General features: G+C 46.4%; 57 protein-coding genes and 3 pseudogenes (1 of these 60 running past the window's edge). 27 read left to right on the top strand and 33 right to left on the bottom strand.

Annotated elements, in window-relative coordinates:
• Positions 1-512: 512 nt before the first annotated feature.
• The 3 genes from H6F74_RS03610 (at position 513) to H6F74_RS03620 (ending at position 4,743) form a co-directional block, all read left to right on the top strand.
• Complete coding sequence (locus H6F74_RS03610) at positions 513-1,226, top strand: Crp/Fnr family transcriptional regulator (RefSeq protein WP_190436449.1); 714 nt, start codon at positions 513-515, stop codon at positions 1,224-1,226.
• 143 nt (positions 1,227-1,369) lie between these two features.
• A complete protein-coding gene (locus H6F74_RS03615; protein ID WP_190436637.1) occupies positions 1,370-2,086 on the top strand; it encodes a helix-turn-helix domain-containing protein in 717 nt (238 codons plus the stop codon).
• A 488-nt stretch (positions 2,087-2,574) separates the two neighbouring features.
• On the top strand, positions 2,575-4,743 hold the full coding sequence (locus H6F74_RS03620; protein ID WP_190436452.1) for a P-loop NTPase fold protein: 2,169 nt from the start codon (positions 2,575-2,577) through the stop codon (positions 4,741-4,743).
• A gap of 20 nt (positions 4,744-4,763) precedes the next feature.
• Here the strand turns inward: H6F74_RS03620 and H6F74_RS03625 are convergent, their stop codons facing one another.
• Both H6F74_RS03625 and H6F74_RS03630 read right to left on the bottom strand, forming a co-directional pair.
• Positions 4,764-6,242 (bottom strand): MFS transporter, encoded by a 1,479-nt coding sequence (locus tag H6F74_RS03625; protein ID WP_190436453.1) that lies wholly within the window; start codon positions 6,240-6,242, stop codon positions 4,764-4,766.
• Between the two features lie 240 nt (positions 6,243-6,482).
• Positions 6,483-8,018, bottom strand: coding sequence for an MFS transporter (locus tag H6F74_RS03630; RefSeq protein WP_190436455.1), 1,536 nt, complete (start codon positions 8,016-8,018; stop codon positions 6,483-6,485).
• A gap of 482 nt (positions 8,019-8,500) precedes the next feature.
• Here H6F74_RS03630 and H6F74_RS03635 point away from each other — a divergent pair, with 482 nt between their 5' ends.
• Entirely contained in the window at positions 8,501-8,695 is a 195-nt protein-coding gene (locus tag H6F74_RS03635) for a hypothetical protein (protein WP_190436458.1), read from the top strand.
• 167 nt (positions 8,696-8,862) lie between these two features.
• The gene (locus H6F74_RS03640; protein WP_190436461.1) at positions 8,863-9,576 is read left to right on the top strand and encodes a Crp/Fnr family transcriptional regulator; all 714 of its coding nucleotides are present in this window, start codon (positions 8,863-8,865) and stop codon (positions 9,574-9,576) included.
• Positions 9,577-10,151: 575 nt separating this feature from the next.
• Here H6F74_RS03640 and H6F74_RS03645 read toward each other — a convergent pair.
• The 12 genes and pseudogenes from H6F74_RS03645 to H6F74_RS03695 form a co-directional block, all read right to left on the bottom strand.
• Positions 10,152-11,576, bottom strand: a complete 1,425-nt coding sequence (locus H6F74_RS03645) for a cation:proton antiporter (protein ID WP_190436463.1) — start codon at positions 11,574-11,576, stop codon at positions 10,152-10,154.
• A gap of 127 nt (positions 11,577-11,703) precedes the next feature.
• Positions 11,704-12,036, bottom strand: a complete 333-nt coding sequence (locus H6F74_RS03650; protein ID WP_190436467.1) for a hypothetical protein — start codon at positions 12,034-12,036, stop codon at positions 11,704-11,706.
• A 93-nt stretch (positions 12,037-12,129) separates the two neighbouring features.
• Positions 12,130-13,269: a sodium-dependent bicarbonate transport family permease gene (locus tag H6F74_RS03655; protein WP_190436470.1), complete on the bottom strand. Its 1,140-nt coding sequence runs from the start codon at positions 13,267-13,269 to the stop codon at positions 12,130-12,132.
• A 135-nt stretch (positions 13,270-13,404) separates the two neighbouring features.
• Positions 13,405-13,615 (bottom strand): annotated as a pseudogene (locus tag H6F74_RS29825) (SulP family inorganic anion transporter); the annotation flags it as partial.
• Between the two features lie 35 nt (positions 13,616-13,650).
• Positions 13,651-13,944: pseudogene (locus H6F74_RS03660) on the bottom strand (SulP family inorganic anion transporter); the annotation flags it as partial.
• A 786-nt stretch (positions 13,945-14,730) separates the two neighbouring features.
• A complete protein-coding gene (locus H6F74_RS03665; protein WP_190436473.1) occupies positions 14,731-15,390 on the bottom strand; it encodes a Na(+)/H(+) antiporter subunit B in 660 nt (219 codons plus the stop codon).
• Positions 15,387-15,971, bottom strand: coding sequence for a DUF4040 domain-containing protein (locus H6F74_RS03670; RefSeq protein WP_190436476.1), 585 nt, complete (start codon positions 15,969-15,971; stop codon positions 15,387-15,389). Before H6F74_RS03670 ends, H6F74_RS03665 begins: the two co-directional genes overlap by 4 nt.
• Positions 15,964-16,242, bottom strand: coding sequence for a monovalent cation/H(+) antiporter subunit G (locus H6F74_RS03675; RefSeq protein ID WP_190436479.1), 279 nt, complete (start codon positions 16,240-16,242; stop codon positions 15,964-15,966). The genes H6F74_RS03670 and H6F74_RS03675 overlap by 8 nt, the downstream gene beginning before the upstream one ends.
• A complete protein-coding gene (locus tag H6F74_RS03680; protein WP_190436481.1) occupies positions 16,239-16,490 on the bottom strand; it encodes a hypothetical protein in 252 nt (83 codons plus the stop codon). The genes H6F74_RS03675 and H6F74_RS03680 overlap by 4 nt, the downstream gene beginning before the upstream one ends.
• On the bottom strand, positions 16,487-16,876 hold the full coding sequence (locus H6F74_RS03685) for a Na+/H+ antiporter subunit E (RefSeq protein WP_190436485.1): 390 nt from the start codon (positions 16,874-16,876) through the stop codon (positions 16,487-16,489). The genes H6F74_RS03680 and H6F74_RS03685 overlap by 4 nt, the downstream gene beginning before the upstream one ends.
• Entirely contained in the window at positions 16,873-18,306 is a 1,434-nt protein-coding gene (locus H6F74_RS03690; protein ID WP_190436489.1) for a cation:proton antiporter, read from the bottom strand. The genes H6F74_RS03685 and H6F74_RS03690 overlap by 4 nt, the downstream gene beginning before the upstream one ends.
• The gene (locus H6F74_RS03695) at positions 18,303-18,638 is read right to left on the bottom strand and encodes an NADH-quinone oxidoreductase subunit K (RefSeq protein WP_190436492.1); all 336 of its coding nucleotides are present in this window, start codon (positions 18,636-18,638) and stop codon (positions 18,303-18,305) included. Before H6F74_RS03695 ends, H6F74_RS03690 begins: the two co-directional genes overlap by 4 nt.
• Before the next feature lie 312 nt (positions 18,639-18,950).
• Here H6F74_RS03695 and H6F74_RS03700 point away from each other — a divergent pair, with 312 nt between their 5' ends.
• From H6F74_RS03700 to H6F74_RS03715, 4 genes are all read left to right on the top strand, one after another.
• On the top strand, positions 18,951-20,060 hold the full coding sequence (locus H6F74_RS03700; protein WP_347269473.1) for an AAA family ATPase: 1,110 nt from the start codon (positions 18,951-18,953) through the stop codon (positions 20,058-20,060).
• A 188-nt stretch (positions 20,061-20,248) separates the two neighbouring features.
• A complete protein-coding gene (locus H6F74_RS30380; protein WP_190436498.1) occupies positions 20,249-22,906 on the top strand; it encodes a HEAT repeat domain-containing protein in 2,658 nt (885 codons plus the stop codon).
• Between the two features lie 69 nt (positions 22,907-22,975).
• Positions 22,976-23,368 (top strand): hypothetical protein, encoded by a 393-nt coding sequence (locus H6F74_RS03710; protein WP_190436501.1) that lies wholly within the window; start codon positions 22,976-22,978, stop codon positions 23,366-23,368.
• Between the two features lie 55 nt (positions 23,369-23,423).
• A complete protein-coding gene (locus tag H6F74_RS03715; RefSeq protein ID WP_190436504.1) occupies positions 23,424-23,576 on the top strand; it encodes a hypothetical protein in 153 nt (50 codons plus the stop codon).
• Between the two features lie 158 nt (positions 23,577-23,734).
• On the opposite strand, the gene gorA is transcribed toward H6F74_RS03715, so the two are convergent.
• The 4 genes from gorA to H6F74_RS03735 all read right to left on the bottom strand — a co-directional run bounded on the left by gorA (position 23,735) and on the right by H6F74_RS03735 (position 27,979).
• A complete protein-coding gene (gene gorA / locus H6F74_RS03720) occupies positions 23,735-25,078 on the bottom strand; it encodes a glutathione-disulfide reductase (protein ID WP_190436507.1) in 1,344 nt (447 codons plus the stop codon).
• A 279-nt stretch (positions 25,079-25,357) separates the two neighbouring features.
• Positions 25,358-25,753, bottom strand: a complete 396-nt coding sequence (locus H6F74_RS03725; RefSeq protein WP_190436510.1) for a hypothetical protein — start codon at positions 25,751-25,753, stop codon at positions 25,358-25,360.
• 116 nt (positions 25,754-25,869) lie between these two features.
• On the bottom strand, positions 25,870-26,901 hold the full coding sequence (locus tag H6F74_RS03730; RefSeq protein WP_190436512.1) for a hemerythrin domain-containing protein: 1,032 nt from the start codon (positions 26,899-26,901) through the stop codon (positions 25,870-25,872).
• Positions 26,902-27,148: 247 nt separating this feature from the next.
• Positions 27,149-27,979: an alpha/beta hydrolase gene (locus H6F74_RS03735; RefSeq protein ID WP_190436515.1), complete on the bottom strand. Its 831-nt coding sequence runs from the start codon at positions 27,977-27,979 to the stop codon at positions 27,149-27,151.
• A 402-nt stretch (positions 27,980-28,381) separates the two neighbouring features.
• Between H6F74_RS03735 and H6F74_RS03740 the strand changes: the two genes are divergently transcribed.
• Together H6F74_RS03740 and H6F74_RS03745 are read left to right on the top strand one after the other, a co-directional pair.
• Complete coding sequence (locus tag H6F74_RS03740) at positions 28,382-28,915, top strand: HAD-IIIA family hydrolase (protein WP_190436518.1); 534 nt, start codon at positions 28,382-28,384, stop codon at positions 28,913-28,915.
• Between the two features lie 15 nt (positions 28,916-28,930).
• Positions 28,931-29,176 (top strand): hypothetical protein, encoded by a 246-nt coding sequence (locus H6F74_RS03745; protein ID WP_190436521.1) that lies wholly within the window; start codon positions 28,931-28,933, stop codon positions 29,174-29,176.
• Between the two features lie 24 nt (positions 29,177-29,200).
• Here H6F74_RS03745 and H6F74_RS03750 read toward each other — a convergent pair whose 3' ends face one another.
• The 6 genes from H6F74_RS03750 to H6F74_RS03775 form a co-directional block, all read right to left on the bottom strand.
• Complete coding sequence (locus H6F74_RS03750; protein ID WP_190436523.1) at positions 29,201-31,024, bottom strand: DUF262 domain-containing protein; 1,824 nt, start codon at positions 31,022-31,024, stop codon at positions 29,201-29,203.
• A gap of 476 nt (positions 31,025-31,500) precedes the next feature.
• Positions 31,501-31,809 (bottom strand): DUF262 domain-containing protein, encoded by a 309-nt coding sequence (locus H6F74_RS03755; RefSeq protein WP_190436526.1) that lies wholly within the window; start codon positions 31,807-31,809, stop codon positions 31,501-31,503.
• A gap of 444 nt (positions 31,810-32,253) precedes the next feature.
• Positions 32,254-32,709, bottom strand: a complete 456-nt coding sequence (locus tag H6F74_RS03760) for a DUF4383 domain-containing protein (protein WP_190436529.1) — start codon at positions 32,707-32,709, stop codon at positions 32,254-32,256.
• A gap of 98 nt (positions 32,710-32,807) precedes the next feature.
• Positions 32,808-33,014 (bottom strand): chlorophyll a/b-binding protein, encoded by a 207-nt coding sequence (locus tag H6F74_RS03765; protein WP_190436532.1) that lies wholly within the window; start codon positions 33,012-33,014, stop codon positions 32,808-32,810.
• A 211-nt stretch (positions 33,015-33,225) separates the two neighbouring features.
• Positions 33,226-33,483 carry a hypothetical protein gene (locus tag H6F74_RS03770; RefSeq protein WP_190436536.1) on the bottom strand — a complete coding sequence of 86 codons (258 nt, stop codon included), beginning with the start codon at positions 33,481-33,483 and terminating at the stop codon, positions 33,226-33,228.
• Between the two features lie 482 nt (positions 33,484-33,965).
• On the bottom strand, positions 33,966-34,235 hold the full coding sequence (locus H6F74_RS03775; protein ID WP_190436539.1) for a hypothetical protein: 270 nt from the start codon (positions 34,233-34,235) through the stop codon (positions 33,966-33,968).
• Between the two features lie 127 nt (positions 34,236-34,362).
• On the opposite strand from H6F74_RS03775, the gene H6F74_RS29150 reads away from it, so the two are divergent.
• From H6F74_RS29150 to H6F74_RS03785, 3 genes are read left to right on the top strand one after another with little or no spacing between them, the layout of a single operon-like run.
• Positions 34,363-34,707, top strand: coding sequence for a hypothetical protein (locus tag H6F74_RS29150; RefSeq protein ID WP_199300805.1), 345 nt, complete (start codon positions 34,363-34,365; stop codon positions 34,705-34,707).
• The gene (locus H6F74_RS03780) at positions 34,664-35,257 is read left to right on the top strand and encodes a PHB depolymerase family esterase (protein WP_199300806.1); all 594 of its coding nucleotides are present in this window, start codon (positions 34,664-34,666) and stop codon (positions 35,255-35,257) included. The genes H6F74_RS29150 and H6F74_RS03780 overlap by 44 nt, the downstream gene beginning before the upstream one ends.
• A gap of 35 nt (positions 35,258-35,292) precedes the next feature.
• A complete protein-coding gene (locus H6F74_RS03785) occupies positions 35,293-35,574 on the top strand; it encodes a hypothetical protein (protein WP_190436543.1) in 282 nt (93 codons plus the stop codon).
• A gap of 80 nt (positions 35,575-35,654) precedes the next feature.
• Here the strand turns inward: H6F74_RS03785 and H6F74_RS03790 are convergent, their stop codons facing one another.
• A complete protein-coding gene (locus H6F74_RS03790; RefSeq protein WP_190436546.1) occupies positions 35,655-35,894 on the bottom strand; it encodes a hypothetical protein in 240 nt (79 codons plus the stop codon).
• A gap of 822 nt (positions 35,895-36,716) precedes the next feature.
• Here H6F74_RS03790 and H6F74_RS03795 point away from each other — a divergent pair.
• Positions 36,717-37,937, top strand: coding sequence for an MFS transporter (locus tag H6F74_RS03795; protein WP_190436548.1), 1,221 nt, complete (start codon positions 36,717-36,719; stop codon positions 37,935-37,937).
• Between the two features lie 120 nt (positions 37,938-38,057).
• Here the strand turns inward: H6F74_RS03795 and H6F74_RS03800 are convergent, their stop codons facing one another.
• Positions 38,058-39,020 (bottom strand): aldo/keto reductase, encoded by a 963-nt coding sequence (locus tag H6F74_RS03800; protein WP_190436550.1) that lies wholly within the window; start codon positions 39,018-39,020, stop codon positions 38,058-38,060.
• 278 nt (positions 39,021-39,298) lie between these two features.
• Between H6F74_RS03800 and H6F74_RS03805 the strand changes: the two genes are divergently transcribed.
• The 3 genes from H6F74_RS03805 (at position 39,299) to H6F74_RS03815 (ending at position 40,938) form a co-directional block, all read left to right on the top strand.
• Positions 39,299-39,643 (top strand): flavin reductase, encoded by a 345-nt coding sequence (locus H6F74_RS03805; protein ID WP_199300807.1) that lies wholly within the window; start codon positions 39,299-39,301, stop codon positions 39,641-39,643.
• A gap of 172 nt (positions 39,644-39,815) precedes the next feature.
• Positions 39,816-40,574 (top strand): hypothetical protein, encoded by a 759-nt coding sequence (locus H6F74_RS03810; protein WP_190436552.1) that lies wholly within the window; start codon positions 39,816-39,818, stop codon positions 40,572-40,574.
• Between the two features lie 220 nt (positions 40,575-40,794).
• Positions 40,795-40,938, top strand: a complete 144-nt coding sequence (locus H6F74_RS03815) for a hypothetical protein (RefSeq protein ID WP_190436555.1) — start codon at positions 40,795-40,797, stop codon at positions 40,936-40,938.
• Positions 40,939-41,087: 149 nt separating this feature from the next.
• Here H6F74_RS03815 and H6F74_RS03820 read toward each other — a convergent pair whose 3' ends face one another.
• Both H6F74_RS03820 and H6F74_RS03825 read right to left on the bottom strand, forming a co-directional pair.
• Positions 41,088-42,515 carry an SDR family NAD(P)-dependent oxidoreductase gene (locus H6F74_RS03820; protein ID WP_190436558.1) on the bottom strand — a complete coding sequence of 476 codons (1,428 nt, stop codon included), beginning with the start codon at positions 42,513-42,515 and terminating at the stop codon, positions 41,088-41,090.
• Between the two features lie 469 nt (positions 42,516-42,984).
• Complete coding sequence (locus H6F74_RS03825; RefSeq protein WP_190436561.1) at positions 42,985-43,518, bottom strand: vitamin K epoxide reductase family protein; 534 nt, start codon at positions 43,516-43,518, stop codon at positions 42,985-42,987.
• Positions 43,519-43,913: 395 nt separating this feature from the next.
• Here H6F74_RS03825 and H6F74_RS03830 point away from each other — a divergent pair, with 395 nt between their 5' ends.
• On the top strand, positions 43,914-44,321 hold the full coding sequence (locus tag H6F74_RS03830) for a response regulator (RefSeq protein WP_190436563.1): 408 nt from the start codon (positions 43,914-43,916) through the stop codon (positions 44,319-44,321).
• Positions 44,322-44,367: 46 nt separating this feature from the next.
• On the opposite strand, the gene H6F74_RS03835 is transcribed toward H6F74_RS03830, so the two are convergent.
• Together H6F74_RS03835 and H6F74_RS03840 are read right to left on the bottom strand one after the other, a co-directional pair.
• Positions 44,368-45,594, bottom strand: a complete 1,227-nt coding sequence (locus H6F74_RS03835; protein WP_190436566.1) for a sensor histidine kinase — start codon at positions 45,592-45,594, stop codon at positions 44,368-44,370.
• A 426-nt stretch (positions 45,595-46,020) separates the two neighbouring features.
• On the bottom strand, positions 46,021-46,302 hold the full coding sequence (locus tag H6F74_RS03840) for a hypothetical protein (RefSeq protein WP_190436569.1): 282 nt from the start codon (positions 46,300-46,302) through the stop codon (positions 46,021-46,023).
• Between the two features lie 378 nt (positions 46,303-46,680).
• On the opposite strand from H6F74_RS03840, the gene phaA reads away from it, so the two are divergent.
• The 5 genes from phaA to H6F74_RS03865 all read left to right on the top strand — a co-directional run bounded on the left by phaA (position 46,681) and on the right by H6F74_RS03865 (position 52,418).
• The gene (gene phaA, locus H6F74_RS03845; protein ID WP_190436572.1) at positions 46,681-47,871 is read left to right on the top strand and encodes an acetyl-CoA acetyltransferase PhaA; all 1,191 of its coding nucleotides are present in this window, start codon (positions 46,681-46,683) and stop codon (positions 47,869-47,871) included.
• 486 nt (positions 47,872-48,357) lie between these two features.
• Complete coding sequence (locus tag H6F74_RS03850; protein WP_190436575.1) at positions 48,358-49,395, top strand: hemerythrin domain-containing protein; 1,038 nt, start codon at positions 48,358-48,360, stop codon at positions 49,393-49,395.
• Between the two features lie 188 nt (positions 49,396-49,583).
• Positions 49,584-50,306: an acetoacetyl-CoA reductase PhaB gene (gene phaB, locus H6F74_RS03855; RefSeq protein WP_190436578.1), complete on the top strand. Its 723-nt coding sequence runs from the start codon at positions 49,584-49,586 to the stop codon at positions 50,304-50,306.
• Positions 50,307-50,385: 79 nt separating this feature from the next.
• On the top strand, positions 50,386-51,240 hold the full coding sequence (locus H6F74_RS03860; protein ID WP_190436581.1) for an alpha/beta fold hydrolase: 855 nt from the start codon (positions 50,386-50,388) through the stop codon (positions 51,238-51,240).
• Positions 51,241-51,398: 158 nt separating this feature from the next.
• Complete coding sequence (locus H6F74_RS03865) at positions 51,399-52,418, top strand: SDR family oxidoreductase (protein WP_190436583.1); 1,020 nt, start codon at positions 51,399-51,401, stop codon at positions 52,416-52,418.
• Here the strand turns inward: H6F74_RS03865 and H6F74_RS03870 are convergent.
• Entirely contained in the window at positions 52,402-52,632 is a 231-nt protein-coding gene (locus tag H6F74_RS03870) for a hypothetical protein (protein WP_190436585.1), read from the bottom strand. The genes H6F74_RS03865 and H6F74_RS03870 overlap by 17 nt on opposite strands.
• 136 nt (positions 52,633-52,768) lie before the next feature.
• Positions 52,769-53,257, bottom strand: coding sequence for a DUF6335 family protein (locus H6F74_RS03875; protein ID WP_199300808.1), 489 nt, complete (start codon positions 53,255-53,257; stop codon positions 52,769-52,771).
• A 672-nt stretch (positions 53,258-53,929) separates the two neighbouring features.
• Here H6F74_RS03875 and H6F74_RS03880 point away from each other — a divergent pair.
• Positions 53,930-54,937, top strand: coding sequence for an SDR family oxidoreductase (locus tag H6F74_RS03880; RefSeq protein WP_190436589.1), 1,008 nt, complete (start codon positions 53,930-53,932; stop codon positions 54,935-54,937).
• A gap of 103 nt (positions 54,938-55,040) precedes the next feature.
• Positions 55,041-55,202 (top strand): hypothetical protein, encoded by a 162-nt coding sequence (locus H6F74_RS03885; RefSeq protein ID WP_190436592.1) that lies wholly within the window; start codon positions 55,041-55,043, stop codon positions 55,200-55,202.
• 76 nt (positions 55,203-55,278) lie between these two features.
• Here the strand turns inward: H6F74_RS03885 and H6F74_RS03890 are convergent, their stop codons facing one another.
• The gene (locus tag H6F74_RS03890; protein ID WP_190436595.1) at positions 55,279-56,991 is read right to left on the bottom strand and encodes an NAD(P)H-quinone oxidoreductase subunit 4; all 1,713 of its coding nucleotides are present in this window, start codon (positions 56,989-56,991) and stop codon (positions 55,279-55,281) included.
• A 355-nt stretch (positions 56,992-57,346) separates the two neighbouring features.
• On the opposite strand from H6F74_RS03890, the pseudogene H6F74_RS03895 reads away from it, so the two are divergent.
• Positions 57,347-57,671, top strand: a pseudogene (locus H6F74_RS03895) (DUF6883 domain-containing protein); it runs 24 nt beyond the window's last position.

Genomic DNA, 57,671 nt, shown 5'->3' on the forward strand with positions numbered 1-57,671 from the left:
TTTCTGATTACTTTAGCCCGTCGTTTAGGCTGTCGCACTGTTCCCGATTGTATCCGCGATCTTGCCAATCAGGTTCACCAGGTTTTTCTCTGGCTAACATGAAACCACCCTGCCCTTCCCTGCAAGGGAAGGGGGCTGGGGGGTTAGGTCTTCCGAATTCGCCAACAACATCTTGAAAATCGCAGCTATACAAACGAAGTCTGTGGGCAATTTACTCTCATTGGGATGCTCCGCGATCGCTTTCCAGAAAGCTGCGCTAACACGATCTGCTATAAGCAGCAGCACTTCGCGATCGCAACTCCTTCCACACCCCCAACCTCTTGGCTCTGTACCGCCTATATCGCTTGCAATATAGGCGGTACAGAGTTTAAATTGGCTATAATAGAAGAGCCAGGTTGTAAATTGCTGGTCAATCAACACCTTTTGACATTCGGACTAGGGTATAAATTCCTCTCCCCGTGCCGTCAGTTGTTTCTTGCAACGGGTTAACCCTAGGAGATTCCTAATACCCAATGTCTAACGCTTCACCCCAAGCAGTCAATCGACTGCTAGCTGCTCTGCCTGTGGCTGAGTACCAACGCCTTTTTCCCAATCTAGATCACGTCTCGCTTTCTCTTAAGCAAGTCCTTCAAGAGGTTGGTGAACCAATTGAATATGTCTATTTCCCCCAGAATGCAATAGTTTCTGCGCTCACAACGATGGCAGATGGCTCGATGATCGAGGTTGGCTTAGTGGGTAAGGACGGAGTTACAGGTATCCCCGCCGCTTTGGGAGACAACATCGCAGCCACAAACGCGATCGTGCAAGCAGCAGGTTCTGGCATGAGGATGAAGGCAAGTGTGCTGAAAACCGAGTTTGAGCGGGGTGGTGTACTGCAAAGTCTGCTATTGCGGTACATGCAAGCGCAGCACGCCTTCGTTACGCAAAACGCTGCCTGCAATCGCCTCCATCATCTGGAGACGAGACTAGCTCGTTGGCTATTGCTCGCCTGTGACCGTGTAGGGTCAAACGAGTTGCCCATGACTCATGAATTTATGTCCCAGATGCTGGGTGTACGACGTGCAGGTGTCACGGAGGCGGCTAACGCGCTTCAACAGTCAGGACTGATTCGCTACAAAAGGGGAAAAGTTATCATCCTGAATCGACAAGAATTGGAAGCGGCTACGTGTGAGTGTTATGAAATCATTAACGGCGAGTACGCTAGGTTGCTAGGCACAGACGGTTAATTATCTAGCACACAAGAGCCAAGTTCTAACTTACTGGTAAATAAACACCTTTTGACATTCGGATTAGAGTCTAAATTCTTCTCCTGATGGTGTTAGTTGTTTTTTCTAACAACATTCAACGCGAGGAATTTCCTCGCTACCTCATGCCCAAAGTTGCACTCAAACCAGTCAATCGGCTGCTAGCCGCTCTGCCAAAAGCTGAGTACCAGCGCCTTGTTCCATATCTAGAAAGCGTCCCGCTCCCTCTCAAGCAAGTCCTTTACAAGAGGGGCGAATCAATAGAATACGTCTATTTCCCCCATCGTGCAATAGTTTCTTTGATTGCGACTACGGAAGAAGGCTCGAACGTCGAAGTCGGCATAGTGGGTAATGACGGAGTTACAGGTATGCCCGACCTTTTGGGAGACAACATCGCGACCATAACCGCGATCGTGCAGCGAGAAGACTCAGGCATGAGGATGGAGGCAAGCTTACTTAAAACTGAGTTTGGACAGGGTGGTGTACTGCAAAGCTTGCTGCTGCGGTACACGCAAGTACTGTACGCTCTAGCCTCACAAAATGCGGCTTGTAACCGCCTGCATCAAATCGATGAGAAACTTGCCCGTTGGCTACTGCTCGTCTCTGATAGTGTAGAGTCAAACGAGTTGCAGCTAACTCAAGAATTTATGGCTCAAATGCTGAGTGTACGACGTCCGGGGGTCACGGAGGCGGCTAGCCGCCTTCAACAGGCAGGACTGATTCGCTACCACCGTGGCAGAATAAGCATCCTGAATCGACAGAAATTAGAAGCTGCTTCCTGTTCGTGTTATGGAATCATCAAAAGCCAGTACGCTAGGTTGCTAGGCACTGACAAGGGTTGAGAGTTGTTGTTAGATAGAGATGCGATTGAGAAGTACATTGCAAGCGTTGAGTTTGGCAACGATGTTCCTTCTACACAAGCAGCCTTAACCCTAATGTCCATCGAACAGTAGACAAGAGCAGAGCTTCATTGATGCTACTTTATGGACATCGGTATAAAGATGAGCGATCGCATGATTAGGACGTAATTCAATAGACCTCTTGCAAAAGTCAGCCCTGAATGAAATAAATTTCGGACTGAAAGCCAAAGTTAGCCCTGAAATAAATTTCGGGCTGAAAGCTAAAGTTAGCTAAAGCTAACTGGCAAACATCCTCAACCCGTTTTAACGGGTTTTAGCTTTAAGCCTGTTCGCGTAGCGTTCCCGAAGGGTACTTTAGTTCAAGGCATTTATGCAAGAGGTCTAACACCCCACACTCAGCACGCCAGGGGGTGTTAATTAAACGAACGTTCAATGGCAAGGACACCTTAGCTAACAAAGAGAGAGACTGCATGGCTCAAACAAAGAACGATTCAAAGGTCTTGCCAGAGGATTTTAGTGACCCATCGGCAGACAACGCCTTAATCGAGCCGAAACAAGACCGATTAGGATATGCACCCTTTGCCAAACATCTTGCAGACAGTATTTGCCAAATGAACTTTCCTGAAGGGTTCGTTATTGCAGTTTACGGTTCCTCAGGTTTTGGCAAATCGACACTATTGAACTTCTTAACGTATTATCTCCAGCAAAAGCCAAAGAGCGAACAACCTATTATCGTCCCTTTTAATCCCTGGTTATTTTCTGGGGGCGAAGACATCACAAGGCGGTTTATTAACGAATTACAGACAGTTTTGAGCAAATTCAAAGCTGTCCCCAAAGGCTTCATAAGTCGAATAACCGATCTTGCTAAAGTTGTTTCTGAAATTCCTCTTCCTTACGCTCAAGCTAGCAATGCGCTCGTAAGATTATTTGACGATAAAGAAAAGGAGACTTCCGACTTAAAAGAAGAAGTCGAAGATACACTCGAACAGCAGCATCCGCGAATCGTAGTAACCATTGACGATATTGACAGGCTCACCGCTGAAGAGATTAGTCAATTATTTTATCTTATTAAATCAATTCCCAACTTTACTAACGTTATCTATTTGCTCGTTTTCGATCAAGAAGTTGTCATCAAAACCCTCGCAGATAAACAACCTATACCTGGAGAAATCTACCTCTCTCAGATTGTTCAAGCTTCTTTTGAGTTACCTCTCCCAGATAAAACCTCACTCCGCAGGCTACTTTCTGAAAAACTCAATGGCATACTGACTGACACACCAAAGCCACTATTCAATCAAAATCGCTGGGGCAATGTTTACTTACAAGGAATAGACTACTTTATTACCAATCCTCGCGACATTGTTCGCCTGACCAACCTCTTAACCGTGACATATCCAGGGGTCAAAGGTGAAGTGAACCCAGTTGATTTCATTGCTATTGAGTCCCTGCGGGCCTTTCGCCCAATGATATATGACATAATCCGCAAAAATCCTACATTCTTTGCAGGAAACGCGGATACCAAAGGTTATCTAATTCCGACATTGGACGAAATCAAAAATTTTCACCATTCGTGGCTGGCTCAGTTTGAAAATGAGGATAAAGAACCAATCAAACGGCTGCTATTGCACCTTTTTCCTAAATTAGAAGCCGTTTGGCGTAATACCTCCTCCCCTGCACACGACGAGTCAATATGGCGCAAGCAATTACGTATTTGTAGCTTAGATATATTTCCCAACTACTTCCGTCTGGTATTAACACAAGATGAATTCTCTAATGCTGAGATTAAAGCAATCTTTGCCTTAGCAAAAGATGCAAAGGCATTTGGGGAAAATCTTGTAGAACTCGCTGATCAAAAACGCTCTGATGGCACGACTCAAGTTCGGGCATTTCTCGAACAGCTTGAGGATTACACTGAAAAAGAAATTCCTACCCATTGCATTCCTTCAATTGTGAAAGCTTTCTTTGATGTCGGCGACCAGCTTTTACCTCCGGAAGACGAACCGCAGGGAATGTTTGATTTTGGCAATGACATTAGAATTGAACGCCTGATCTCACAACTGTTGCGTCGGATTGACGAACAAACACGGTTTGAAACCTTGAAAGAGGCAATGTCAAACGGTAACGCTTTATCCATAATTGTGCGCGAAGTAGCAACCTTGGGTCAGGAACAAGGTAAGTATGAAGCCGATGATATCCCCGAAGAGGAATGGCTCCAGAGCGAAGAACACCTTAAAGAACTTGAAGAAATAGCCTTGAAACGGCTGCGAGATGCTGCACAACAAAACTCCCTACTGCAAGCCCCAAAGCTATCTGAAAAATTACACTATTGGCAAGCTTGGGCAGGAGAAGACGAAGTCAAGCAATGGGTTGAAAAGATTATTGATAATGACGAAGGGCTAGTTAATTTCTTGGAGAAGTTCCTGCAAAAAGATTTTAGTGAGTATGGGTCGAACGGGACTCAAAAAACAGGCTACAGACTTGACCCTAAGTGGCTTGAACCCTATCTCGAACCATCCTTGATCCTTGAGCGAATTAGCCGCCTCGATGAAACGAGCGAGTTAACAGAAGATCGGAAAAATGCGATCGCGCAATTTATCCGAGAATGTGAGATGCGGCAGCAGGGACAAGACCCAGATTAGGCAAGGATTTAAAAGCAAACTTATTCCTTTGCTTCAATCAGCTTTGTTGGCTGCGTGACTGGGAACAGGACTCGCATTAGCTGACCCAGAGGCATAGAACGCTGCTCATGAACAAAAACTAAGGGCAGCACGGCAACTAACCGTAACATAGCTGAGAGAGCAAACACCGTTGGCAAGCCACCAAAATTAGTCACAGTCGCGACATAGCCACCAACGCTAATTCCGATTGCTCCAGTGATACCAGGAACCGCCGCAGCAACAGCAAAATAAATCGACTGATTGCGTAGCGGTGTCACCGACATCATCAGATTACCGCTGCACAGGTCAATCGCTGCCCACGTCCCACCGCCTACGATATGCAACAAGGGGAACCAAACCCAAAGGAAAATTGGAGCAGTTCCAGCTTCTAACCACAGTAGAGGTGTCAGAGCCACCAAAATTCCTACCATTATCATCAGCGGGCGATTGCCAATCCGGTCAGCCAGTCTACCCCAGAACATCAGCATCAGCAAGTTAGCACCAGCTCCCAAGCTGCCATAAAGCGTCACCACGCTCACATCTAGCTTGAGATCGCCCAGCAAGTAGAGGTTAAAGAAGGGAGCGCTGACATTAACCGCGAAACTCCACAAGGCTGAGTAAAGAAGAAACCTCAAAAAATTGGCATCCTTGAGGAAGCTAAAAACTCTCTCTCCGGATGCCCCTTGCTCTGTATCCTCAGCGGTGGCGTGTACTAGCTTTGGGTTCACATCGCTCATCCAGAAGTGAAAGCCGAGACTGATTATCCCCAGCACAATTCCCACAACCAAGACCACACCGAAGCCAGAGAGCGCTCCACCGGGCCACTTCGATACCGCTAGACCCAGCAGCGGCACGCTGATGAGATTGGTCAAGTTCACAACACTATTGCGGAAGCCAAAATACCGCCCCCGCAATCGCTCTGGTACTAACACAGCTACCCAGGTGAAAAAGGAAGCACGACCCAAAGCTTCCAAGATATTAGTCACCCAGATAATTGCCAATGTCAACAGCACCAACTGGTGCGGCTGGATACGAGATGTCCTGACTAACCAAATCCCTGGCACAATCAGCAACCATAGCAACCGCGACGTGCCGAAAATCAACAGGGAATACCAGTTACGGCTATTGATGCGGTCTCCCACATAGGCTCCCAGCGGTTGCAATAAATTCGTCAACTGGGCAATAGAGGCGAACATACCAATTTCGACGGCACTGGCACCAAGATCCAGCAAGAAATTACTGAGTAACGCGCCGCCGATGATACTGTAAAAGACCGTAGCCAAGGCTCCTTCGGTCGTTAATGCCCGCAGGCTTGTCCGAATTTCTGCCTTGGGAATTTTAGAGGGCGGCTTTGCAGGAAATACTGTCTCGGATAATGCCTTATCCTCTGGTTCGACTTTTAATACTAAATCTTTCTCGGTTTGTTGAAATTCAACTACTATTCCTGCCCCGTTCAGTAATCCTGTAGATAGAGGATTCATGGGTATATTTCTGTAACATATGCTACATTATACCCCCAAATAAAAAATCATACTTTTTTCGTTTCTTGAAACATCCCCACTAAGATAGATTTCGGGACAGATTTGGGTATCAAAGAAGGCGGCTCTCCTCCCATCTCTTTCAAAATATGGGAGGAGAGCCGCCTTGTTCATGGTTCATAGTTCATTGCATAAACACGAATCCCTCCCCGTGAACGGGGAGGGATTCGTCAATTCGGCATCTCAAGGCTGACCGGATGAGCTTGCAGGTGAACCTTCCTCCTCAAATTCTTCTATTAATGGTAATGGCTTCAAACTGGTGCGTCCTGCTTGAATGGCCCCTGCTTGCCGCTTGAGCGTTGGGATCAGGACTTGCATTAGCTGACTCACAGGCACAGCGCGCTGCTCATGAACAAACACCAAGGGCAGCAGGGCAACTAACCGCAGGACAGCTGAGAGAGCAAATGCCGTTGGCAAGCCACCAAAATCAGCCACAGTCGCGACATAGCCACCAACGGTGATTCCGATTGCCCCAGTGATCCCAGGAACCGCCGCAGCAACAGCAAAATAAATCGACTGATTGCGTAGCGGTGTCACCGACATCATCAGATTGCCACTGCACAGGTCAATCGCTGCCCAAGTCGCACCGCCGAGTATGTGCAACAAGGGAAACCAAGCCCAAAGGAAAATTGCAGAAGTTCCAGATTCTAGCCACAGTAGAGGCGTCAGAGCCACCAAGATTCCCACAGTTATCATCAGTGGGCGGTTGCCAATCCGGTCAGCCAGTCTGCCCCAGAACATCAGCATCAGCAAGTTAGCACCAGCTCCCAAGCTGTTATAGAGCGTTACCACGCTGACATCTAGGTTGAGGTCGCCCAGCAAGTAGAGGTTAAAGAAGGGAGCGCTGATGTTAACCGCAAAGCTCCAGAAGGATGAGTAAAACAAAAACCTCAGAAAATTGGCATCTTTGAGGAAGCTAAAAACTTTCTTCAAGGGCGAGCCGTGGTCTGTATCCGAATCGGCGGCGTGTACTAGCTGCGGGTTGACATCGGTTATCCAGAACTGAAAGATCAGACTGAGTGTTGCGAACACAACTCCCACAACCAAGACCACACCGAAGCCAGAGAGCGAACCACCCGGCCACTTCGAGACCGCTAGACCCAGCAGCGGCACGCCGATGAGATTGGTGAAGGTCACTACACTATTGCGAAACCCAAAATACCGCCCCCGCAATCGGTCTGGTACTAACACAGCCATCCAGCTAAGAAAGGAAGCACGACCCAAAGCTTCCATGAAATTACTCAGGCAGATAATTGCCAATGTCAACAGCAGCAACTGGCGTGGCTCGATACGAGATGTGCTGACCAACCAAATCCCTGGCACAATCAGCAACCACGGCAGCCGCGACGAGCCGAAAATCAACAGGGAATACCAGTGGCGGCTCTTGATGCGGTCTCCCAGATAGGCTCCCAACGGTTGCAGCAAATTGGTTAGCTGAGGGATTGAGGCGAGCAGACCAATTTCCACTGTACTGGCACCGAGATCCAGCAAGAAATTACTAAGCAACGCGCCGCCAATAATACTGTAAAAGACCGTAGCAAAGGCACCTTCGGTAGTTAATGCCTTGAGGCTTTTCCGAATATCTCGCTTGGGAATTTTAAGATGCGGGTTTGCAGTTGGAGGCAGCTTCGTCTCTGTTAATGCGCTATCCCCTGGGATTTCTTGAATTGGGAGAGGAGTCGCTTCTACTAAAATCTGATCTTCTTGTTGCCCGAACATACTGTATAGCAATATTTAAAGAGTTAACGGGAACTAAATCGCTACCTTCACCTGAGCGCATTTCCGACAACAAATCTCTTAAAAAATGCTTTGTTCAAATCCTATAATGGCAACTTCTTCCCTATAGGGTTAATTACTAAACTCTATAGTTTCATAACTCTACCCAAAAGGTGTCCCAAAGCAGCCAAAATTTTTTTTGATTTTATATGCACTTTTAATGAGGTTTATTATTCATTAAAAAATTGATCTTCTAGATTAGGCTAATATACTGGGGTCTATCAGACATCCTTCTATAGAATTATTATTTTAATGAATCTATTTTTAGTTTTAAATTAGAAGAGTTGCTTGAACTATTCTAGCGTTAATCAAGCGTTAATCATTATATGTCATTTCTCAAGAGTGCTTTCTTTAAGACCTCCCTCTAACGATTGTCGATTGGCTTAAGATGCGAGTCTAGAACAGTACCCCGGGTACATCCCAGTTTGGCAAAAATACCGGGCGATTGGAAATCGCGGCTATACAAACTAAGTCCGCCTGCGCGGACTCAATTCAGGCTGGGTCGGCAGGCTTTGTTTGTGGAGCATCGGGACTTCCAACCTGTGGGCGATTTGCAAATACGGGATGCTCCCCAGTACCCCCACCTATTAGCTCGGTGCCGCGTCTACCGCAAGCGGTAGACGCGGCACCGACTTTCAATTATTTAGCATAAAAGAGCCAGCTTTTCAGTTCCTGGTGAACAAACACCTTTTGACATTCAGAACTAGGGCCTAAATTCTTCTCCTGATGCCGTAAGTTGTTTTTATAACAACGATTCCATGAAAAAATAGGAGATTCCTAATCCTCGATGTCCGAAGCCTCACCCCAGGTAGTCAATCGACTGCTAGCTGCTCTGCCAGATGCTGAGTACCAGCGCCTTATTCCCCATCTAGAGTTCGTCTCGCTCTCTGGGAGGCAAGTCCTTCACAAAGCTGGTGAATCAATTGAATACGTCTATTTCCCCCATCGCGGAATAGTTTCTTTGCTCTCCGCTCCCGAAGAAGGCTCGACGGTCGAAGTCGGCTTAGTGGGTAATGAGGGGATAGTGGGTATCCCCGCCACTTTGGGAGACAAGATTGCGATCGCAACCGCGATCGTGCAGATAGCAGGCTCTGGCATGAGGATGGAGGCAAGCTTACTTAAAATCGAGTTTGAGCAGGGCGGCTCACTGCAAAGTTTGCTGCTGCGCTACACACAAGCGCTGTACGTAGCCTCACAAAACGCTGCCTGCAACCGCCTGCATCAGCTCGATGAGAGACTTGCCCGTTGGCTACTACTCGTCTGTGAGTTTGAAGGGTCAAACGAGTTGCCTCTGACTCAGGAATTTATTTCCAAGATGCTAGGTGTACGACGTTCGGGTGTCACGGAGGCGGCTAACCGTCTTCAACAGGCAGGACTGATTGGCTACAACCGTGGCAGAATAACCATCCTGAATCGGCAGAAATTAGAAGCCGCTTCCTGTTCGTGTTATGGAATCATCACAGGCGAGTACGCTAGGTTGCTAGGCACTGAGAAGAGTTGAGAGCTGTTGTTAGATGAAGATGCGATCGCATCTCCGGCGCTCTAGGCGATCGCTTGCTCAACTAATATCGTTGTCCTGACGGGGTGACAACCCCGTCAGGGGGAGAGGTCAAGCCTATCTTGGTAGGGGATTTATTAAATGCGCGATCGCTGATAAATTCCTATGCAAATTTCTCACTTTGTGGAAGAATGCTATGTTTACTAATCGCAAACTCCCAGGACAATTTTCCACCCTTCTAAGCGGAATAATTGCTACGGCTTCATCCAACTTCTACTCAAAGCCTAGTATTAAGTCAGTCGGTAATCGTAAATACAAATAACTTCTAATATACGCTCTTTGATTAACTTTCCTTTTTATCTAATAAATTCTCATTTTATTTACGGATTCTAGTGAATCTCATTTTTAGATATGTGGCATTTATAGGCATTTGCAGGATTCACACAAAGCATTATCGCTGATCTGACTAAGCTGCGTAGCAGCTTAGTTCATAGTTCATGGTTCACTGCGTAGAACGCCATGAACCATGAATGGCGAATCCCACGACTGAACTACGTGGGAGGCGCTCAAGGCATAGGCTAAGATTTACCCGCTAGAATTGGTTCCTCACTCGAAGGTTCTCCTTTGGTTGGGGGTTCCACTGGCTGACCAAAAGCGAGCCGCAAAAACGGTGGTGCTAGAAATGTGGTCAGAATCACCATGACAATAATAGATACCTCCAACGGCTTATCTAGAACCCCACTCGCAGAACCGATTCCGGCAAACACTAACCCAACTTCACCCCGTGGAACCATGCCAACCCCAATCGCAAGTCGATTGATTCCGGGCTGACCAAACACCACCCAACCTGTCACCACCTTGCCGACGATGGCAACCACCATCAAAAATGCGGCAATCAAGAGTCCGGCACGATTTTCAGGCACCGTCGGATTCAAGACACCCAGATCCGCCCGCGCGCCTACCGTCACAAAGAAGATCGGCACCAGTAGATCGGCGATTGGCTTCACCAGTTCATCCAACTCATTGCGGGCATCGGTTTCATCCAGAACCAAGCCAGCGGCAAAAGCACCCAAAATCGCTTCTAGATGAATCGCGCTGCCCAGAAATGCCATGAAGAAGGCAAAGATAAATGCTGGCATGACAACGTTGCCACGGGTTTTAAATTTCTCCACAACAGCAACGAAGGTTTTGTTGAAGATGCCACCTAATAGGATGGAACCAATCAGAAACGCTGTTGCACTCACAATTAGGTAGATGACATTAGCAACATCAATCTCACCCGTTTTGGCTAAACTGGCGACAACGGCCAGGACAATGATTCCCAGTACATCATCAATAACCGCAGCACCAACAATGATTTGACCTTCTTTAGATTTAAGCTGTCCTATTTCAGACAATACTTTGGACGTAATCCCGATGCTGGTTGCCGTCAAAGCAGCACCTGCAAAAATTGCTGGAATTGCAGGTGTGTGAAATAACATCATCAAGCCAACGGTGCCAGCGGCAAAGGGAACTGCCACCCCCACACAGGCGACGATCACAGCTTGAGTACCCACTTCTTTGAGTTGTCTGAGATCCGATTCCAGACCAATTTCAAATAGCAGAATAATTACGCCCAATTCAGCCAGCACTGAAATGACTTCACTCTGAGACTCATATACACTCGTGAGGGCTGCGGGAGACAGATGATTAATCCATTGCAGCACGGTCATAACCGCTGAGTCTGCGGCGGAAAGTCCACTTTCGGGAAAGATGATCAGGTGTAAAGCAGATACCCCGACAATCACCCCTGCTACCAGTTCACCCAGAACGGGTGGCAAATCAAATCGTTTAGCGGCTTCTGCGCCAAGTTTACTAGCGAGATAAATCACTACTAAACTCAGCAGAACTCCAGCCAGAACAATCGGTGAATTTTCTGCCTCGACAGTTGCCAACAAGGGCATGGGAGCAATTAGGGATGCTATCCCAGAACTTAAAGCTGTAATTGTATGGTTCAAAAACATGGGTTAGGTTTTGGTGGTAAGGACGATTCAAACCTGATTTAAATTAGAGGCAACCGATTGACAGACAGTTTTCTGACGCATTAGGTCGCCTCGATTCATCGAACCTGCAATCCTACGTCGTCTCGATTCAACAGCCGTCTGGTCCACAGAAACTGTGCCCGTACAGTACCTCCGCGTCACAGATATAGATCATGCCCGCAAAATCGAGGAAAAACTTCACTGCGACCTGATCCGCAATATTCTCGGCCATATCCCGATCCGGGGTGAGCACCTCGAATTTTATATTCGCATTGGTGTCGGAAACGTTGGGTTGTCCCGACGATCGCACGTTGCGACTTCCTTTACCGCCAGTTTCCAGAACCGTATAACCGGTTGCCCCGGATTCTTCGATGATATTGGCGATCTTTTTCAGCAGAATCTTTTCCGTGACGATGACGAGCTTTTTGGCTGCCTTGGCCATGTTGGTTATCTCCTTACCGTAATTGATCTTATATATTGAGTCGCTTGGTCTGCCGGGTCAAGGGAGGGCCGACAGACCGCGACCCGTCTGGGATTAGCTGCCGCCTATCCCGCCTATCGCCTGGGCGAGTCCGAGGAAGAGCGGTATTGCCAAGCCAATCGCAATGGGTGTACCGATAGCTGTGGAGGCACCGATGTAGGCGGAGGGATTGGCCGACGGGATACCGGCTCGCAACGTGGGCGGACCTGAGATGTCTGAACTGGAGGAGGCAATAACAGCCAGGATCACAACACCGCCCAGGCTGAATCCCGTGGCGTAGTGGGCAATCATGCCGAGACCGAAGGCGATGAACCCATGCACCAGCGGTCCCACTACGCTATACACGACGTACCACTGGGCTACCTTGCGCAGTTCGCCAAGTCTTGACCAAGCCTCCATACCCATGACCAGCATCAAGATCGAAAGCAAGCCGCGGAAGAGGGGGTCGTAGAAGCTTTTATAGACACTTTCCGGCTGGGTGAACAGGCCAAGAGCAATGCCGAGCAACATTGCTGATAGGGCAGGACCCTGGAGGCTTTCCTGCACGATCGGCCATATTTTGACCCGATTATCCGCAGACTGCTGCTTGCTGAGATACTCTTGCCGGCTGCTGGGATAATCCTGCTGATCGGGATAATCGCCTGCTGCAACGGTCTGCTTGCTGAGATACTCCTGGTTGCTGAGAGACTTGCCTGCTGCACTACGCTTCTTCTTGTTGAGATAAATGTTGGCCACTACAATCGCCGTTACGAGCGCTGGGATATCCATGAAGGGATAGAGTGCGGCAGCCCATGCCTCGTATGGCATCTTTTGTTCTTCCAATAGCGTCAGGGCGGCAGCCATAGTAGAGCCACTCACAGCACCAAACAACCCCCCGGTCGCAATCGCATCTACGGTGTTGACCTTCGGCAGCTTGGCTAACGTATAGCGTGCGATGAATACAACAAGAATCCCTACTGCTACAGCAAACGCTGCAGGTAACACCATCTCCGTTAGGTTGGAATTGCGGATCGCCTGACCACCGGTCAGACCGATTTTCATGAGCAGCATGAAGACGATGATCTGAGTAATCGCCTCTGGAATTACCAATTCGCTACCGAGAGCGGCAATGACCATACCACCAATCAAAAACCCGAGTGTTGGGGACTGCAACTGCTTAACGAAGTCCATTAAAAACAAGGACAAAAAATCCACGAATACCTCCTTATGCCTCCTCTGACGAGGAGTATTGCAATAAATGAACTAAATGAACTTTAAAGAGTTAAAGAGAGTAAGAGTGAGGCGCTTCACCCCTACACAGGTGTTGCACGAGAGCCTGTAGACAGGGCTTACGGTCATTGGCCCGGTCGGTTCAGAGATCAACGTTGGGATACCGCCAAACAGGGCGGCAAAAAAGCCGCCACAAACTGCCCCATAGAGTCCGCCGAGGGCCCCCACCCCCAAAGGCCAGAGCCAGGGGTAATGAGACAACGGCAGTCGTGACACCGCCGAAGATATCGCCCCCGAGGTTATTAAACCGGATGAGATTGGTGATTGCCATAACTGAGGTAAATGAACGGTAGATCAAACGAACTAAACGGTAAATGCCATCGCCAAACCATTGTCTGGATTGCTGGCTGTGAGTCCTGCTACGATCGCAGTCATCACCACAGTCATGGGGCCAGTGGGTTCAGAAATCAGCGTGGGAGTACCGCCAAATAACGCTGCAAAGAAGCCAACGCAAATAGCACCATACAGACCACCGATCGGTCCGACACCGGATGCAACCCCGAACGCTAGGGCAAGGGGTAACGATACAATAGCAGCCGTAACACCTCCGAAGATGTCACCCCGCAGGTTATTAAAACGAATACGATTGGTAATTGACATAGAGCAGTGAATCAATAATAGGGCAGTACCGACTTTGAACAATTGAGCGATCGCAAGACAAAAATTTTGCCTTTTCAATGGAATTAGCAATAGTAGAACCGAGCAGATTTAAATAAATATCTGCCTCTATGTCCTTAGAGATTCCAACCTTGTAAATGATTTAATTCTTCAATGTTTTTTAATTTACTATAAATAGGCATTCTTTAATCAATAAGTAGCCAATTATCCATTGAAAAATCTTAGCTTTCCTATAGATTAGAGCCACCAAAACAGCGGTTGATGATTCTCTGTATAGCGAGAGATGTACTGGGTAATGATTAAATGATGTGAAATCTCCTGTCATTTATGCGGGGAATGAGCTAATCTCCAATCTCGCAATTTCATACTTAGTGCATCAGTTCTACATACTTTTTCTAGTTATAGATTTCTCTTATCAGACCAACATATTATTAATATATGTAAAGCTGTTGTGCTGAAAACTATAACAGCAGTAAGTGAGCAAGAAAAATCAATCCTATAAGAAAGATTAATCAAAAAGGACGACGCAGTAAGGTAGCTGCTGAAACGGTTACTAATACCCCCCAACTTTCACAGCATCAACTGATATTTATCCGAATTCTCTGGAAAGCTGCGCTTAATAAATAAGTAGATACTTGGCGATTGCTGCGCTTTGTTTCTAAAACGTGCGCTCTCACCCAAATAAAACATGATGACCAGAGATGAGAGCGAGGAGGGTCTGCGCTCACTATTTTGTTCAAAATGATAATTGGTGGAGTTTAATTCTCCTCACAACAATCCCCGATAATGAATAAACACCAAAATAGCCGCCCAAGAACCCAACGCAACTTTTACTGCGACTAAGATGTTGAGCAGGGGGATAACCCCGCCGCTGAAAAGTGCGCCCAACTCTCCGTGCGGTAATTCTAATCCGACTAGAGTGATAACCGACAGGACGATAAATATAAGAACCGAAACCTTCTCCCATATAGCGGCGTGCCAGCGCTTGTAGATCGCCTGCATCCACTCCGTTGATGAGGTAATCGCAACAAGACCGATCGCGGTTCCGCCTGCCACTCCAGCCGCAAAACCACCGCCGGGACTCAGATGTCCCCGAATCGCCAGTTCGATACCCACCAACGCGGCAATGGTCGCCCCCAGACGTGCCATAACAATCGATGGTTGATCGGTGAACTGATAGATCGCGCAGAACGGCTTTTCATCCGCCAGTAGAAACTTTGCACCCATTACCGCGATCGTAAATACCACGACTTCAAAGATAGTGTCATACAACCGATTCCTGAGAATGACAGCCGTAACTGCATTAGGTACTCCACTCTCTTGTACAAGGGTTTGGACGATTGAGAGCGATAAGTCCGGTGCCGGATTGGGCATAATCAGGAATTTGACGAACAGCGCTATTCCCGCTGCAATGTAGACCCATTTCATTTATGTTCCTCCCCTGAGTTTGGTGCCTTTACATAAGTTAGGCTTGTCGCTGGTGACGAAAGTTCGGTTCGCATGATGTCATAGAGGCGTTGAACCCTAGTTGTGGTGTGATAGGGTTGTTCGTCCTCAGTCCCTACGGAGTCTTGATTATCGTACTCTCCTCTGGCACAGGTCGCATGGATTTCTTTGTCCATCAGCGCTCGGTGCAAAGCCTGCGTATTCGTGTACGGGACTACCTCAAGACGCATATAGTGTTTGCCAAAAATTGTTCTTAAGTCATCCATCAGTTGCCCTAAATGGGACTCGTCATCTGTCTCGATCGCTCCGTCTTCAAGTACACCAAGACGCATCACCAGCGATGAACGCACCGCGATCGCATAAAGCGTAATCGCCAGCAGAGTCCCCATCAAGGCTTGGGTCAAAGCCACATCCGCCGCCCCCAAAACCGCAAATACCAATGCTGCCACTGCTCCCAGTATTCCCTGCACTACCAGAGCATGGTAAGGATTGGACTGAAGTACCAGCATAAGTGCGGACAACGGCAGCAGCGCGGTTATGACATAGATATAGCTATCATTCATGGCTACCTCCACTGCTGGAACAGTAAGCCAACACATACCCCAGCACTGTATTCCAGATTGCCAAGGTGATGATGCCAAGGACGAGCAGTGGCCATTCACTAGGTATCTTCAGGAGCAGTCCGACGATGATGATCATGCTCCCTAGCGTATCTGCAACCGAAAGAGTATGCAGCTTGAATAATACTGATCGGTGGCCGATCAGGGGAAAGGTTCCCCAAAACCAGAAGAAAATTCCGATACCTATGCAGGTATAACTAAGCGCGTTGATCATAGTTCATCGATTCGTTTAAGGACTTGTGCCAACAACATTAATCCGGCATTACCTACACTTAGGATGATTACCCCTGTAACACCGAGCATCCAATCATCCCGTAAGACAGATACAACCAGGATCATGATTGATGTTTTCGTCGCAATACTGGCAAATGCCAACATTTTTTGCCAAATATCATCATCTTGCCAAGCCTCGTACATGGGTATGAGCAGAGCCAGAATCATTGCAATCAGTATCAAGTTCATGCCTTTTTCCTCCGTCGCACCCAGTGGACTTCGTACCAGCCATTTTCGTGGTACTTCAAGACAATGGTCTTGGGCGTAAAGGTGATCAGAAATATATCCAGGAAGATGAGTCCGGATGTCCGTCCGGGTTTGACTCGTTCCATCGTCACATCTTCGTAACTATGGGGACGGACGATCATTTCAAAGGCTTCCATATATGCCTGCGGAATCGCCACGAGGGTTTCCCAAAGCGCCCGCAGCCAATCGTTTAATGCTTCCGGGGTTTTAGGGCGTCCCGGTAATAGGAGTGCGATGCTGACGCCGATGATGATATTTGCCACACTCAGATTGGCGGTGAGCAAAAACCAGATGGCTAGTCGCAATATCAGATTCAGATGTCCAATCATGCCATTACTATCCAGAAGAGCAGGAGCAACATTAGACTCATTCCACCGATTAAATGCTCAAATTGCTCCACAACACGGGGCAGCTTGAGTACGGATCGTTTAAAAATCAAAAGATATGCCAACCAGCCAAGGCCGATGGTTGCCAGGGGTTTTACGATATTCTCAAGGCTATAAGCTTCGTAATAGACAATGTTTGCGACAAACAAGCCACCGAGCAGCAGGATCGTCGCTGGCCAGAAACCGGGCTTTACTACCTCTTCGCCGCCCGCTTTATGCGGTAAGAATATGAATTTGGCAAACGAGATTGCTGTTCCCAAAGCCGCAACATTCATTGCGATCGCTTGCCAAGGCAGAAGATTCTTCGTCGTCAACACCTTCGCCCCAAAGCCAGACAACAAGGGAAAGCCTGAGATCGAGAAGCTGGCAATAAGCAGAGCAATCCAAAGCGTTGTACTGAGCGGCTTGTGTTGCAACTCTTTGAAGTTGCGGCTCGGTAAAGCACCCGCAATCAGGAAGAGTGCCGATTTGACCAAGCCGTGTGTCAGCGCATAAAAGCCACCTACGACTGGGGCAGCGAGGATAAAGCCTAACTGCGAAATCGTATGAAACGCCAGCATCCGCTTGGTATCTTTTTCAAAGACGGCATAGCCTACTCCCAGAAGCGCTGTCCCCACTCCGAAGATCCTGACTATCGGATCAATCTCCTCCAACATCAGCGCACAACGCACTAGCGGATAGACTCCAGCTTTGACCACAACTCCCGACAGCATCGCCGATACTGGCGTCTCCGATTCCGAGTGGGTCAATGGCAACCACAATCCCGATACAAAAATTCCCCCCTTAACCAAGAGTCCCAGAAAGATCAGGGCAAGCGCCTCCGGCGGTGCGCCGCGCAAACTTGCAAAACTAAACGAATGATTTGTCTGATAGGCAAGCACCGCACCCACCAGATAAAACAGCATTGCCGTGTTGCTGATAAAGAGATACCGCAAGGCCACCCAAATCGAGCGATCGGTGCGGGGATAGGCAATCAAGAGAAACGCAGCAATCCCACTCACCTCTAACGCCACGTATAAACTGATAAAGTCCGCACAGGCAAACGCGGCATTGATGCTGCCATGCAAGATGATGGCTTGTGCATAGAAAAAAGCTGTTTTATCGCTGTGCCAACAGTAGAGAATGACTGCGGCTGTTACTAGCGCATTGGTCAATATAAAATAGCCGCTTGACTGATCGACGATTAATGTGACGCCGAAATGATCTAGTAACTGTAGTGTCAGGGGCGACTGTTCGACAAATAGCTGCAACGCATATCCAGCCGAAACAAAAGCCACGCACAATGCGAGAATTTTGTCAAGCTTGGGGAACAGATAAATGGTGAACCCCAAAAAAAACGGTAGTGCGATCCATGCGATGGTAATGGTAGTCATGGCGTATTGCTCTTCTCGATCTCGTTGCTTTCCAATGTCGGATTATCCCGTGCCAGCTTCATGACACCGACCAGCATTACGCACTGAATTGAAAAGCCGATCACAATCCCCGTCAATATCACCGCCTGGGGAACCGGATCGGAGTAAGGGACATTTGCGCCGTCTGAAATAATGGGTGTGAATAAACCATCTCGCGATGCAACCAGTACGTAATAGGCGATAACCCCCGTACTCATGACATCCATAGAGATGATCTTCATAACCAGGTTTTTTTTAAGGATGATGCCGAAAAATCCGCAGAATATTGTTGCGAAGACGAATGCTTCTAACACGGGAATTGCCTATGAGTAAATGCCTGTCAAATGGTGCTAAAACATATATAGCACTTTTCAATAGTGCTAAAGAACATTAACACTATTGAAAAGTGCCAGGGTAAACTATAGACTCATGCCACACTAACTTGTTGGTTTGAGCTTGAGATCGGGTAGGATAAAACACGCAGCAATAGCCGGATGAGAGAATCGATTGGCAAATCAATGCTTAACCTCAGCCCTGGCTCGCCCACCGATACAGTTGGCGGCTTGCCAACGAGTCAAGGCGTGCCGCCGGAAGGTTTCTACACTTGGGATCGGGACGCTAAAGCCGTGAATCTTGTGGATTTATCAGCACCGTTTCAATTGGTTGGGCGGCAAGCGCAATTCCAGCGAATTACCCAAGTTTTAGCCCGTGATGGCGACCTACTAATTGCTGGAGTGCCGGGAAGCGGACGGCGGACTCTGGTACGGCGGGCAGCTCAGGAAGTTGGAGTTAAAATCGTGGAGGTTGACTGCATCCGGGTTACTGATGGTCAGCGCTTCGTGCAACTGCTGTGCGAGAGCATAGACCAGACGTTTCAAAGTACAACGGCTCAAGCTTTCATCAGAGAGTGGACTGAACGCAAGGCCGCTGAATTATTTGTCCTGAAAGACGAAGGAAATGGCAGAGAGCGGCTGAAACCCGTTCGGGTAGAGAGCCAAGAGCTGCAATGGAGCGCATTTGAGGTATTACTCGATCTCCTGCAAGGGTTAGCCGAATCTTCCGGCGGACGGGTGGTGCTGATTTTGGAAAGCTTTCCCCATATCCGCTCTTGGGATCGCAATGGGGTGTGGGAAACATTTTTGCGGAAAGAAATCGAGCGCCAGACTCAGGTGAGTTATGTACTGGTGGCAACGATTGCAGAAATCAGTCTTCATGTCGATGAACCGGGGAATCATTTGGAAATCGTGAAGCTGGCTCCCTTAGCTAATGATGTTGTTGCTGCTTGGGTGCAGGAAGTTTTGCATGGCGAAGGGCTGACCTTCGATCCGCGATCGCAAGCGCTGGAACTGTTTGTCAATGCGGTGCAGGGGCACTTAGGCGATGCTTCGGCACTGGTGCGACGCCTCAAGTCGGTACGAGTTTCTGACGGGCTAATTCGCGATTGGCACGTCCAGCAGGCAATCCAAGAACTGCTAGCCGACCTATCGATGGTCTTCGAGTCATTACTGATGCTGCTTCCAGCTAATCAGGCGCATCTGTTGGAGTCTCTGGCGTTAGACCCTACTGACAAGCCACAAAGTCGAGATTACATTCACAAGCATTACCTTTCGAGAGGGGGGAGTCTCCAAGGCGCGATCGCAGGATTGCAGCACAAAGGCTTGATTTATGGTTCTGAACAACACTACCGACTTGCTCTGCCTCTGTTTGTGTTGTGGCTTCGCCAGCGCCTCAGTTGATGGCAAGCTGTGCGGGAGCGATCGCTCAAGGGGTGACAAGCAGCTCAAAAGCTTGACGGTTCTTCCCAATTCCTATACTAAATGCGCGTTAGCTTAACACTACTTTACTTTCTGGGAGAGTCTTGCAGTCGGGATGCCTAAGAAAGCATCGAGTAACATAAATCATGGACTGGCGAATTTAGCTCTCGATGGTTGGCGTTGATTTTTCTCCCTATTTAAAGTTTGTTTGTACCACACCTCGTTACCAGGAGACATTATCCCGGTACACGGTGTTGGAAGCCCAACCATTAGTGCGTGAGGAATCAGGAGGTAGGGAGAGAGAGGAACCAAGGCAGCAGGTTGAGCCATTTCCTGTATTAGAGGGTTTGCGGAAATATGTGGCGACTCATCATCATGTGTTGCTGTCGGGGAAACCGGGTTCGGGGAAATCGACGACGCTGAAGCGGTTGTTGTTGGAGATGGCAGGGGCGGCGCAGGAAGATGATGGGCAACCGATTCCAGTATTGGTGCAGCTAAAGAGCGATCGCTCTATTTTGAAATCTATTCAAGATGAATTCGAGAAGGGGGATCTTGACTGGGAGGTTAATGAGAAGGATATCAAGCGGCTGCTGCGAAAAAAGCGGCTCTTTCTGTTGCTGGATGGGGTGAATGAAATCCCGTCGGAGGAGTTGCGGCGAGAATTGCAGGAGTTTCGGGAGGATAATCCCCATACGCCGATGATTTTCACGACGCGGGATTTGGCGGTGGGAGGTGATTTGGGGATTGAGAAAAAGCTGGAAATGCGCCCACTCACGGATACTCAAATGCGGGAGTTTGTGGGCAAGTATTTGCCGGAGTATGGGGATTTGTTGCTGCGGCAATTACAGGATAGATTGCGGGAGGTGGCGGAAACTCCCCTGTTGCTGAAGATGCTGTGTGAGGTATTCGATCCGCAAACGCAGCAGATACCTAAGAGTAAGGGGGAGTTGTTTCGGGCATTTGACCAGAAGTACAACCAGCATAAGCAAAATCCGCCCGTTTCCGGAGATTTTCGGCGGTTTCAGTCGGAGGTGTTGCAGCATCTGGCGTTTGAGATGGTGCGGGGGGATAGGGAGAAACCAACGGAGGTGTGGTTGACAGTTGCCCGCAGTAAGGCAGAGAGGATACTGGAAGAAGAGTTAAGACAACGAGGGGAAACTAATGCACCAACGAAGGCGAAGGAATGGTTAGAGGATTTACTGGAACATCATTTACTGCAAGTGGCGGCAGATCCGAGGCGGATTGAGTTTCATCACCAGTTGTTTCAGGAATATTACGCGGCAGAAGCGTTGCTGGCAAGGGTTGAGAATCGGCATCCGGATGTGATGGATGATGAGCGGTTGCAGCATTTCTATTTGAATTATCTGAAATGGACGGAACCTGTAGCGCTGATGGTGGCGTTGCTGGAAGATGAGGGGCAGGAGGTGCGGCTGGTAAGGTTAGCGTTGGATGTGGATTTGGGGTTGGGGGCGAGGTTGGCGGGGGAGGTGAAGGAGGAGTTTCAGGGGCAGACGGTGGAATTGATCGCGCAGCTAGGTTTGTCCAAGCCATTGGAGGCGCATCTGCTGGGCGTTAGTCGATCTAACATGGCTACCAAAATACTATGTCATTTGTTGAAAGACCCGGACTCTGAAGTACGTTGCCGCGCAGTTATAGCTCTTAAAAAGATTGCCTCGAAAAAAACTGTTCCTCGACTACTTGAACTGCTAAAAGATCCGAAGTCTAAAGTGCGTAGCGAAGCAGCACAGGCACTGGGAGAGATTGCGCCAGAGGAAGTTTCTAGAAGACTAATTCAGCAATTGGAAAATCCAAATGGGAGTCTATCAGAGATAGCAATAACAATTGAGGCTTTGGGTTGGATCAGAGAGGAAACCGCCATTAAAAACTTATTTAAACTGCTTGAAGAACCAGATTTAGGTATACGTGGGAGAGTACTAGATGCCTTGGGTAGAATTGGTTCAGACAAGGCTATCCCTAAATTGCTCCAGCAACTGAAAGATCCAAATGACTTTGTTCGTAGAAAAGCGGCTGAAGCTATAGGTCAAATTGGCTCAGAGATGGCTGTTCCAGGATTACTTCAGCAACTGAAAGATCCCAATAGTATTGTGCGTGGTCAAATTGCTGAAGCCCTAGGTAAAATTGGCTCAGAGATGGCTGTTCCTGAATTACTTCATCAGCTAGAAGACTCAGATTCTTACGTGCGTTGGAAAGCGGGTACTGCTCTAGCTCAGATTAAATCAAAACTAGCAGTTCCCGGACTCCTTGGGTACTTGGAACATCCAGAGCCTGATGTTCGCGGAAGAGCTGCTATGGCATTAGGTGAGATTGATCGAGAAGGAACAAGTTCTGAATTGCACCAATTGTTGTTGGAAGATCCAGACTCTGAAGTTCGTAGAATGGCAAGTGTTGCATTAGATGAGGCTGATATAGAGGCTATAGAATCAAAAATTCATGTGTTACTCCAACAACTGAAACTACAAGCCTCTCTAAACTATTTGATTAGAGAAATGCATCAATTCCCAGCTATGTTTTTGGGGGAATTTGTTAGAAGAATTCCTGGTAAGGTATCAGCAAAGTATCTGCCTGAATTACTAGATTTGATATCTACCCCCGCTTGGTTATCAGCTATATACGTTCTCTCTAACATTCAACAAAATTGCCAGTTCTATAACTACGAAATTTTCCGCAAGCAGCTACCCCCAGTCGTCAACCCTCAGCCATCAGTAGCAACTGTAACCAACAACATTAATAGCGAATTTGTCCAAATCATTGAAGAAAATCACGGTACTGTCATTGGCGAACAAAACCTCAAGGCAACTGAAGACTAGATCCCAGACTTCTTAAAGAAGTCTGGGATCTGAACTCCAAACTACAAATTACAATACCCAGAGGAAATTATGACTGAATCATCGAAGTACAACATCAAAACCGACGTTAATCAAATCATCGAACAAAACAACGGGAATGTTATCGGCAAACAAGTACAAGCTTCACCCGAAAACCTGGAACAGCTTGTGTTGGACTTCCAACAATTCATCACCAGTCTGCAACAGAAATACCCCCCAATTACCAACGAAACCGCGACCGCGATCGCTCAAATCATTGACGTAGAAGCAAAACTCATCGAAATCCAAGACAAACCGCGCTTTTCAAACATCCTGAACCTCAAACGCCTCTGGAACGGTAGCAAAAAAGCTGCTATTAAAATAGGCGAACATTTCGTTGAAGAAAACCCTTGGGGCAAAGGTGCGATCGCATTTCTCGAAGGCGTGAGCGAAGAAATAGAGTAGATGAAGATGCTCTTTCCCGTCGCAGGTATTTCCATCAAAGTCAGTAAGCGATTGTATGAAATTTACAGCGATCGCAAACAACTTCCCAATAGCTAGAATAAGCATCAGCTTACTGCACCTCCCCAATCCGGGTAAAAGCCCCCAAGCGATCGCATCTCCCCTCTTGGGCAACGAAAAGCGCGATCGCTCTTTGTATAACACTCTTTGAAGGGAAGCGATCGCAGTTTCGGGTTGGAACAACACTACCGACTTGCTCTCTCTACCTCTGTTTGCGTTGTGGCTTCGCCAGCGCTTCAGTTAACGAAGGCAGAGGAGAGGAGGCAAGAGGCACTTATTTCAGGTAGAACTAGAAGTAGCTCGGTAGGATTAACGCATAGTGAGAAACTCTTCGGCAACTGAAGGATGAATGCCGATGGCTTCATCGAAATGTTTCTTGGTTGCGCCTACGCGGAGGGCTAAAGCCAGACATTGAATAATCTCTATCGCCCCCTCACCCACCATGTGAGCGCCTAGCACCCGATCTGAGTGACTATCAACAACTAACTTGATTAGGGTTTTCTCATCTCGGTTAGTCAGACTGTGTAAAAGGGGATGAAACTGGGAGCAATAGCATCGCACAGCGTCACCCAGTTTTTCACGCGCTTCGGCTTCACTGAAGCCAACCGTAGCCGCCTGTGGCTGAGAACTAACGGTTGATGGAACGTATTCATAGCAAACCGTGCGGGGGTTGTTGCCAAATTGAGTATCAGCAAAAGCGCGACCTTGAGCGATCGCAACCGGAGTAAAATTAATTCGGTTGATACAGTCCCCAACTGCAAAAATATTCGCTTGTGTCGTTCGGTTGTACTCATCCACCACAATCGCACCTCTTTGGAGCTGAATACCAGCTTTCTCCAGATCCAAGCCACTGTTATTAGGGGTACGACATAGAGCAAACAGGACAGTATCTACGCTCAATGTGTTTGCGTTTTTTCCTGACAGTATCACATCCAGCTCATCGCCCACACGTTTGATTTCTTTTACCGTAGTATTTTCGAGAATCTGAATCCCTCGCTTGGCCATACCTTCTTGCACGGCTAAGGCAAGAGATTCATCAAAAGCACATAGGATATGGTCTTCCAGAAATACTTGAGTAACTTGGCATCCGAGATTGTTCAGGATACCCGCTAATTTCACGGGAATATAGTTACCACCGACTACTGCAATATGCTTGGGTTGCTGCTTGAGACTAAAGAGTTGGCTGGAAGTGATGGTATTTTCACTTCCCGGTATCTCTGGTTTTACGTCTTTTGCTCCCACCGCAATCAAAATTTTGTCAGCTGTTATTTGGCGTCCTGCAACCTCTAAGGTATGAGCATCGATAAAGGTGGCTTTACCCTTAATCAGCGCGACTCCTGCTTTTTCAAGTTTTTGATTGTGTACTTGGCTCAGACGGTGGATTTCCCGCTCCTTAGCCTCAATGAATTGCTGCCAATCAAAGGCGCATTGAGCTTGATTCCAGCCATAGCCTGCTGCAACTTGAGAATCATCAGAGAACTCAGCAGCAAAGGACATTAGTTTTTCAGGAATACAGCCTCGGATGACACAAGTACCCCCGACTGAATCCTGTTCTGCGATCGCAACACGAGCACCATAGCCAGCCGCCTGTTCGGAAGCAGAAAGTCCTCCTGGCCCCGCACCAATTACAAGAAGGTCATAATCAAATTTCATAACTCAATTAGTTTATGTTTACCAAAATTATCCTAAAGGTTTGTTTCTAAGAGGATGTCTCAAAAGTCATAATCGAGACGCTTATAGGGTGGAGATACCCCTAAATCCCCCTTAAAAAGGGGGACTAAGACTTGATTCTCCCTCCTTTTTTCTAGCGCAGCGGCGCGTTAGCGCGGGGGCTGGGGGGGATCAAAACTTTATGAAACTTCTGAGACATCCTCTAAAGTTCAATCATATCTAAGCCTGGATAGAAAGTTTCTTGTTAGCCCTTCTGAATATTCACTCCAACGCTGGTTTATCCTGAGCGTAAGAGTATAGAAATACACTGAAGAGAATCGCAAAAGTAAGGTCAATGACACCTGGAATTAGATAAAGTGGGTGAACATTGCCTATCAAAGTTTGATAAGCCAGCACACCGAAGACAGAATATTGCGCGATCGCTCCAAGTTTTACAATTTCACGATTGCGCGAGATGTCCTGACTGACCCACCAATAGCCAATTCCGATCACAAATACCAACACGACAAACAGTTGTAAATACTCAGGATTGGTGAGGGGTTTCTCACCAATCAACTCACGAATCCATCGGTCGGCAAACAGCAAAGCTAGAGATTCGATCCAATTAATCACAGCTTTGATTTGAAATATATACTTCCACGTCGTTGGATTATTCATAGTTGCACAAAGTCCGAAAATGCTTTTTGATAAAAAGGATTTAGCTGATGGTTGAAAGAGTCAAATTATAGCTAAGTTTTCCTTAGCTACCTACGTCGTTTTTGATTAGCTTGCTATTAAGCATTGGCAGCAGCCATCTGGTCTTGTAGCTGGCTTTTAACTCTTTTGAAATCAGTAGCCATTTGCTTTTGCTGCTCGTGGCTGAAGTTTTCTTTGATTAGGGCGAATACATCTTTTTCTTCTTGATTTATGTGATTTCGCGTCGCCGTTCTTAACTGCTCAATTTTGGCTTTAAACTCAGATGAAGCAGGATCTAGAGGCTTAATTTTATCTAACATCTCCATCACTTCATCGGTTTGCTCGTATATTTCCTGCGTATGTTCGTAATACGGACGAATTGCCGGGTAGAGAACTTGTTCTTCGGCTGTACCATGAACTTTTATATCTTTGTACAGTTGTCCAAAATACTCTTGAATTTTTTGAGGATCGTCAGCACCTAAAATTTCCGCAAATAAGGTATCGGCTTTAGTATGATCCATGCGGAGGAGGTCGCGGATACTCATCTCATCGTCGGTGCGCGTCACCACACTACCAGCAACGCCTGTTAAGGCTGCAACCGCATCTTCAACCCGCGCCCAAAGTCCCTGCTTTGCGTCTTGTCCTGTGAGTTCGCGAACGCCTAGAATTTCTAGAACCCCTTTGAGTTGCTCTTGATGAGCGCGGTTTTCAAAATTAACTGCATTTAAAGGAGCGATCGCAGCTTTAATATCAGCACCAACAACTTGAGCAGCTTTGTGGATTAGCAGTCCAGTCATGGTCTGCTTGTGCTTAAGCAATTCTTGCTCAAATACTTTTTCAAATAAAGTTAGCTCAGAGCCTTCCATTAGTCTCTGAACTTCCTCTATGAGCTTCTGGGTTGTTTCCTTAAGCTCGTTCTGGACACCGTACTGAACGAGCGCAGTATCGATAACACCCAGGTTTTTGCGATCGCTTTCGACCATATCCTGTAGGCGCTTGCGAATATCATCATCAGCACAATCCTGAATTAATTTCTCCTCGTTGCTAATCAGCAAATTTTGTAGCGCTTTCATCTCTGCCAGTTTTTTGGCAATTGCAAGGCGCTTGGTGTCATCAAGAGTCGATACCATTTTCATTACTCCTTTGCGTTATGACCTGCCCCAATAGTTACAACGTCGTAAGATTGCATTTGGGAAGCTCGTTCTCTAGAAGAATCTCTTAGTCTTAAAGCTAAAAAGTATTCAAAATTACAGCTTCATCCTTAGAGCCTGTCTTACCTTGACCGAAGGAATAGTTTTGGGTTAAGCCTGGTTGTTACTATCATTACAACTTAGATTCCACCATTTATTTAATAATCTCGATTGAAAGAACTATTTTTCAAGCAATCCTAAAAGTTTCCATCTCCTCAACTTCACTTAAAAAATCAAAGATGGTGGGTACAAATTTTTCTGGACGAAACATAGTCCATTCATGATGTTCCCCTTGAGCAACGAGCAGCCGCGCATTTGGGATGCCTTGGGAAAACTCATAAGCTAATTGCAGCGGAATAAAGCGATCGCTTCCTCCCCACAAAACCAAAGCCGGAGATTTAATCTGTGGTAAAAGTGGTCGTAAATCCTCCTTGAGTGCAAGCCGCGCGCATTGAATCATGTTCTGAGTATTAAATACCCAGTTGTGAAGCATAGCTCGGTAAAATCGCAGCATCGGGATAACTCTTACCTTTGGAGTTTGCATCACCATGTCAATCGATCTGCCAAGTGCAACCTTTGGTAATTTGCCGAGGGGAATTCCCGTGCTGTCTGAGATGATGAGGCTACTTACCAAAGATGGTTTTGTGGCGGCTAGGGCGATCGCTATAGATCCTCCCCCTGAGTGTCCGATCGCATGGACTTTTTGAATGTTCAACGCTTCTAGAAAAGAAACGATGCAATTGACATAGCTAGCGGAATCGCGGGCGCATTTCGGATGAGTGCATTTTCCAAAACCCGGTAGATCGGGCGCGATCGCGCGATACCGTTGACAGAGAAATTTTAAGCTTTCGCGGTAGGGTGCAGCGGAAATTGTCCAGCCATGCAAAAACAGGATGGGGTCTGAGTTTGATGCCTCTCCCCCCTCTAAATAAGTCGTCCTGTAATCTTCTAAATCGATTTGCTTTTCGCTCAAGTCACAATTCACTAAACAGTCCCCTTGCTCAAAGGATTTAGCCAACCAACATCACTTCCGTTTGCTTTACGGGTGACGGGGTTGCTGTCAATACTTCGTCAGCGGAATCAACCAGCACTAATTCCAGCTTGTGCCGCACATCTTCTGCCAGCTTAAGTTAACCCTATAGCACCTAATCGATGCCTACCTTCATCTTTGGGATGATTTTAAAAATATTTTCAGATAATTCGTAGGTGATAAAATGTGCTAATGTCACCGTTTAGACGATTACAACAGAATAGTTTCTCCATTATTTGTATTTTGAATTACACATTAAATTAATAGTCTAATCATTAGGAAGATAGGTTGATAGGTCGAGCGCCTCAGCAGTGCATACCATTAGCTAGAGGAGAAGCGATAGAGCGCCGTTTAGGATGTTAATAAAACAGGGAATGTCATCAAGGAACGATGAGCTTATTACTAATAGACCTAGACGGCACACTCCGCGAACCACTCAGCGGACAGCAACACTTCCAACATCCCAAAGATCAACGCATTATTGCAGGTGCTGATATTGCTCTTCGCGCCTACAAAGATGATTGGATTATTGTTGGCATCACGAACCAAGGTGGAGTTGCCGCCGGTCATAAGTCTATGCAAGAGTGCATCAAGGAACAGCAATACACGCTTGAGTTATTCCCATTGAGAGAAATCTACTTCTGCCCAGACTTTGAGGGCAGAAAATGTTTCCGCGTCACTCATCACAATGTTCATAACCACAGCCAAACTAAGTGGTCTGGACAGTACCGGAAACCGCAATCGGGTATGTTGCAACTAGCAACGATCAGACACAAACACACCCCGCAAAATTCGCTGTATGTAGGCGATCGCCCGGAAGATGAACAAGCTGCCCAACGAATAGGTGTACGCTTTCAATGGGCATGGGACTGGATCGAGCAACATCAAGAAGCGATCGCTCCCAACCTTACACAAGTAAAGTAACGACAGAGGATATTCATGGAACGAGAGATTACAGATAGCGACGGCATTACGTGGACGTGCATTCAAGCCTATTCTGGGCTTTCCAGCAACGCAGAAAAGCAGGATGCGGCTCAGGTTAAAGGACAGGAGGATAGCTACTGGGTCGTCTGTACCCCCAGTGGTGGCGCAAAGTCGGTGCGGCTTAAGCTTGAGGGTGAATGGGAAAAATCCTACTCTGACGAGATGTTGCTCAATGAAATTCAAGCACAGCAGGAGGTATGACTACAGCACAATCAAAAAGTATATCTATTGAGATGGAGGTTTAGAGCCTTTCCTTCTGTTACTGTCACTGTGAGTAATTTGAAGGTTCTCTATGGAATCTACTCCCCCGATGCTTAGTGGTGTAGTATGATCTACCTCAATATCATCTCCTATAAATAGAGGTGCTCCTGAGATAGCACAACGATTATCCTGTCCTCTAAGTTTTTCAATCTTTTCGGCTTCAGAAAGTTTAACTTGTCTTGTTTTTATTGCATACTTTTTGTGAAAAATTTGAGCTTTTGAAAGAAATAAATCTTTGGTGAAATTTTCTGAAGTATTCCTCAAATCATAAAAGATATTTTGCAAGTCTTGTTTGATTTCTAACCTATGAAACTTAACCATTTCATGGTTCAGTGGACTGACAAGATACCAAAGAATGTAAAAATCTTGTTTTGTACGCCTAAATGAACGAACTTGTCTTTGCGCTTTAAATAGCAAATTCAATTCATTGCCAAAAAACTGATCTAATGCTTCCTTGCCTCCTTCAACATCTTTATCCAGCAAAATAAGCTTCACTTTTTTGACAAAGCTTTCTACATTCTTGATACCTTTAAGAAAGTGAGTCTTTACTTCTTCATCTTCAAAAACACTTTGAAGTAGCCTAGTAATTTCGTGCGATGAACCCATTCTTACGTTGATTCCATCATTCCTATTATAAATATACAAATGATTATCAGCATCCTTACTCTTCAGACGCTGATATTCAAGGTATGCTAAGGATGTATAAAGCTCTTCATTTTCCATCCTATCTCTATCATTACGGCTCTTAACAAGTTTGATATAGAACCACTCTCTATGCTTATCAAGATTCTTTCTAATGGTTTCAATAATATCTCTATCCACCCAAGAATTCCACATCTCGAAAGAATTCTCTCTAATCGGATATGGCTTGTTATTGAGCCTAACAAAAAGATCGACTGGGTTAAAATCTGGATTTAGACTTTCTTGAATTTCGACTACCAAGAGTTCAAAGTCTAAAATTTTATCTTGTAATGAAGCATCAAAAATATCTTTAAGATCATTGTAGGTTTTATTGTTTAAATGCTTCAGTATTTTTAATCCTTTTAAAGCAAATCCAGAGTTTTTACTTGTACATTGATGACCACTTTCATCCATATATTTTTTATCTATAAAACCTAAAATTGTTAATAGACGTTGTTGTCCGTCAATCACCTCTGAAACACCATCTTTACGTTTATAGATAAAGATTGCAGGAAGACTGATACCTAAAAGAATACTTTCAATAATTGAAGATGCTTTGGATATATTAATTACTTCCGATCTCTGGTAAGAAGGACGAACAAGAAACATATTGCGATCCATCACTCTTGCAATATCATCTATTGAATTTAGTGATGGTTCTGGCTTTGTTACTCTTAGAGAGGCTAATTCACCTAGTTTCGTAACCGTATCGTCATTTTCACTATTCCTGATGAAGTTTAATTCATCTCTTGTCTTCTTGTCACCATCTACATAGGCACGAAGATTGACAGCAAATTCCTTTTCAAATAGCTTCGCTGTAAACGAAAAACGTTCTTGAACCTTATTATAGTAATGAGAATCAATGAATTTATCATTGTTATCTGAAATTGCATGACCTAAACGTTCAATCAGATCGATTTTATCGACCATCGATAAATCAATATCTTCAGCATCTAATACTTGAAGCCCCCATAACAAACACTCAAAAGCTGGCCGTTTTAAAATCAGATTTTTCTCTGTAAATATCTGCTTCATTCGATGAACTAGACGAACTTTTTCTACAAATTTATTGCATAAATTATCTACATTCTCTACTTCATTTGCCATATGTTCATACAATTTATCTAATGTTTCAGTTCTATTATTTCCCCAGGAATAATACCTGATGGGAAACTTATAGAGGACTAAATACCTACGAATAAACTGTAAGATTTTTCCACTATCAAAACTTATTTCACTCTCCTTTTTAGGCAAGAAAAGGTCAGTAATAATATTGCCAAACTCAGAGTCTTTTTTTACAAAGTCCTTGAAATGCTGGAAGACTGAATCTGCATCATATAAAGCATTATCTATTTCTGGTTTTTTTAAAGGGGTGATACCAGAATTATATCTACCAAATATTTCCTTCTTAACCTTGTCTTCAAGTACTGAATTAAGTTTAGGTTCATTAACTATTTTAAATTCTATAATTCTAATTTTTGCATCAAGAAATAAATTAATTATACTTTTTGTCTCAGAACTAGCTTGTAAGGACTCGTAAGTTGATCTAGCAATCTGCTTTAGGGCTGCTAGACCATTCCTAGTTAAGGAGAATAAATTTCTTTAAACCGTTTTATGGTCTCAAATCTTTGCCTTCCATCAATTACTTCAGTGGTAGAACCATTGTTGAAAAAGACAAGTGGAGGAATCTCGGTACCCAACAAGATACTTTCAATAAAGTAAGTTGCTTTATGATCATCCCATACATAATTCCTTTGGTAATACGGTGTATAATTGATTTTATTTAAACTGCGTAGGCTAAAAAGTGATTCTATAGATTTTGATTTCGTTTCAATCTTCAAGTGCGATGTAAAAATTCTTTCAAAGTCTTCTGGAGTTAAAAAGCCACTCATTGTCAATTCCTCGCGTACATTTGAATGATATGTTAGCATTTTTTCGTATTGGGTAGGATTCCTTGAGCGTTGCTATCGGCTACGTCTTGATTGCTGTGAAGATTAACGCGACCTTTTACCGGCTGCTCCCCATCTGCCGAATAAGAGCCTGCAATGCTTGAAGCTTCAGCAGTTTTGGCATCAGCTTGTCCTAGGATAAGAAATTGGTGGTGATCGGATTGGCGATCGCTATAGGATTCCTCGTTGTAAATTCGCTGCGGTGGAGGTCTACATTGCTCCTCCCCTCACAAAATCATGGCTGCTCACAGATACTGAAACGAACAAAAAAAAGTAGTCCTTGTGAGACTACTTCTGCATCCTAAAATAAGTGCCAAGGAAGGCAGATGAAATAATTTCCAGCGGTAAACATTAGAACACTTTCTCTACTTAGAGAAGGTATTCTTGTTACACGCTAGGTTGAGCATTCGATGAACTCGACATACCGATTTCTGCTGACTTCACAAATCCGTAGTAGAAAGCGATCGCAGCAGTAAGTGCATTGAGCCAGATATTATTTCCAAAAAGTGGTGTCAGCCCAAACAAGGTATTTGCAAAGGGCAGCAATCCTAAAATAGCACCTGCTGCATAGAGGAGAGCGAAGATGCGATTGAACACAATTGCTCCGCTTAAGCTAGTAAATGCAGCAATTCCCCAAACACCCACTAAAATGCCAATTGCATTATGAAAATAGTTGGTGGGGAATACGCCGAATATATAGCCGAAGCCTGGTTCGGAGGTAAAGTTCTCAGAGGCCGTGAAAAAACTAGGCACAAATCCAGCTAAGCCAAGTAATAAGAAAAGAAGACCTAGGCCTAAAGCGCTGTAACGAATTGAGGAATCTGAAGACTTTGATGTTTGCATAGCAATATTTTGATTTTCAAAAATTTAGGTGTGGACTAAACAAGTGTTTTACTGCTGTTAGAGAAACAAGAGACAACTTGTAACGGACAATTCAACTTCTAGCGAACCAGGTGGAGTACATCCCGAAGAACGCTATAACCAGCCAGATCCCATAGAAGATAGGCGACAAAACCAAGCATTGCTAGGCGACCGTTCCATAGCTCTTGCTGTGGGTTCCAGCCCAAAATCCAGGCATTGCGATCGTCCCCGTTGTAAGCTGGAGCGACCGTAGGGGTTTTAGCAGTATTGATGGTTGAAGTCTTCATAATGAATAGTTTTCAATGGCGTTGCTTTGATATCATGCTATCGAGTAGCTTGCCTGGTATTGTCTGCCGTTAGGATTGCATTCTACCTATATCTAAAGATTGGATTGTAACGCTCACCTGTTAATATCGGCACAAGAAAAAGTATTTTTATTTACCGACAACAGAGGGGAGAAAAACCCGAACTTTTATTCCGGATGATTGACTTCAGGCTCTATCGGAAGTTTAATTGCGTCAGTATCGGGTAGCATTCCTTGAGCATCGCTAGCGGGTACGTCTGGATTGTTGTGAAGATTAACAACACCTTTTTCCGTCTGCTCCCCATCTGCCGAATAAGAGCCTGCAATGGTTGAAGCTCCAGCAGTTTTGGCATCACCTGTTGTTCTAGTTGCAGATGAGAAATTGGAGGCGATGGGATGAGCGATCGCTTCTCCCTCTGGATTCGTGCTGGTTCCTGCGGCAATGTTTGCATCTAAAACAGCACTTCCACCCGCATTGGAGGGTGCAAAAACTTGAGCCTGTTGAGATGCGCCAACTTCTTGATTTGGGTCACTTGCTTGATTAGGGCATGGATGCGTTACTCATTTCTAATTTCTCCGTAAATCTGTTAAACAATTACTGCGGTATCAACCTCTCCCCTTCCACTTCCACTGGCTTCACAAGCTGTTACCATCAGCCACAACTGCGGTGAAATACTTATCGAAAGCCAGAGTTTCAAGGCTTTTGCTTCTACCTGTATTCAACGTATTCAAGCTTAAACTATTACTGAGTAATTCTTTTCTTCTTAACGCTATCTCGATTACCGTTGTCACCTCATCCTACTGATGACACAAGCTATTATGAAGTCAGTTTGTAAAAACCAATACAATCGCCTTGACTCTACGCTCCTACCTGAGAAAGGCGTTGCAAAAAGCCCTAGCTGTTAATCTTGTTTGATAGAGACAAGAGCCATCGTTATCTAGCTTTTAATAACATTTTTGGCTCATTATCTGGGCGGCAATCTGTTCTGCTCGCTTTAGGGGAAAGGCGAACACCCACCACGCTTCCATGTGAAACATTGCGCGCACTACTACCGCCACGCAAGAGAGATTTTTTGAAGTTCTTAATATCCTGAAGAAGCAAATTTGAAAACCCCATCAAGCGACTTATGAATATCAAAAAAATCGCCTCTACGTTATAGGCGATGATCTGAAAGCTTATCAACCTACAGTTATTTCTTTTCATCTTTTTAGATCAGCTTGCGATCGCAGTTTCTTGCCTTCCGGCATACCACCGAAATAACCTTCCTTTTTCACCTTACAAGGAACGCTCACTATGGCTAATGGAAAACAGTTTGCTTATTCAGTGCAAGATGTCATTTGCTCTCATTGGTGCCGGGAGAAAAATTCGCTTTTCACAACAGGAGAAGCAAGGGCATCATGCTGAAGCAGAAAACCGACATCGGTTCGCGATTAAGGCGAAGGCACCTACTTGGAATGTTTTTGGTAGGCATCACTGGGGCGATCGGATCAGCCTGTACAAGCAATTCTATGGAGAGAATTACATCAATGAGAACAGACAAACCACAGAATCAGGATCAGGCATCTATAAACGGACGCCTGCTGGCACGACCAACGCAGCCTGCGGGAACGGCACCAAGCGGTCTGCAACCATTGGGACTTTCCACCAAGCGCGACGGACTGCTCTACGTGCCTAAAAATTACCAAGCTTCTCGACCCGCACCACTGGTGGTGATGCTGCACGGCGCAGGTGGCGATGCACCCGGTGGTCTGTCTCCGTTCCAAAATCTCGCCGATGCCACTGGAGTGATCCTGCTGGCACCTGCCTCGCGCCGCCAGACGTGGGATGTGCTGTTGGGTGGGTACGGCCCCGATATCGCCTTAATTGACCAGGCGCTGGCGCAGACGTTCAGCCGCTACGCTGTAGACCCCACCCGCATTGCGATCGAGGGTTTCTCAGACGGGGCTTCCTATGCGCTAAGTGTCGGCATTACTAACGGCGACTTGTTCACCCATGTCATAGCGTTCTCGCCGGGGTTTATGGCACCAGCTTCACAGGTTGGCGAACCGCGCCTGTTCATCTCGCACGGCACGCGAGACTCTGTTTTACCGATCGATGTTTGTAGCCGTAAGATAGTGCCGCAGGTGCAGCGTGCTGGCTACGATGTGGTTTATCGGGAGTTCGACGGCCCCCACACGATTCCTCCTGCGATCGTAGACTCCGCATTGGACTGGTTCACGACGTAGCAGGGTATTCTCGTACAATCTAATATCAACCCTCAATGAATACAAAAGGCACAGTAGTATTCGACATCATCGGTACCTGCTTCAGTTTGGACAAGCCCCGCCAGAGATTGGTAGAGCTGGGTGCGCCCCCTCATGCTCTCCAACTCTGGTTTGCCCAAACCTTACGGGATGCCTTCGCCCTCTCCCATGCAGGCAGCTACCGACCGCTCAAGGAAGTCCTAGAGGCAGAACTGCCTCAGACGCTCAAGGTATTGGGAATTGAGGCAGATGCCGACAATGATTTGGTTGAAGCAGCGAACCGGATAGTGGAGGGATGACACACCCGTTAAGGTGTATAAAGTTGGCTATTGCCAGGAATTTATAAGCACTTAGATTTGCCCAATTTTCAGGAATCTTTTTAACGAGAGTCAGTTCCTTGATTGGGAGCGCCAACCACCTTAGGAGCAGCTCCAGGAGCTTCAGGTTCCGCACCGGAACTAACTTCAGAATCGGCTTGTTGACTGGTCATACGATATCTCTCATCAAGCGGAGTGTCACCCTCTTCTGTCGTTGGTACATTTGTTTCGCTTCCAGGATTATTTTGAGGGTCATATTTAACGTCATCTTGCCGATTGTCTTGAGGATTATCTACTGTCATAAATTTGTACTTTTAAAATCAGGTTATTCTACAACAATATTATTCAGTTTCTTGTAGGTGTTCTATCCTCAGACAGGATTGTCTCTATGACTAATGCTAGATGAAATTATGATTAAGAATGATTGCATAAGGTATGTGCAATCACAATCATGCTTAACATTTACTGTTAGTTCGATGAATAAGTAAGACTTGCCGCCTTTACAAATTGTGATTCTTACTGGACAGCCTGTAGAATCCCTGTTTTGATGAAGCTACCGAGCTAAAAGCTATCAAAGTATTTTTTCTCCACTCATTAATCAAATTGATGAATTTTTGCCAATCCTTCTTGAGCGCAAAATAATTTTTAAAATGATGCAACTGAAGGCACATCAATCATATAATTCAGGCTCAGCTTCAAACTCATTAGCAGGAATCACTCGCACTTTGAAGGTAACGGTTTTTTAAAATTCTTGCTGCAATAGTTTCTGGACTTATTTTATCTGTTTGAGAGAAATGGAATTGGCTGGAGCAGTAACCTCCAGATTGACGATCAATATAGTTTTTTGAACATTGACTTTTAATTCGTGAACAAGCTTTACGGGTCGGTCATTCACTGAAACGGGGTTTAATAACCTTGAGCATGCTAAACAATTTGCGCTAGAGCGAGGATTCCGGGTTGAGGAGGAGTTCAGTCTGTTGGAGGTACTCGACCAACTTCATAGGGTATCAGTGTTGGGCATTGACTTAGAAAGTGCCACACCCCTTCTTGCTACCACACCTATCTTCACCCTCACCCTTGCGTAATATCTGAAGATATTGAATAACCTTCGTACCAATCCTTGTATGCCTCAACGCAATAAACAAATAACCAACGCTCAGCCTCCAGCCCGGTTAGGTCTTATCCTTGCGTTTTATGCCTTTATTGCGATCGGCATGGCAGAAGGTGGGTTGGGTGTGCTGCTGCCCTCAATCATGCAAACCTTCCATCTCACTGCGGCAACAGTTACACTGCTGTTTCTCAGTCAGATTACAGGGTATCTTGTGGCTGCCTTTACGAGCAGCCTGTTGAGCAATCACATAGGGTTGGCTCGTATGTTACTGCTTGCCTCTACTCTCTTAACAGGTGCCTTGATGATTTACGCCAGTGCGCCACTCTGGGTAGTTATGGTTGTGACTGGTACAGTCTTGGGGCTGGGAATTGGTTTGATTGATGCGGGTATCAACACCTATATCGTCAACGATTCACGTCATGCCCACTTCATGGGAATGCTGCACGGCTTCTATGGCACGGGGGCATTACTCGGCCCTGCGATCGCAACAACTCTGTTGGGGATGCATCTGCCTTGGCGCATGGTGTATCTCGTGTTTGCGGGCGTTGCCTTTCTGCTAGTGGCGGGGATGGTTTGGGCGATCGCGACAGATTACAAGCCCCTTACTCAGCAGGTGAAAGTATCTGGTGGAGATGCTAGGGCAAATCTCCATACTACGCTCCGCACGCCTGCTGTATTAGTATCGGGTTTGCTGTTGCTGGTTTATGCCGGGACTGAGGTTTCAATCGGCAACTGGGCGTATAGTGTCCAGACTATCAGCCGGAAAACACCGGAAATGGTGGCAGGCTACAGCATCACTGCCTACTGGATGGGACTGACAATTGGACGGATGGGAATGGGATACGGCATCAAACGCCTGGGAACTGTCCGTATGCTCGACTTGTCGTTGATCCTGCTGGCGATCGGACTACTAACTTGGTGGTTACTGCCCGATCAGGTGTTGAGCCTGCCTGTACTGGGACTCGCACTAGCTGCCATTTATCCCACCACAATGTTGCTCGTGCCACAAGGGGTAGCCGCGCCCCTGGTACCAGCTGCGATCGGCTTTCTCAGCAGTTTCGCCAGTTTGGGCGCAGCCAGCATTCCAACGGGCATCGGTTTTCTTGCTGACTGGGTTGGTTTGGAAATTATTCCAATTCTGATGTTGCCACTGGCAGCATTGATGATGCTGTTACACCGCTGGCTGGCATGGCATATATCGAGCAACGTAAAGCAATCTGAAACCACAGGATAAGTGAACTTCCCTATGGTTTAGGACGGAAGCTCATTATTGTGTGTTTGACGATACCTTCCCATCATTTAAGCTGCATTAGCTCTCAGATAACAGATCAATCGATTCGATCTGCTCTCTCGATCACGTTGGCATCAATTGCTGAATGCGCTGTGGCTCCTCTCCCAGCCAATCTAGATTCTGGGCAGTGCTGTCGAAAATTGATGAGGTTTTGAATGGCTCAAACTCGCCGCGTGATGATGCTTCTGCTGTTTTTGCTAACAGCGATCGCACCTGCTCGTCATTCATTGGCTGGAACGTCCGCACCGCCTCAAACGCTTGATCGAGAATCTCCATGCTGTCAATTCCCGTAACCACAACCGATGTAGGTAGATTCAGCGCATAGTGCAGACACTCAATTGGTGTTACCGTATTTGACCGTAACAAAATCCCGTTTGCCATGCTTTTCATGCCAAGAATGCCGATGTCCTGTTTAACCAGTTCTGGCACAACCAGCTTCCCAAAGCTTCGGTAGTGTGCATCCATCACATTCAGTGGCAACTGAGCTGCATCAAATTTAAACCCATAACTGGCTGCAACTTCCAGCATATGCAGATGAATCTGGGGGTCTTTGTGTCCGGTGAAGCCAATATATCGGAGTTTGCCAGCTTCCCGCGCCTCAATTAAGGCGGCATTTGCCCCTTCTGGATCGAAAACTCGATGCGGGTCCTCGAACCGGAGGATTTCGTGGTGCTGGACGAGATCGATGCAATCAACTTGCAGGCGTTGCAGTGATTCGTCTAGCTGTCTTGCGGCTTCTTTCTTGGAGCGACCGTCGATTTTCGTCATCAGGAATACTTTGTCTCGGTAGCCATCGCGGAGAGCTTTCCCCATGCGAATCTCGCTGACTCCACCGTTGTAATCCCAACTGTTATCCATGAAGGTGATGCCACGGTCGATCGCAGTGCGAACAATCCGGATACCCAGTTGCTCATCAACATACTTCAATCCGATGTGCCAACCACCCAATCCGATCGCAGAAACCCTCTCTCCTGTGCTGCCAAGAGTTCGGTATACCATTTCTGAGTTTGACGTACTTTCTGACATCTGTTCTCCTTGGCTGCCAGCTATTACTTAAGTGCATATAGCTATGAGCAAATTCAAACGCAAGGAAAAGTTCACAACATCTTGCTAGAGACACACTAGAGCTGGGTATTGGCAATTTAGGAGGTGTGAGGTACATCATTGAGTTGATGCGTTACGCGATCGCTCGTGAACGCGAGATCCCCGACTTTTTAGAAAAGTCGGGGATCTAAACCGCTGACACCAGTGCTATCAGGCTGTGCTGCCAGTCGTGCTGGAATCTACGAGGAGCATCCCTAGTTGTGATCTACCTAGTAGATACCAATCAAGAGGTTAATGAATTTGTGTGCCCTGTGGTGGATGAAACACTTTCTCATGCAATGGCTCAAACAGGAGCGGAATTCCCCTATGGAACCAGTGAGTTTGAAATGGCGAGTTTGAAAACTATTCCTGCCGTTGATGTACAACCGTTGCGGATTGAAGACTTACCTGTAGCAATGGAATGTAAGGTAACACAAACAGTTTCAGTTGAAGGAACTAATAATGTGATGGTATTAGGTCAAATTTTACGATTTCATGTACGTGAAGACCTGTACCACCCAGATTTAGGATTAGTTGATGAATTAATTGAAAGCTGCTATCAGTAAGCGGTAGAGACTGATGACATCTACACTAATGATGAGTTATGCTGATTAGATTATCAGTGGAGGCGCTACTTGAAGCTTGTCTATCAATCTTCAGTGTTCCAGTGCTTTATTAGTAAGGCGATGCTTGGACATTATAAATCTGTACATAAAGACTTGAAGTAGTTAGCAATAGATGAAGACTCTATTTTTAGATATGGAATGGGGACAAATTTATGGTTCTTACAGAAGAGATTTTATACCAATAGAAATTGGTGTAGTGATATATGATCCAGAACATGATGAACCTTTATTTGAAGGTAAAAAGTTTCGCCATGACGTAGATATTGTTATAAGGAAAAATATTATTGATAATGTTGGTAAAACTATCGGATTATCAGAAAAAGTTGCCAATATCGAGCGAGGAGAGTACCAGAAAATTTTTCATTCTAATTATCGTTTAAAAAGCTCAGATAAAGTTTTAGTGAAAAGAAGGGCTTACAAGTCTTTAAGTGAATTGCGTCAATATATGAATGCATTGCTTAAGAAACATCATATTGAACAGATTGTATTTTTTGGAGGAAATGAGGATATAAAATTGTTGCAAAAGGCAAATGTTGATATATCAAAGATAAAAGCTGTTGACATACAGCACATCATTTGTAAAGAGATAGGTTATCTGTTTTCTCTTGATAAAATCTCATTGATAATTAATTTTTACTCCAGTAATAAATACTTTGGTTCTAAGAATTTCCGATACAAGCCTCCAGGATATTATAAATATAAATATCTTATTAAACCCCATCGAGCTATTGGAGATGCATGCAGAATTTTTCTGGTGTATAGAGAGTTTCATGGAGTCAACTGTGAGTTTGTGCAGCAGTGTAATGCTTACCTCAATGCCAATAAACCAAACAGAGCAATCAGCGAAGTGATTAGTAAAAAGATTTCATAGTACTCACTCGCAGCCTAACAAGTCAACGCAGCGGACAAACAAAAGCTGCTGGTGCTAAGTTCGAGGTTACTAGCACCTACTCAATTTAGTCTTTATGCAGCCAGTATTACAGTTTCAATAAAAATGCAAAATCCTTTCAGTTCTACACACAGATAGAGGCACAATGATCTTCGTCTAATACTGTTGATAGTAACGATCGCGAAAACAAGCAGTAAAAGCGATGCAGAAGCTGGCAGTATTTGGTGGAACAGGCATTATGGGACGCAGCATCACTGAATATCTTGATACTCAGGATGATTGGCAAGGCATTGGCGTTGCCCGTCATAAGCAGCAAATTTCTGCATTGACACCCTTTAGCAGCTAATGGGGTGGGCAGATGTCTTCTCAATCTCAACGATCGCTGAACTGGCTGTTGCAGCAATTTCAACTCAAACCAGGTAAGCCCGATATTGCTGCCCGTTCGCAGACCCTTGTATTGGTTTTGGTTCCAATTGGGGTTAGAGTGCTGATGGGTCATCCGGCTGCTAGCGCGATCGCACTTTCCAAAAAAGATTCGGTTTGCGTCGCAGGTTTGAGACGCTCCCAAAACAACTGCATCACCGATGGATACATCGCATAAGCACGCCAGTTTGCAGGTGTCCAGGGAATTCCCAACGTGTCTTGAATCTCGCTTAAACAGGCTTGAATTTCAGGGGGTGCCTGGGAAGGTTCGATTAACGGGAATCCCGATTGCTCATCTTCTGCGATCGCTGGTTCAGGCGATGGAGTTCCCTCAGTGATTCCAAAGGAGTCAGTCTCTCCTATCACGACTCGTTGTGCTTCTACCTGTCGATGTGGTCGCTCAGTTTCAACCGGCTGATCTGCTTCAGCGCTATCTGTGTTCTCGGTAACGATCTCGTTATTTTCCCGTGCGGCTTTGTCACTCAAGGACGTTAACAAGGAAGGCGACAAGGATGAATGGCTGTCTTTTCCGAAAGCGCGCTCAGTACCAATGCCACCTGTTCCAGGTAGCAACCGATTCATCCAACCCAGCAGAGTGGAATTGAGTCCTGGAAAGAGTGCAAAGAATTTGGCACTAAACCAAGCCGAAAATGGCACAATCAGCTCTGCATCACCCCGTCGAAAGGCAGCAATGGTCTGACGAGCAACATTTTCGGCACTGGTCGAGATCAAGGGCAATGAATCAGCAATGCTGAACCAGGTATACTCCTTACGGTGCTGACCTTTGAAGATAGCGTGGTCTATCACACCTGTGCGGATGAAACCGGGACATACCGTTGTTACAGCAATCCCCTCTTTTGCCAGTTCTGCCCGCATCCCTTCAGACAAACCCGTTAAGGCAAACTTGCTGGCACAATACGCCAACATATGCGGGGAAACCACCTTGCCACCGATGGAAGAGATATTGACGATGCGTCCAGCCTGTCGTTGACGCATCTCTGGGAGAACTGCATAGGTGGTGTATAGCGGTGCCCAGAAATGCAGCTTCATCAAGTCGTCGTAGTCCTCCATCGTCAATACATCCATTGGAGCGACAAGGTCGGTGCCTGCGTTGTTGATGAGGACATCAATCTGACCGAAGCGATCGCCTTTGGCGCTGGGCGAAGCCCAATCGCGCACCTGCTGCACCATCTGCTCAACTTGGAATTTATCGGTGACATCGCAAGGCAAAGCCAATACTTGTCCACCCTGCTGCTCTAATTCATGACGTGCCCTTTCTAACTCGCTTGCGTCGCGGGCACAAATTGCTAAATGCGCTCCTTGCTGTATCAACTGGCGTGCCATCACCAAACCCAGTCCGCGAGAACCACCTGTCAGCAGCACTGTCTTGCCTGTGAGATCGTATTTATGATTTTCGCGCCACCATCTCACTAGCCAAAGCACGGCGATCAAAGCGCCGACGCTCAATGCAATAAGAATAAGAGAATGCTGATTATCCATAGGAGATTTACGCTGATTCCTGCACTACTGAACTATTTGCATCTCGTTGGGATTAAATACCTCAGATGTGCCGTAGTCTCGGTATACTAAACCGCTGCGTTCACCTTGACCCCAAGAGACTTAACGCTGAATTTGTGCATCTCCACGGTAGATAGGAACCAGACAGGGGATGCAGCCTTTCAGCCGTTAACATCCTCAATCCTAAAAGGCTAGACTTCTCCTCTCCTCTGACTAATGGGTTGTGATACTGAAGCGACTGCTGGGTCTAATGGGAGAAGTTAGTCTTAAGTTGAAATGTACTTGTGAATACAATTGTTGAGCTTTTGGGTGGGTTAAACCAGCCAAAAGCTCAGATATACCTGAAGCCGATATATCAAGCTAACCAGGAGGCAGACCAGGAATCTAAGCGCTGGTAAAAAGGCTCTCAAGAAGACTCACTGCACTTCGGTGCTTGGTGTCCTTGTATCGATTACTGTGTGTTCTCTGCGGTGTCTTTGTCGCCGCGTCCGAGTAGGGTGCGAGCAGCAGCCATAACTTCAGGAGCAGCCAGCACTAGAGACGCGAACGAGCAAAGCGTTGCCACTTGGCAGTACTCGCAAAATGCTTTGTTCTCGCTCCACTCTTCACGAGCTAGCTCGACATTCGTCACCGCGTCTATCAGGATCTTTATACCCATTGCAATTGGTAATATCGGGTTGCGCCTAGCGCGATCCAGACCACCTGCGGAAGCCAGCCAAGCAGTGATGGCGTAAGTAAACACCATTATTGGGCCATCGGGCGAGTTAAATTTGTTGTAAGCGTAGTTAGAGGCGTCAACGCGGTCTGCATCAAAAAGCTTTTGTCCCGGAGGATCGGGTAAGTGACTAACGATCCCGGTTTGGTATAGCGTCACCAGCTGTCCCATTGAACCTCCCAGCATAGACAAGCCGATAATCGCTCGCCGACGGCTCATGTGAGGGTTTTGTCCTTTACGCAATTCCTGACTTAGTTGTTGTGGCTCCATGAAGCGCAATCCTCGATAACGTATGCGTTGACGGTCGCATCAGCTTGCACGGAGCTTTCCACCGGCGAATACAATACGCAGTATGTATTCTATTCGGCAGCGATCGCGCCCGGAGCTGATAGTCGAATAAATTGTTTACCATTTTCACGAATCGGTTTGATGCGTACCTCTTACGCTGGAGGTACTTCTTCAACGCTGCGTTTGATAGGTTGTGGTATTCAAGGGTACAAACTGGCTTAATATCAGATTCTTTTTCCTCCCACGATTCTCCGTTGGTTTAAGCGGAAACTCCCCTAAGGTAAGAGGTTAGTTAGCAAGCAAACAACTACTATTTAAAAGATTAGAAAATTTAGAAACTTTTATAAGTGTCTTTACCCACAGGGAGGGTTAATTTTATGGTGTCGTCTCAAGCTCAAGCTAAACGCATTTTATTGGTTGATGATCTAGAGGATAATGTATCCCTCCTAGAGGCGATTTTGGCGGAAGAAGGGTATGAGATTGATAGCGCTAGAAATGGTAAGTCAGCGTTAGCCAAGATAGAAGCATCGCCACCGGACTTAATATTGATGGATGCCATGATGCCAGGAATGGATGGCTATGAAGTAACTCGCCGTGTTCGGGAAAATACGAAACTTCCTTTTATTCCGATTCTGATGATTACAGCAAGTGAGAATGCTAGTATCCCTCAAGGATTAGAGCTAGGAGCTAATGACTTCATTCGGAAGCCGATTGATTTTGAGGAGTTAATGGCAAGAATTAAAGCATCTTTACGATTGAAAACCATCGTTAATCCTGCTCAATAATTTCAAGAATTATACAAGTTAGAGAAAAAACAGATAAAACCAAAACTCAAGAAATTGATTCCAGGGTTTTCACTTCTAGCGGCAAGATGACGGTGAAGGTGGAGCCAACTCCAACCTCGGATGCCAGCTCAATTTTGCCTTGCATTAGGTTTACCAGTTGCGCGACAATTGCCAAACCTAAGCCAGTGCTATCGGGTATGCGATCGCGAGTTCCAGCTTGAAAGAAGGGGTCAAAAACACGCGCCTGGTCTTCTGGGGCAATCCCAATTCCGGTATCGCTCACCGCAATAAACCAATGGTTATCAGATAACATCTGACACGTTAATTTGACACTTCCCGCCTTTGTGTAGCGAATGGCATTGCTTAGAAGATTCGTGATAATTTGCTGTAATCGCAAGGGGTCTGTCAGCACTTTTTCCGGAGCGCGTGCAGCGGAACTATCGGCGCTAGCCGAATCACAATCAATCACCATTTGTAGCTCTTTGGCAGCAGCCAAAGGCTCCAACATTTCGACTACATTGTTGATTAAAGAGCGTACATCTATTAGTTCTGGGTGCAGTTCTATCTTCCCTGCCGAATACCGGGCGATTTCCAGTGTATCGTTGATCAGGCGAAGTAAGTGTCTGCCATTGCGTAGCACTCGCTCAATATGTTCCAGATTGGGAAAATTGTCTTGAACTTCAACATTCTTTCGTGAAGAGCGTAAAATCAGCTCCGAGTAGCCAATAATCGAATTTAGAGGATTTTTGAGTTCGTGGGCTAGTTGAGAGAGATTATTCTGATTCGCTTTTACCAAGCGAGTTAGTTCTTGATTGTTTAACTCTACCTGACTTTGTACCTGCTGTAGTTCTTGCAATCGCTCCTCTACATAACTTTTGAAGCATTGGGCAATGGCTTCGTCGATGGTCGCGTCAATCACATTGTAAGCTCGCATCACTTCGGGAACCGTACCCTCTAGTAAATCTGCCTCTAAAGTGGAAAAAATTGTCTGGCGCAGTAGACGATACTCTCGCGCAATTTCTGTGGGAGCGAAGCCTTGTTCAGCCCGCAGAACGCCATGATGTAAACTGTTCTGGACTATGGACTGAATATCGTTTTCCTGCGAGTGGGAAAGCACAGTTGCCATCGCCTTTAGCACATCAGGAATATGATTCCGGATAGCTGAGCCGGGTAAATCGTCAGTGCTGGAAATCTGCCTATCCGAACGGACTGCTTCAACCCAGTTTTTGGCGATCGCGTCTATTTTTTCAACAAGCAATTGACTAAAATCCATTGTGGCAAGAGACGTGGGGAAGAGCAGGTCAAAAACCTTCTTGCCATCATTCTACATTGAGCGATCGCGCAGTTTAGTCGGTCGAGTACACTTTAAAATATTTTTTCCAAGGTTCAGCACCCCTTTCCGACCTTTGTATGCAAAAGTACAAAGCTGCTTAACATTATGTCCTTTCTATAGGTAGAGGATTAAAGAAATTACTAAGTTTAGTTTAGTCTATGGCTTATTTAGTAAACTGAACATTTGATGATACGAATGAATATAAAACTTTTTTTACGAAACTGTTTTATACTAAAAAAGCTCCCAAGAAATGCCTTGGGAAGCTTTATTAATCCTTTGAGGATGTTTGGAAAGTAGATAGTTTTACAAGCAACCTCTAAAAAATCTAGAGCCATGATCTATGTGAGTCAAACACAACTCTAAGAGTTACTCAGACTTTTTGAGCTGCGTATTCCGGATCGTATTGAAATATCCCTCCCACAATTGCTTTTGAGTTTCGATGGAGAGACGAGCGACTGAAGCCTGGAATTGCAGAGAACTTGTCAGCACTTCTTCCTGAAATTTCAGAGTTTTCTCGAAAGTCTCCCGGTAATTTTGTGTGTTGAAACCTTGCATAGTCGGCATGGTAGAATTCCAGCTCTTGAAAATACCGCTCTGCAACTCACTTAACTGCCTGGTAAATTGCTCAAGATTATTTGCCCAATCCATTCCTGTTACTCCTTTTACTTTTTTATTGGGTGCTGATTGTATTGTCCACCATTTTAATCAAATAATAATTGGTAATTAGCTCTAATGGATGATTTATAAATAAAGTATTTTTTTTAAGTTTATTATAAATAGAAATTAAAAGGACTGTCTTTTGACTTTTAGCATGGAAGCTTTGCTAAAAAAATCCTTTATGACAGTTAGATAAGCGGAGGAATATGGATTGAGTCAGTTACATGAAGCCTAACAATTGATAGCTTTAGCTCGACTTTGTATAAATAATGAAACCTTCCTAAAACTAAGGAAATCAGCCTCAATAAACATACCACTTTAAGTTGGTATATCTGGACAACATGACATTGTAAAAAATAATGAGGATGTATGCAAGAAGCTTATATTGTCTCGGCAGTACGCACGCCGCTTGGTCGGTTTGGAGGTGCCTTAGCGGGTTTTTCCCCAGTAGAATTAGGTGCCCACGTCATGCAAGCAGCGTTGGATCGGGCAGAAGTTCCGGGGGAAGCTTTAGACCTGTATATCTTTGGTAACGTACTCAGGGCGGGACACGGGCAGTCTTTGCCCCGTCAGGCAGCTTTCAAAACTGCGATTCCCCAGACGGTGAACGGGTATGCAGTGGATATGGTGTGTTCGTCGGGAATGATGAGCGTGATGAACGCCGCCACAGCTATCCGCTCTGGCGAAGCGGAAATCGTACTTGCGGGCGGCATGGAATCGATGTCCCAGGCAGGGTTTTTCCTATCGCATCGAGCTAGATGGGGGTATAAAATGCTACTGGGTGCGCCAGAGCAACTCAGGGATATTTTACTTGAGGACGGTCTTACCGATTCCACGACCACCGAAACGATGGGAGAGCAAGCTGAGCGGCTGGCAGCAGCTTACCAAGTAACGCGGGATGACTTGGACGAAGTAGCGCTATATTCACAAGCTAGGGCAGCGATCGCAACCGAGAACGGCTGGTTCCACAAGGAGATCGCACCCATAAAAATAGAGGGCAAGAAAGGTTTGCAACTCGTGGACAAAGATGAGGGAATTCGCCCCGAAACCACCTTGCAGAGCCTTGCCAACTTAAAACCTGCTTTTCGGGAAGATGGGGTGTTTACGGCTGGAAACAGCAGCCAGATATCCGATGGAGCCGCAGGTTTAGTTTTGGCAAGCAAAACGGCGGTGGAACAGTATAAACTCAAACCTTTAGCTCGCATCCTTGGGGGAGCGTCGATAGGCGGAGAAACTTGGCGCTTCCCGGAAGTTCCGATTCTGGCAGTCAACAAGCTTTTAGATAAGCTCAAGATGAGAATCTACGACTTTGACTTGTTCGAGAACAACGAGGCTTTTGCTTTAAGCAGCGTACTGTTCAACCGGAAGTTGGGCATTCCTTACGAGAAGCTGAATGTCTATGGAGGAGCGATCGCTCTGGGGCATCCCATCGGCGCATCGGGGGCGCGAATCATCGTCACGCTGCTCAACGCCTTGCAGGAGCGAAATGGACAGATGGGACTGGCATCGGTGTGTCATGGTACTGGTGGGGGAACTGCGATCGCAATTGAGCGGCTTTGATAATTGACGCTTCCAAGGCATTTTGAGGATGTTTGAATTATCTATGTGACGCTGAAATCTTGGAGATCCCCCCTTAAAAAGAGGGGGATATCTTCAAAGTCCTCCTTTTTAAGGAGGATTTAGGAGGATCTCTAACCCATAGCGTTTGAAAAAGCACTTTTCAAACATCCTCTTACAACGTAAAGCCGTAGAATTCTTGGCTCTGTAATCCAACTCAGGTTTTCGTGGGCTAAACCAAAAAATCTAACCTGGGCTAGGTGGAAGAGAACTGGATTAACGACAAAATCAAGATATTCAATGTTTTTTCGCTTGAAATAACCCATTTCCAGAACTAAGGTAATGGTGTTCGTTCGGGTTCTCAAAGCAAGGGGTGAACAACGCCTCTAAAAGCTCTGTGAGTAATATTTGGGCAACTCGTATTGAGCTACATTACCGCTGCTGTGAAGCGGGTATTAATCAGATTATTTTCCTACAGGATAACAAAGCATGGTTACAACGATAGACGATACAAAGCGGATGGCGATTGGCGAAAGATTGGCAGACCTGAGAGCCTTTCAAAGTTTAATCATCTCTAACGACCAGAAACTCATAGATGCCTGCCCTTATGAAGATGTTCGCGAACGTCTCCAGAATATGCTTTCTGATGACCAGAAAAATCTGGGCATTATAGACACTGTAATCGTTCAATACGGCATTCAATCGGAACCGAGTGCTGCAACCAAGATATTTATTCCGCAGTTTGAGCAGATGATGTCCGGCGATGAGTTTACCTATTATCAGAAACTCATTCACCACGAACTGATGAAGCATGGTCAAGCCATGAGTGGAATCATGATCCACAAAGCCGCTCAGGTGGTAGGGGCTGATATTGAAGTGGCAATTGGGCCTCTGAATACTGTCAACTTTGAGGGTCGCGCTCACCAAGAACAGCTCAAGGGTATGCTCGAACAGGTGGGAGTCCGCGAAATGACGGGCAAAGACGCGCATCAGGGACTCTGGGCAAGGGTGCAAGATGCAGTTGCCGCCCTATCGGGTGTAGCTGGCAGTGTGGTTACGCAAAACACTGACAAGCAAGATATGAATATCCAGACCCTTATCCGGCTGGATCACGAGAAAGTGAATACGCTTTTCACTGAAGTTGGAGCGACAAAAGATCCTCAAAAGCTCCAAGAGTATTTCGGGCAAATCTACAAAGATTTATTAACACACGCTCAAGCAGAAGAAGAAGTAGTGTACCCGAAAGTACGTTCGTTCTACGGCGATGACAATACTCAAGAGCTTTACGATGAGCAAGCGCAAATGAAGCAGATGCTCGATGAGATTAAGGCGATTGACCCTGCTAATGCCGATGGGTTCAGATCAAAAATTAAAGACTTGATGGAAGTGGTAGGCGACCACATTCGCCAAGAAGAATTTACGATGTTCACGGCAATTGACAAAAATTGCAGCGCTGAGCAGAAAGAGCAAATGGCTACTGAATTCAAAGCTGCTAAGAGCAAGATTCAGCAAGAAATGTCAGCCTAATTGCAATAATTCACGGCTCCTATAGCAGTCCTAAATGATTCGTGAAGCCGAGATGCCCGACTTCTCCAAGAAGTCGGGCATCTGAACCGCTGGCTCACAACATTGATAAACATTTTTGGGTTTCACTGTCACGCAACTACAGGCGAAGACACTGGAATCAGTAATAGAAATAGGGGTGAAAGTGGCTTATGGTGTCTTTGGGACTGGAAGATAAAGTCATCTTGGTAACGGGCGGTAATCGAGGGATAGGAGCCGCTATCGTCAGTCTGTTGGAGGAGCTGGGAGCTAAGGTAGCTTACACCCAGCGCAGCTCTAGCAATGGTCAGCATGGAGCGATCGCAATCCAAGCTGATGTAACCGATAAGGCAGGGATGGAAGCAGTAGCAGAACAGGTTGAACAGAAACTAGGGTCGATTTATGGAATTGTGGCGAATGCTGGGATTACCCAAGACAACTTTTTTCCCAAACTGACGACCCAAGACTGGGATGCCGTAATTGACACTAATTTGAAAGGAGTTTACAACACCTTGATGCCCGTTATCCCTAAGATGTACGAGCGGAAAGAAGGCTCTGTGGTTTGCATTAGCTCGATTTCCGGTGAACGAGGAAACATCGGTCAAACGAACTACGCCGCAACCAAGGCGGCTGTGATTGGTTTAACCAAGTCCCTCGCTTTAGAGGCGGCTCGTTATGGGGTACGAGTCAACGCTGTGTCACCGGGATTTATTGAGACTGATATGGTTAAGTCGGTGCCAGATAAGGTGAAAGAGCGCATTGTGTCTGAGATTCCGCTTCGTCGCTTCGGTAAGCCAGAGGAGGTTGCTTGGGCAGTTGCATTCCTGCTTTCGCCTCGCGCTAGCAGCTACGTCACTGGCGAAGTTGTGAGAGTCAACGGCGCTCATCATACTTGAGGGCAATAGCGATCGCATTAGGTTGAAGGCCCATTCAGCGCTAATTACACTTTATTTAGATAAATAATTGGAGCCAAGCGTGAAAACCGAAGTTGAAGAGCGGCGAATCAATGTAAGCGGTTTAAGTATCCGCTACTTTAAAGCAGGCGATGATGGTCTACCGTTAGTGCTGCTACATGGAGATAGTGCCAGCGCTCTTGATTGGTCTTGGGTGCTTCCCAAGCTGGGAGCTACCTATCGTGTCTATGCGCCGGACTTTCCCGGTTTCGGTGATAGTGCCAAACCATCCCTTGAGTATACGCCAGAGTTTCTTAAGCAGTTCTTGGTCGATTTTCTTGATGCGCTTGGAATTGAGCGGGCGGTGCTGGTTGGCAACTCCCTAGGCGGTCAAGTTGCGTTACGCTTTGCCCTATCCCGTCCCGAACAAGTCGCAGCTTTGGTGCTGGTAGATAGTTCCGGGCTTGGTTACGCAGTTAGCCCGTTACTGTCCCAGTTAACTTTACCTGGGTATGGGGATGTAGCGATCATTGGGTGCCAAACGCCTCTTGGTGCTAAGATGCGGTCTTGGTTACGGGCGACACTGTTTTTCGCCCACCCCGCGCAGGCTCCCGCGGTGTGGATAGCAGAGCAAGAGCGAATGTCTCAGATGCCCGGTTTTCTTCAAGCTACTCTGACCTCGTTGCGCGCCCAGCTGAACGTATTTGGACAGCATCAAGTGTTTCTCGACTCTCTAGGAGAGTTACCGATGCCGACTCTTGTCGTGTGGGGGACGGAGGATTTGGTTCTCCCAAAAGAGCAAGCTCACGACGCGGTTAGCCGCCTAAAACAAGGACACCTTGCCTTGATCCCTGACTGCGGTCACTTACCCCATGTCGAACGCCCGGAAATTTTTAGTGCTGAGTTGAGCCAGTTTCTTGCTGGAGTTGGTGCTTAGACAACTGTCAACCCTGCGGCTGATGTAGGCACGCTGGCTCTGGCTTATTTATTGGGTAGAAGTTGAATTCGTAGATTTCAATTAAATCAAGCATTTCTAGATTGACTTCACCTCCAGGGGTGAAGAATTTTTAATGAGGACTTTAAGGAGTAGCATTGATGCAACTGAAGCCAATCAATCAGCAGGTCGTTGCAGTCGTGGGAGCGAGCAGCGGCATCGGGCGCGAGACAGCCCTCCAGTTTGCCAAGAGAGGGGCAAAGGTGGTCGTTTCATCTCGCAGTGAATCGAAGCTAGCGTCCTTGGTGGAAGAGATTCGGGGCTTTGGTGGTGAGGCAACTGCTATCGTCGCTGATGTAACAGTATTTGAGCAGGTGAAAGCGATCGCAGACCGTACTGTAGAGGTGTACGGGCGACTCGATACCTGGGTGCATTGCCCCGCGATTGCCGTTTATGCCGCTTTCGATAAGACAAAACCAGAAGAGTTTAAGCGCGTCATTGATGTCGGACTAATCGGGCAGGCATACGGTGCAATGGCAGCACTTCCCCATCTCAAGCGTGAGGGACGAGGGGCGCTGATCCATCTGTCTTCAGTCTTGGGCAGGCGCAGTCTCCCGCTTCAAAGTTCCTACTGCACCGCAAAGCACGGGATGGAGGGATTCATCGAATCCCTGCGCGTCGAACTGCAACATGAGAAAATACCTATCAGCGTCACGAGTGTCAAACCCGCCGCCGTCAACACACCCCTGTACAACAATGCACTCACTAGGCTAGGTGTGAAGCCAGCCAGCCTACCGCCTTTCTACGAACCTAGCTTGGTCGCTGACGCGGTTCTCTACGTTGCCGAACATCCAACCCGTGACTTCCTGGTTGGGGATGCGGCTAGAACGCTAGATTTGCTTCAACGGATTTCGCCTGGACTGGTAGATTCCATATTGCAACGGGTTGCCTTCAAACTCCAGCGCACCGACGAGCCAAAGTCAGACGATGCGCCAAACAATCTTTATGAATCTATCCCAGCCAATGACCGGGTTAAGGGAGATTTTAGTAACTTAGCGATACCGAGCGTTACCGACTGGTTGGATAAAAATCCCGTTGTCAAGTGGGGTGCCTTGGCAGGTGTGGTCGCACTCGGAGCCGCCCTGTTAACCCTGCCAACAGAAGTCACTCTCCCTCACTAGCTGCTGTTGAGCGTTCGGCATCTTCAGCCTCTTCCTGATAGTCCATTGCTTCTGCTTCTTCCGACAGGGGCGAAATAATTAGAGGGTTGCTTGCCGAATCGCCTAGATTAACATAGGCATCTGGAGCTGGCATCGATGGTGTATCTGGTGTATCAATGTTTCCAGTGATTTCTAGGTCTTCTATTGGTCTGGTGTCGGGATCTGGGGTTGCCATAAACTGCTCTTAGTAGGATTAATCTAGATTGATAATTTTTTTCTGGGAGTTCCCTGATTGCAAGGGTTCACTCGCATCTTTGACCAAGCAATCGGTTTGAATCGCACAGAAAATGCGATCGCGCTCCACCGAATACTCAATGCTCTGGATAATCTTCCGCAGACATGGGGTCTAACTCCCATCGACCAGCGTCGCGTGACTCCAAAATCTCGTTTGTCTGAAGAGATACGCCGTCGTCATAATCAAGCCCAACAGCAACTCCGAGTTCGTCAACAACATTCTGATCGGGAGTAGCAACAGTTCCCCCTACGGCTTCGTCACCAACCGCTTCAGCCTGATCCCAACGAGCATCAATATCACCGCCGGTTAGTTCTGGGCCAGCCGAGGTATACTGCTCCATGCGATCGCGCATGGTTCGTCCACCGATTTCCAGCCCCGGCTCTACAGCAACGCCCGTTCCATAGGATTCAGTAATTTCCTGGGGTAAATCTGAAATAATTGGTTCGCCAGTATCTTCTACGGGTATATCTGAAACCAAATCAGTATCTTCGATGGGTACATCTGAAAGATTGCCTTGATCCCTTATCTTGGTTTCCTTGTCTGCTTTGCTAGTCTTATCAGCCATAATGCTTCTTGTGAATCCTGCGAATGCCTATAAATGCAACATATCTAAAGATGAGATTCCCTAGAATCCACAAATAGGATGAAAATTTATTAGTTCCCTAAATAAAAAACTCAATTTCTAGCGTCAGCTAAAGTTCTTTATATCTACGAACACTTACTAGCGTAATAATAAACCCTGCTTTGGGTAGAAATTGGCTGAAACCATAGTAATTATTCTCTTTAAAAGCGCACAAATTGGCTTGAATAGTTATAAATAGATTCAGCAAGCGATCGCGGCTTCAAATATACCCCTTTTTACTGATGAGGAATAAGGCAAAATCCTAATTTTTGATTTTTACAATATCTAGGGTGCTTTTAGTCATGCTTAAGTACAACGTTTATTTCGCTATCGCTTAGTATGATGTAATTATTGAAAAGTTGATTTTGTAGATTGCAATTAGACCAAATGTTCTAGAAAAAGTTTACCTTTAGAGGATGTTTGAAAAGTGCTTTTTCAAACGCTATGGGTTAGAGATCCCCCTAAACCCCCCTTAAAAAGGGGGACTTTGAAGATTTCCCCCCCTTTTTAAGGGAGGCTAGGGGGGATCTCCAAGATTTCAGCGTCACATAGATAATTCAAACATCCTCTTAGAGGTGAATTTTTTTGGCATAAAAACTTTAAGGAGTAGCATTAATGCAACTAAAACCAATAAATCAGCAGGTTGTTGCCGTCGTTGGGGCGAGTAGCGGCATTGGGCGCGAGACAGCCCTTCAGTTTGCTCGTCGTGGGGCAAAGTTAGTTGTCTCGGCTCGTAGTGAGTCGAAGCTAGCGTCCTTGGTGGACGAGATTCGTATCTCTGGTGGTGAAGCAACGGCTGTGGTAGCGGATGTGTCGGTATTCGAGCAGGTCAAAGCGATTGCAGACCGTACCGTAGAGGTTTATGGGCGGCTCGATACGTGGGTACACCTCCCTGCTGTCGGCATCTTTGCCACCTTCGACAACACCACACCAGAAGAGTTTAAGCGCGTCATTGATGTTAGCTTGATGGGGCAGGTATACGGTGCGATGGCGGCGCTACCCCATCTCAAGCGAGAGAGACAGGGGGCGCTAATCCACATCTCTTCAATGGAGGGCTTGCGAAGTCTCCCTTACCAAAGTGCATACTCCGCAGCAAAGCATGGGATCGAGGGATTCCTTGAAGCGATGCGCGTCGAGCTGCAACATGAGGGCATCCCCATCAGCGTGACGAGTGTGAAACCAGCGGTCATCAATACACCCTTCTGGAACAATGGTCTTACCAAGCTAGGCGTGAAGCCGTCAGGGATACCCCCTTACTACGACCCCAGGCTGGTGGCTGACGCGATCCTCTACGTCGCCGAAAATCCAACTCGTGACTTCTTGGTTGGGGATGCAGCTAGAGCGCTAGATGCGCTACAGCGGCTATCGCCGGAACTGGTGGATTCTTTGTTGCTGCTCGTTGGTTTCCAAGCCCAACGCACCAACGAGCCGAAGTCCCCAGACGATCGGAACAACCTTTATGAGCCTGTTCCCGGCGATACTAGAGTTGATGGAGATTTTAGCAATCTGGTGATACCGAGCGTTTCTGACTGGCTGGCTAAAAATCCCGCTCTCCAGTTGGGCGCGATCGCTAGTACCGCTGCGTTAGCATTCCTGGCAACACAAGTCTTCAAAGAAGAGTAAATTTAGGACGTATACCTGGATTTTTGGGTTTTTATCTGACTCAATAATCCAGCCTCTGTCAAAGTAATAATCAGCTTTATAGCTATTTACCCAGAGGGGGCGCGTGTCGCCTCTCTGGGTTTCTGCCAATAAAATTCAAGGATTTAACGTTTCTGGGAAATGTCAGCGATCGCTCAAAGAATCTTCCCCAATTGAATCAGTCTTTGTGGCACTCCCACAGCTAAAAGCGATCGCATTTGAGCCGAGAAGCGCACCCAAAAAATAACTTTGGTAGCTGATAAGCCTTTCAGTTAAGCAAAACGTCCCTACAATCGGCTACCAAAGGATTACTCAGGCGGCGCTTATCTTGGATAACGCTCCACCATTCCCAAAACGGGCGTTACTTCCGATTCCACCTTAGAAACCAAAAATCCTTCCGTATATATCTGGGGATTCACTTCTGCGATTTGGGTATAAGATTGGCGAACCTGAGCATTAACTGCAACAGTTTTTACGTCGTACATTTGCATAGCCATCTTGGGGTATACGCCAAAACCGATAATCAGCACTAGAAAGCAGGCAGCGATAAACACTTCACGAGGTCTAGCATCGGTAAATTCTGCATCTATAGGCAAGGTACAGTTTGTACCAAAGCAAACTGGCTCCTGATTTCCCTGACTCTGCAAATCTGGATCAGTAATGTCGCAGGTAGGTGCAATGTCGCAGGTAGGTACTTCACCAGAATTGTAAAATACCTGTCGCAGCATCGAAAGTAGATAAATTGGAGTCAGGATGACACCCACAGCGGCTAGAAAAACTGTCACGGTGCGGAAAGTTGAGCTGTAGATATCGCTAGTCGTCACACCGACGAAAACCGCAAGTTCGCTAGCAAAGCCACTCATCCCCGGCAGAGCCAACGATGCCATCACACCCATTGTAAACAGGGCAAACACAGTCGGCATTGCCTGAGCAATCCCGCCCATTTCTTTCATCGACATCGTGTGAGTGCGATCGTAAGTCACCCCGGCTAAAAAGAATAGTAATGATGCAATTAAACCGTGAGAAATCATTTGCAGCATTGCGCCGTTGATTCCCAAGTCAGTAAACGACGCAATCCCCAACAGGACAAATCCCATGTGAGAAACCGACGAATACGCGAGGCGACGCTTCATATTCGTCTGGGCAAAGGAGTTAAATGCACCGTAGATAATATTGACAACGCCCAGAATCGCTAAAACAGGTGCAAAGTAAACGTGTGCATCAGAAAGAAGTCCTAAATTGAGGCGAATCAACCCATATCCGCCCATCTTCAGCAGTACGCCCGCTAGTACCATCGATACGGGAGAAGATGCCTCGCCGTGTGCATCCGGTAGCCACGTGTGCAGAGGGAAAACAGCTAGTTTGACACCAAAGGCAACTAGCAATCCTGCATAAAGCAGCAGTTCTAAAGTAAGGGGATAATCCTTTAAGCCGAGTTCGACCATATCGAAGGTCAGATTGTCGCCGTAGAAGGCCATTCCCAGACCAGCAACCAAAATAAAAATAGAAGCGGCGGCGGTATATAGTAAGAACTTCATCGCAGCGTACTGACGCTTCTGACCACCCCAAATCGAAACGAGTAGGTAGACGGGAATTAGTTCTACTTCCCACATAATGAACAGCAGCAGCACGTCTTGGGCGACGAATACCCCTACCTGTGCGGAATACAGCACCAGCATCAGGAAATAGAAGAGGTGGGGTTTGAGATTGACTTGCCACGCCGCAAATATTGAGAGTGTGGTCACTAATCCTGCCAGAAGCACAAGCGGGGCTGAAACTCCATCAATCGAAACTGCCCAGTTCAAGCCTAACTGAGGCAGCCAGGTATATTTCTCTACGAGTTGAAAAGTAGCGCTGGTTGGATCGTAATGCTTCCAAAAGACGTAGCACATCAATACAAAGTCTGCGATCCCTACTCCCAGTGCATACCAGCGCACGCGCTTACCGTCTTTATCAGGCAGAAAAGGGATAAGCAGTGCAGCAACGAGTGGGAGCAGGATAATCGCGCTAAGCCAGGGAAATTGATCCGCTATCATGGCACTAGGAAAAAATACTTATTTGTGTATGTGATTATCTTATTAAACTTTGTAAACACTTATTCATAAATATTTCTTGTGGATCACTATAGATGGATCTATAGGTAGTTGAGCCACTTCAGCGTCTGGTATGGGCTGGCAGCAGAAGAGAATGCGATCGCTTTTGCTGGAGGATAGGCGCGATAGCGAAGCGCCGACCTGTCGGTTCGCTCTTTTCTCGTAGAGTCTAACTGGGAAGATGCGATCGCCTATTTACCTTTGGATACGCAAATCTGTGGTTTTGTCAACTGAATCGGTGTTTCTCTCTGTTCGGTGCAAGTCTATGACCTTTAGTTAGAATCTAAGGTAAACAAGGATGAAGCTAGGAGATATTGTTAAGCAGCCTTGTCATCGACCCCCGCAAGTTGAGGGAATACGCGCTTAATCCTGACAACCCTATAGGCGGCGACAAAGCGGTAATGTTTCAGCGCCATTTAGGTTTTACCAAAGATAATTATGAGCCTCTGCTAGAACAAATTTCGGCAAAAGTGCTTGAGGCTGAAGCAATTTTAGGACAAACTGACGAACATGGGCAACGTTATCGAATTGATTTAGAGATTATTGGCACCGAAGGACAGCAAGAAATTGTGCGTACAGGTTGGATAGTAGAACTAGGTAGTGATGCAGCGAGATTGGTAACG

The organism is Trichocoleus sp. FACHB-90 (assembly GCF_014695505.1).
GTDB classification, from domain to species: Bacteria; Cyanobacteriota; Cyanobacteriia; order Cyanobacteriales; family FACHB-T130; genus Funiculus; species Funiculus sociatus.

Coding starts and splice junctions, on each gene's coding strand:
- H6F74_RS03875 (WP_199300808.1), bottom strand. CDS start 53,257: ATGGCTGATAAGACTAGCAAAGCAGACAAGGAAACCAAGATAAGGGAT.
- H6F74_RS03755 (WP_190436526.1), bottom strand. CDS start 31,809: ATGAGTGGCTTTTTAACTCCAGAAGACTTTGAAAGAATTTTTACATCG.
- H6F74_RS03730 (WP_190436512.1), bottom strand. CDS start 26,901: ATGGTATCGACTCTTGATGACACCAAGCGCCTTGCAATTGCCAAAAAA.
- H6F74_RS30380 (WP_190436498.1), top strand. CDS start 20,249: ATGGTTGGCGTTGATTTTTCTCCCTATTTAAAGTTTGTTTGTACCACA.
- H6F74_RS03675 (WP_190436479.1), bottom strand. CDS start 16,242: ATGATCAACGCGCTTAGTTATACCTGCATAGGTATCGGAATTTTCTTC.
- H6F74_RS03640 (WP_190436461.1), top strand. CDS start 8,863: ATGTCCGAAGCCTCACCCCAGGTAGTCAATCGACTGCTAGCTGCTCTG.
- H6F74_RS03760 (WP_190436529.1), bottom strand. CDS start 32,709: ATGCAAACATCAAAGTCTTCAGATTCCTCAATTCGTTACAGCGCTTTA.
- H6F74_RS03880 (WP_190436589.1), top strand. CDS start 53,930: ATGCAACTAAAACCAATAAATCAGCAGGTTGTTGCCGTCGTTGGGGCG.
- H6F74_RS03680 (WP_190436481.1), bottom strand. CDS start 16,490: ATGAACTTGATACTGATTGCAATGATTCTGGCTCTGCTCATACCCATG.
- H6F74_RS03810 (WP_190436552.1), top strand. CDS start 39,816: ATGAAGACTCTATTTTTAGATATGGAATGGGGACAAATTTATGGTTCT.
- H6F74_RS03820 (WP_190436558.1), bottom strand. CDS start 42,515: ATGGATAATCAGCATTCTCTTATTCTTATTGCATTGAGCGTCGGCGCT.
- H6F74_RS03690 (WP_190436489.1), bottom strand. CDS start 18,306: ATGACTACCATTACCATCGCATGGATCGCACTACCGTTTTTTTTGGGG.
- H6F74_RS03815 (WP_190436555.1), top strand. CDS start 40,795: ATGCAGAAGCTGGCAGTATTTGGTGGAACAGGCATTATGGGACGCAGC.
- H6F74_RS03745 (WP_190436521.1), top strand. CDS start 28,931: ATGGAACGAGAGATTACAGATAGCGACGGCATTACGTGGACGTGCATT.
- H6F74_RS03835 (WP_190436566.1), bottom strand. CDS start 45,594: ATGGATTTTAGTCAATTGCTTGTTGAAAAAATAGACGCGATCGCCAAA.
- H6F74_RS03870 (WP_190436585.1), bottom strand. CDS start 52,632: ATGGCAACCCCAGATCCCGACACCAGACCAATAGAAGACCTAGAAATC.
- H6F74_RS03670 (WP_190436476.1), bottom strand. CDS start 15,971: ATGAATGATAGCTATATCTATGTCATAACCGCGCTGCTGCCGTTGTCC.
- H6F74_RS03785 (WP_190436543.1), top strand. CDS start 35,293: ATGAATACAAAAGGCACAGTAGTATTCGACATCATCGGTACCTGCTTC.
- H6F74_RS03665 (WP_190436473.1), bottom strand. CDS start 15,390: ATGAAATGGGTCTACATTGCAGCGGGAATAGCGCTGTTCGTCAAATTC.
- H6F74_RS03630 (WP_190436455.1), bottom strand. CDS start 8,018: ATGTTCGGGCAACAAGAAGATCAGATTTTAGTAGAAGCGACTCCTCTC.
- H6F74_RS29150 (WP_199300805.1), top strand. CDS start 34,363: ATGTCATTTGCTCTCATTGGTGCCGGGAGAAAAATTCGCTTTTCACAA.
- H6F74_RS03625 (WP_190436453.1), bottom strand. CDS start 6,242: ATGAATCCTCTATCTACAGGATTACTGAACGGGGCAGGAATAGTAGTT.
- gorA (WP_190436507.1), bottom strand. CDS start 25,078: ATGAAATTTGATTATGACCTTCTTGTAATTGGTGCGGGGCCAGGAGGA.
- H6F74_RS03770 (WP_190436536.1), bottom strand. CDS start 33,483: ATGCAAACATTGCCGCAGGAACCAGCACGAATCCAGAGGGAGAAGCGA.
- H6F74_RS03615 (WP_190436637.1), top strand. CDS start 1,370: ATGCCCAAAGTTGCACTCAAACCAGTCAATCGGCTGCTAGCCGCTCTG.
- H6F74_RS03840 (WP_190436569.1), bottom strand. CDS start 46,302: ATGGATTGGGCAAATAATCTTGAGCAATTTACCAGGCAGTTAAGTGAG.
- H6F74_RS03825 (WP_190436561.1), bottom strand. CDS start 43,518: ATGGAGCCACAACAACTAAGTCAGGAATTGCGTAAAGGACAAAACCCT.
- H6F74_RS03800 (WP_190436550.1), bottom strand. CDS start 39,020: ATGTCAGAAAGTACGTCAAACTCAGAAATGGTATACCGAACTCTTGGC.
- H6F74_RS03610 (WP_190436449.1), top strand. CDS start 513: ATGTCTAACGCTTCACCCCAAGCAGTCAATCGACTGCTAGCTGCTCTG.
- H6F74_RS03765 (WP_190436532.1), bottom strand. CDS start 33,014: ATGAAGACTTCAACCATCAATACTGCTAAAACCCCTACGGTCGCTCCA.
- H6F74_RS03740 (WP_190436518.1), top strand. CDS start 28,382: ATGAGCTTATTACTAATAGACCTAGACGGCACACTCCGCGAACCACTC.
- H6F74_RS03750 (WP_190436523.1), bottom strand. CDS start 31,024: ATGGCAAATGAAGTAGAGAATGTAGATAATTTATGCAATAAATTTGTA.
- H6F74_RS03830 (WP_190436563.1), top strand. CDS start 43,914: ATGGTGTCGTCTCAAGCTCAAGCTAAACGCATTTTATTGGTTGATGAT.
- H6F74_RS03715 (WP_190436504.1), top strand. CDS start 23,424: ATGAAATTTACAGCGATCGCAAACAACTTCCCAATAGCTAGAATAAGC.
- phaA (WP_190436572.1), top strand. CDS start 46,681: ATGCAAGAAGCTTATATTGTCTCGGCAGTACGCACGCCGCTTGGTCGG.
- H6F74_RS03775 (WP_190436539.1), bottom strand. CDS start 34,235: ATGAAAAGAAATAACTGTAGGTTGATAAGCTTTCAGATCATCGCCTAT.
- H6F74_RS03790 (WP_190436546.1), bottom strand. CDS start 35,894: ATGACAGTAGATAATCCTCAAGACAATCGGCAAGATGACGTTAAATAT.
- H6F74_RS03890 (WP_190436595.1), bottom strand. CDS start 56,991: ATGATAGCGGATCAATTTCCCTGGCTTAGCGCGATTATCCTGCTCCCA.
- H6F74_RS03710 (WP_190436501.1), top strand. CDS start 22,976: ATGACTGAATCATCGAAGTACAACATCAAAACCGACGTTAATCAAATC.
- H6F74_RS03650 (WP_190436467.1), bottom strand. CDS start 12,036: ATGGCCAAGGCAGCCAAAAAGCTCGTCATCGTCACGGAAAAGATTCTG.
- H6F74_RS03850 (WP_190436575.1), top strand. CDS start 48,358: ATGGTTACAACGATAGACGATACAAAGCGGATGGCGATTGGCGAAAGA.
- H6F74_RS03685 (WP_190436485.1), bottom strand. CDS start 16,876: ATGATTGGACATCTGAATCTGATATTGCGACTAGCCATCTGGTTTTTG.
- H6F74_RS03725 (WP_190436510.1), bottom strand. CDS start 25,753: ATGAATAATCCAACGACGTGGAAGTATATATTTCAAATCAAAGCTGTG.
- H6F74_RS03865 (WP_190436583.1), top strand. CDS start 51,399: ATGCAACTGAAGCCAATCAATCAGCAGGTCGTTGCAGTCGTGGGAGCG.
- H6F74_RS03795 (WP_190436548.1), top strand. CDS start 36,717: ATGCCTCAACGCAATAAACAAATAACCAACGCTCAGCCTCCAGCCCGG.
- H6F74_RS03620 (WP_190436452.1), top strand. CDS start 2,575: ATGGCTCAAACAAAGAACGATTCAAAGGTCTTGCCAGAGGATTTTAGT.
- phaB (WP_190436578.1), top strand. CDS start 49,584: ATGGTGTCTTTGGGACTGGAAGATAAAGTCATCTTGGTAACGGGCGGT.
- H6F74_RS03645 (WP_190436463.1), bottom strand. CDS start 11,576: ATGTTTTTGAACCATACAATTACAGCTTTAAGTTCTGGGATAGCATCC.